Here is a 56891-nt window from a genome sequence, read left to right as displayed (position 1 = left end):
CTGCCCAACAAGTAATCGACCATGATTGCGCCGGATTGGTTGCCGGTGAGCACGAAATATTCGCCGCTCGTATCCTTGACGACCGCCCCCATGCGGTCGCAGTCCGGATCGGTGCCGATGATGATATCGGCATTCACCTGCTTCGCCACCTCGATCGCCAGCTTAAAAGCATCGCGCTCCTCCGGATTCGGCGATTTGACGGTGGAGAAATTCGCATCCGGCTGCTCCTGCTCCGAAACGATGTGCACCTGCTCGAAGCCGATCGCTTTCAGCGCCGCACGCACCGACAGGTTGCCGGCTCCGTGCAGTGGAGTGTACACGATGCGGAAATCCGGGCTCATCCGCTTCACCAAATCCCGGTTCCGGCTTACAGCTGTAACCGCATCGATAAACCGCTCGTCGACTTCCCGGCCGATCCAGACCAGCAGTCCTTTCGTTTCCGCCTCGCTGCGCGACAGCTTTTTGACCTGAGCAAACGATTGCACTTGTCCGATCTCCGCGATGACCTGCTCCGCCTGATCCGGTACAAGTTGTCCGCCGTCGGAGCCATACACTTTATACCCGTTGTACTCGGGTGGGTTATGACTCGCGGTGATGACGATGCCGGCGGACGCCTTCAAGTATCGTACGGCGAAGCTCAGCTCCGGTGTCGGTCGAAGCGATTCGAACACGTACGCTTTGATGCCGTTGCCCGCCAAGACGAGCGCCGTTTCCAAAGCGAACTCCGGAGATTGATGCCTGGAGTCATATGCGATGGCTGCGGACGATCCGCCCGTTTTCAGTAAAAATTGAGCCAGCCCTTGGGTCGCCCGCCCTACCGTGTAAATGTTCATGCGGTTCGTCCCCGCTCCGATAACGCCCCTGAGTCCGCCGGTACCAAACTCCAGGTCGCGGTAAAAACGGTCTTCGATCTCTTTCGGCTGATCCTGAATGGCGCGAAGCTCCGCTTTGGCCGATTCGTCGATGGCCGCATCGTTCAGCCACAGTTCATATTGCTCCTGCACACGGGTAGACGTATTCATGACCCCCACTCCTTTTACGAAAAATGATTGCTTGTCAGGTCCGATCGGACAATGCGAACATCAATTCGCCTTCCGCTACCAAACGGTCGCCAACCTTGGCTTTAGCCTGACCTTTGCCGATGGAACCCTTCAGTCGGGTGATTTCCACCTCTAGCGTTAACGTATCGCCAGGAACAACTTGTCCGCGAAACCGGAAGCCGTCAATGCCGGCAAAAAAACCGAGTTTGCCCCGGTTCGCTTCGACCATCAGCATGGCGACGCTCCCGACCTGGGCGAGCGCTTCTACAATAAGCACGCCGGGCATCACCGGATAACCGGGAAAATGGCCGGGAAAAAAAGGTTCGTTCATCGTCACGTTTTTGATGCCGACGGCCCGTACTCCAGGCTCTACTTCCAAAATACGGTCGACCAGCAAAAAAGGATACCGGTGTGGAATAATTTCTTGAATTTGGGTGGCATCTAACAAGGGTGCCGCTCCTTCCGCTTCTAAAGTATAAAAACTACGGGCTTAACTTACACTAACGGTGTCCCCTTCATAATCTGCAGGTTGTGAAGGTTGATATAAAAGGAGCGTATGTAGGGGCCCCGAGGAAACCGACGACAGGGCCGTACATATGCTCTTTTTCCCGTTCCTGTGCCCATTCATTGGCTCGATCGCATATCCTCTTTGTTAAGGGAACGAAACTGCAAAATATAAATGACGGACGTCACAAAGGAAACTCCGATCACAAACCATAAATACGTTTGGGCGAACGGAAACTGAAAAACGATAAATAAAATCGCTATGTAATAAAGCACCGTCGTCAATTTGCCCATCGCATTGGCCGGAACCGTCTTCTTGCCCCGAAAATGGAAAAACGCCGAACCTGCGATCATCCCGGCATCCCGGACAAACATCGCCATAGCCGCTTCCCACGGAATCATTCCCGAAAAAACGAGCGACAAGATGACTGTGATCATCATCGATTTATCGGCAAGCGGATCGAGCATGCTTCCCAATTGGGTGACCAGCTTCCGTGTGCGTGCAATATAACCGTCCAATACATCGGTCAATCCGGCGATCAAAAGCACGAGAAATGCCGTTTTGATATGTCCTGACGAAAAGACCAGGAGATAGACCGGAATCAGAATAAACCGACATATCGTCAGCAAATTAGGCACGTTCATCCTTCGTCGCTCCCCCGGGATAGCTTTAGCAGTACCTTTTTCCAGTAACCGCCTATCATCCATACATTATACCGTTCTTAAACCAAAAATAAAACTCCCTCCCGGGAGCTTTACGAAGCGGCGAAAACCAAATCGACCATGTGCTTCCATGTTTCCATTTGAAACACTTCAGGCACCGGCTGCCCGCCAATATATACATATCCGATCATAAGCCCGCCGATCAATCCGGCAACGCAAAGGACAGGCACAAGCAGCACCTTTCCAACCGTCCAGAGAATCACTTTCCACCTGGGCCGCAGCTTTTTCGGTTTCGCTTGATCTTGTTTCCGTTCCTTGGGTTGTTCCGCCTTCAATATCGTTAAAACCTCATTTCATGCCGCTTATCCGCGCAGATTGTTCGCCAAGTTCATCATCGTATCGGAAGAGGTGATCGCCCGCGAATTAAGCTGAAACGCGCGCTGAACGATCGTCAGCTCGGACATCTCATCGGCCAAATTCACATTGGATTGCTCCAAAAAACCTTGGCGCACGGTGATCGGGTCGGCTTCATTCGGTACGGCAGGATCCACGGTTTGCAGGATCTCTTCCCTATTCGTCGCATTTTGCGGCAGCCCGTACAGGTTGTCGCCCATTTGCTCCAGGAGCTGCGGGCGAATGACCCGCACCATCTTGATTTGCCCTGCCGGCACCGGCGCCGCCGACTTATCGGTTTCGCTGTAAGCCATCACCGAACCGCCGGCGTCGATTCTAACCTGATGATTGGCCGGTACGGAAATCGGATTATCATCGGCTCCCATCACAAAGTGCCCGTCTTTGGTCGTCAAATAAAACGTATCCGAACCCGCGGGTCCCGGGGACAACTGGAAAGCGCCGTTGCGTGTCCATGCCGTCTGCTGCACAGGCTGACCGTTAGCATCGAGAGTATTGACAGTTAACTCAAACATTCCGTCCCCTTCGATCGCCACATCAAGCGGATTTTCGGAAGCGACCAGCGAACCTTGGGCCATATTCACTTCCGCGTGGACAAGCTTGGCACCCCAGCCTTGATTGTAACCGAGCGGGGACAAGCGGCCTTCTTTCTGGAAGCCGCGAGGCTGCTGTTTGACGCTGGTGAGCACATCCTGAAAGGACGCCTCTTTCCGCTTGTAGCCTGTCGTATTGACATTGGCGATATTGTTCGCGGTCAGATCGAGCTTTTGCTGCAGCGCACGCATCGATACCGATGAATTAATCATGGAATTGTTCATAGTTTTCGCTTCGCTCCTAGATCCGTCCGACGTCGTTTACGGCTTTTTCCATGCTTTTATCGTAAAATTGCACAACTTTCTGGTTGGCTTCGTACGCCCGAAGCGCGGACATCATGTCCACCATCGATTGCCCGGCGTCCACGTTGGAACGTTCTATGTACCCTTGGCGCACTTCGACTTGGTCGTTCAGACCTACCGGTTGAACCTGGGTGGCGTTATCGGCATTCAGCCGGTACAAGCCGTTCCCCTCCCGAACGAGCTGGTTCGGGTCTTCCACGCGGGAAATCAGCAAATTGAGCGGCTGGTTGTTCGCTCCCATAATAGGCTGACCGTCCCGATTGGTGAACAGTCCCGACTTGCTGATGCGGAAGTTGGTAATCGGCGCTTGCGTAGTCGGATCGATCAGCACGATTGGTTGTCCGTCGCGTCCGGCCACCCGGTTCCCTTCCGAGGTAATCAGGTTTCCGTTCACATCCACCGTAAATTTCCCGTTCAGCGAGTACCGCTGTTCCCCATTTGCATTCAAAACCGTGAAAAACGCCTGCGGTTGAATAACGCGCTGGCCGTCCGCGTCGACGTATTTGCCGGAAGCGTCGAAAGTCGCACCAGGCACCTGAATATCGGAAATGAGCGCAAAATCATAAGGGTTCTGCGTCTCCTGTATGTCGCCTTGCGCATGAACGGATACGTTCTCCTCGGCCATTACGCCGGTCGTTAGCCTTCCGACCCGGGCGGTAGGCGGCTCTCCGGGAGCGCCGCCGCTGCGGATCCGCTCGATCAACATCTCCGGAAACGAACGGGAGATGCCTGTCCCCTGCTTAAAACCCGGCGTGTTGATATTCGCGATGTTGTTCGTTACCGTATCGTGCTTGCGCTGCTGAGCGATCATACCTGAGGCTGCGGTGTAAAGTCCTCTTAACATTCGATTCCCTTCCTTCGAATCAGCTGTATTTCCGTTTCGATACTTTATCCAGGTTATCGAGCATGATGCCTGTCCCTTTAACGACACAGCTCATAGGGTTGTCCGCCACAAGCACGGGCACCTTCAATTCGTCGGCGAGCAGCTGGTCAATGCCGTGCAGCATCGCACCTCCGCCGGTCAAAATAACTCCGCGGTCGATAATATCGGCGGACAATTCGGGAGGAGTCCTCTCCAGCACCGTTTTGGCGGCGGTGACAATAGAAGCCACCGGCTCCCACAAAGCCTCCTGCACTTCATTCGAATGGATGGAGATCGTCAGCGGAAGCCCGCTTACCATGTCGCGTCCGCGAATGTCCATCGTTTCATTGCGTCCGTCCGGATATACCGTCCCGATTTTGATTTTGATATCTTCCGAAGTCCGTTCGCCGATAAGCAGCTTGTACTTCGTTTTAATATATTTCATGATCGCCGCGTCGAACTTGTCCCCCGCGACTTTGAGCGAAGAGGACGTCACGATGTCGCCCATCGACAATACCGCAACGTCCGTCGTGCCTCCGCCGATATCGACGACCATGTTCCCGCTCGGCTGAAAAATATCCATGCCCGCGCCGATCGCAGCCGCCTTCGGCTCCTCCTCCAGAAATACTTCCCGTGCACCGCAGCGCTCTGCAGCCTCGCGGATCGCTTTTTGTTCCACGGAAGTGATGTTGGTGGGAGCGCAGATCAGAATGCGCGGGTGGCTGTACCACCTTTTGCCGCCCACTTTGTTGATAAAATATTTAAGCATCATTTCGGTGATTTCGAAATCGGCAATCACGCCATCCTTCAGCGGTCTGATGGCGACGATGTTGCCCGGCGTCCGCCCTACCATCCGGCGGGCTTCTTCGCCAACGGCCAGTACCCGCTTCGTATCGCTCTCGATGGCGACTACCGACGGCTCATCCAAGACGACGCCTCGTCCTTTTACGTGAATCAGGACGTTCGCCGTCCCCAGATCGATGCCAATATCCTTGCTAAGCATGTGAATGTATCCTCCCTAAACCAACCGTCCGTCCAATACTGAAGCGGTACTTTCTTTCATTATAATATACATAAGGTACATTCGCTAGATAAACGAAAATTCCTTTTTCGAAATGCGGAATTTAGGGCAACTTGACTCAGGAAATAATTGGTTTGGGAGGACTCTTCAGGAAACGACGGTTACTTCACCGTTACGAGTTTATCGGAAGCTTTGGGGCTTCTGGTCTTTCGGTATTTGATCTTCGTCGCCTCGCCCCCCCGGAGATGCCGGATGGACTTGTGATATTCCAAAATATGCTTGACCTGATTGGCCAGCTCCGGATTGATTTCCGGCAGCCGCTCGGTCAAATCCTTGTGCACTGTGCTTTTGGAAACGCCGAATTCCTTCGCGATCGTGCGGACCGTATGCTTGGTTTCGACAAGGCATCGACCGATCTTGATAGTCCGCTCTTTGATGTAATCGTGCACTCCCCTCGCCTCCCTACTCATGTTAATTGGTACATTATATTGAGGGGGCAAACCATATATTCTACGTAGCCAAGCCTGACAAGCCGATTTGCGAATAATTATTTTCATTTTCGGGGGCAAAACCCGCAGAAAAACAAAAAAGCAGCAAGGAAATCCCTGCTGCTGAAGCATGTTAAGCTAACGCGTTAATCTTATTGCTCCGGGAAAAACTGCTCCGGATTAAGGGCCGGACCGCCTTGGCCTTGACGCACTTCGAAATGAAGATGAACGCCTTCGTCTTTCTCCATTTCGCTGCGGCCGGCTTGGGCGATGACTTCGCCTTTTTTCACCTGCTGGTCTTTGACGACCTTGACGTCCGCGAGGCTTTGGTACACGGTTACGAGCCCGTTCGAATGGGTAATTTCCACGAGGTTGCCGACGACCGGATTTTTCTCCACGGCCGTTACTTTGCCGCTCATCGCCGCCAAAACGTCAAACGGCTGCTTGTCGTTTCTTGCGTAGTCGATGCCTACATGCGGAGTAAACGTATCCCCGTATTCGACCATAGCCGCTTGTCTAACCTCGTTGGATGCTTTGCTGTCAAAGTAATGCATGACCACTTCCAGTTCGTTTCGGTCCTTGAAAGGCCAGGACATCGTTTCGGCCGGAGAATTGACGGCAACGGCATCGGGCCCCGATACGTTGTCGGTGACCGTTTGTTTCGACGAATCCAAGCCGACTTGCGTATTATCGGCGATTTTGGACTTGCCGGAATCCTGGTACACCCACATTAACGTTAAGATGATTGCCGCTGCTGCCATGTAGGTTGCCGGGAATACCCATTTCTTAGCGAGCAGTCTCTTCCACGCGTTAGTTTGCGCCCCTTGGGTAGTATTAGGAGCTTCTTCTTTGGTCTTCAAATCTTGTTTTTGATCATTCATTCTATCATCACCTCATTAAGCCATTGTTGCCGGATTATGGGCTTTTATACGTGAGGTGACGCTAGTTTTTGCAAAAAAATTGATAGCATTGATAAAATATGTCGCCTATGGGGAATACCGGCCGAAGCCTATTATTTCTTGGGAAATAGTACGGAACTGTGAGAGAGTTCAATTCCGGTATAGTAATGTTTGACGATATCCTCCGCTTTGCTGCCCTCCTTCGCCATTCCGTTCGCCCCCCACTGGCTCATCCCGACCCCGTGCCCGTAACCGTATGTCGTAAATACGAGATCGCTGCCTTTTACGGTCCATTCGAACCCGGAGGAGTTTAGTCCGAGTTTTTCCCGCACTTCGCGGCCGGAAAAAACTTTGCCGCCGATCGACAGAGTCTTGATCCGCTGACCCTTCGTTTTTTCCAGCACGCGAATGCCGGCCGATTTCGTGCTGACCGGAACAATCGAGCCAAGTCCGAGTTTGCGCTGCACATCCTTGATCGGGATCGACACCGTTTCTTTAAAACGCGGCGACAGCTTCCGGTCCCACGGGCTCTCCACGCTCCGCAAATATGGAATATATTGCCCCCAATAATCCTCGGCATTTTCCGTATATCCGTTGCTGGTGGAAAAAAACGTCGCATTGATCGGCTGGCCCTGATACGTCAATATGATGTCCTCCGTTTCCCGAACGGCCCTGACCAGTTTGTCCATATTCACCTCATACTGCGGGCCCCACCGCTCCTTCAGCTCCTCATCGGTCACATATGCCTGATGGGCGATCGTATCGGTCACAAGCGCATCTTTGACCGGGACGTTGCTCGCATCCTGCTCGCTCATCCGCCGGATAATGTAAGTGCGGGCCGCCATCGCCTGAGCTTTCAACGCTTCGGGTTCGAATTCGATCGGCATCTCTGCGGCCAGTACGCCCTTCACATACTGCTCCAGACCGATCTGCTCCGTTCTTTGCTGTTTCGTCATGTAGACCGGAACCATCACTTGCTTGTCCGCTTGTTTATCGCCGCCTTGGGACAACCCGGCGGATTCGGCCCCCGCTTGATTCGGCAAGCCGCGTTTTACTAGAATCGCCGGCACCAGCATGATGGTGACAAGCAGACTGGCGAGACAGATGCCCACCCAGATTGCAATACTTCGCTTACGTTGTTTCATGCCGGCTCCTCCGTCTTTCATGGCTGGGATACCTCCATCTTATGAACGGAAAAGATAGAATAGAACAAAGAAAGAGACGGCCCCTTTCTTTGGTAAAAGAAGGTTCCGTCTCTATGACTCATAACCTGGTATTGCCGGTTTATGCCCATGTAGGCTGTACGGCGAACAGTCCGACTTCGGGCTGCTCCTGCCGGACTTCCAGCGGGAGCCGCTCAATATCGGCGCCGACGAGCCGCAGCTTCTGGGCGATATCGACGTACCCGCGGTCAATGTGGTGAACGCCGGTAATTTCGGTTTCCCCTTCGGCGGCAAGCGCCGCCAAAATGAGCGCCGCTCCCGCCCTCAGGTCGGTCGCGCAAACTTTGGCGCCCCGCAGCTTAGCCCCGCCGCTGACGACGGCGGTGCGCCCATCCACTTTGATCTGCGCGCTCATATTAACAAATTCTTCGACGTGCATGAAACGGTTTTCGAATACCGTTTCGGTAACCAGACTCGTGCCGTCGGCTACCAGCAGCAGCGCCATCATCTGCGACTGCATGTCGGTCGGGAAACCGGGGTACGGCAGCGTCTTTACATCGACCGCTTTCAGCGGCCGGTCGGTATAAACCCGAAGCCCGTTCTCGTCTTCGTCGATCTGCACGCCCATCTCCTGCATTTTCGAGATAACCGGCCGCAAATGGTCGGCAATCGCGCCTTCAATGAATAAATCGCTGCCGGTAATGGCGGCGGCAATCATATATGTACCCGCTTCAATGCGGTCCGGAATGACGGTATGTACAGCGCCCGTAAGCTTGTCTACGCCATCGATGCGGATGATGCCGGTGCCGGCTCCGCGGATTTTGGCCCCCATCGCGTTCAAATAATTCGCAAGGTCGACGATTTCCGGCTCGCGCGCCGCGTTCTCAATGATCGTCGTGCCTTCCGCCAGGGTGGCGGCCATCATAATATTTTCGGTCGCGCCGACACTTGCCACATCCAAATACACTTTGGCCCCTTTCAGCCGTCCGTGAACACGGGCTTCGATGAAGCCTTGCCCGAGCTCAATCTCGGCTCCCATCGCTTCAAAGCCCTTTAAATGCTGGTCGATAGGCCTGGTGCCGATTGCACAGCCGCCGGGAAGCGAGATGCGGGCTTGACCCATGCGGGCGAGAAGCGGCCCCATGACGAGAAAGGAAGCCCGCATTTTGCGCACCAGCTCGTAGGATGCTTCGCAAGTTGCGATGCGCTCCGCGCCGATGCGCACCGTTTCGTTTGTATATTCGACATCGATGCCGAGACTTTCCAACACTTTGTTAATGACAATCACATCGTCTAGGGGAGGCGCATCGTGAATGACACTGATGCCTTCGGACCCCAGGATAGAGGCTGCGATAATCGGCAGAACGGCGTTTTTGGCGCCGTGAATCTTGACCTTGCCGGATAATCTTTTGCCGCCGCGGACGATAATTTTGCTCATCTTGGTCCCTCCGCGTTCTTCGTATAGAAGCTGATTGCTCTCGCTTTTATGGTTCGAGGCCACATCATAGTGTAGCATCGAAGCGCCTTTCGCACAATGCCCTTTTTGAGAGCTACGATACTGTTCGTAAGGCCGCTTCGGTTTCACACGGTTGTACTATCCATTGTTGACAAAATGCGCTAATGTTATTCGAAGGAAAACGTTAGAACATCTCGTGAAGCCAGGTGGACCAGTGAAAATATTCGATGATAAATCGGGCCACCAGCGAACCGAGAGCGACCGAGAGAAAGATTTGGAGCAGCTTCGCGGCGGCGCTTTTCGGACGGCGCAGCAGCATATCGAAGCGAAACTCCTGCAGCCCCCACCACGACAAGCCGATGCATACGATCACGACAAAAATATTGATCAGCCCGCTGAGCCCCAGCGACGCGTTATACGGATCCGTCTCCATCTCCGTGCCCCCTCCTCATTAGCAAACCCAACTTAGTTTAGCACGCTTTCCAGCATCGTGACAAACTGCGCCCGGGTAGCCGGTTGCTCCGGCCTGAAGGTGCCGTCCGGAAAACCGGATATCCAGCCTTCGGCCTTCATTTGCTTCAGCAAACCGATTCCCCAATACTCATCGTCAACATCGGAAAAAGGCGATACTCCCCGCTGTTTGCCGGTAATCTTCATTGCTCTGGCCACCATCGCCGTCATCTCCATCCGGGTTACCGGTTGATCCGGAGCAAACGAACCGTCCGGGTAACCGTCGACGATTCCTGCCTGCGCAGCTTTCGCAACAAAGGAATAAGCCCAGTGGCTAAACTTCAGATCGGTATAGCGGACAGCACGCTCCTTGGCCAGCTTAAACGCGCGCACAATGATCGCAGCGGCCTCTGCGCGCGTGATCGTTTTGTCCGGCAGGAATAGATATCCCCCGTACCCGTCGATGATCCCGCGCTGAGCTGCCTGTACGATATCGTTTGCCGCCCAATGGCCGTAAATATCGGTAAACCCGCCGACGAGCGGCTTTACCTTCGCCTCAAATCCGTACATCGAAGTATCGAACGGCTCGCTGGACGTCAATTTAACGTAGTAGGTGCCCGGCGGCAATCGCCGCTGCAACACGACTTCCCTTTGAGAGTACCCGCTCTCGGTTGACCGCAGCTGCTTAAGGCCGGAATCATACTCGGCCATCGTCATGCTCACACCTTCCGGGATACCGGTAAGCCGCAGCTCTGCGATGCTTTCGGCATCCACTTTCAGCAGGAACCAGTCCGCATCCCCTTCTCTGCCGATAACGCCTTCGTATAGGCTGTCCGAACGAATCGCCGTTGCCTGATAAGGCTTGTCGTTCGGCTCATTCGGATCGATCATCTTCGCTTCATATTCGAACCCTAGCGTATATTCGCCAACCACCGGATACGAATAATCCTTTATATTGTTTACCCGTATATAATAATCGCCGGGAAACACAGAAATCGCGGTTGTGCTTTCGCCGGCTCCGTCGCCGCCCTGGTCGATCGTCGTTCCTTTTTCGCCGGTTTTTTGGATAAACAGCACAGGGTCCATTCTCGCCGTATCTACGGACAATTTGACACGCAGCGTGCCCGACTGCCGGACAGGAAGCATATACCAATCCTGGTCGTTTTGTTGATGGAACGTCCCCGTTATGGTCTGACTCCGCACGGGAAGCACAAACGCTTTATATTGACGGTCGTTATCTTCAAACTCATCTCTGTAGATTTGAAAAGAAGTCGTCAGCCGGTAAGGGGTCTTGACCTTGGCCGATCTGTCCTTGAGCTGAAGCTGGATGTAGTTCGTTCCCTTCAGTACGGGTACGGTTAGCGTATTCCCCGCACCCAGCGTATAGCTTTGAAACGTGCCGTCGGCATTAAAATGATTTACCGTCACGGGGAAACCCGGGCCCATTTGCAGCGACAGCTGCATGCTGCCGTTATATGGGGCGTTCAGAGCGTACCAGTCTGCATCGTCTCCCCCTGTAAACACGGCGCTGACCATCTTGCTTATCGAGATCGCCTTCGCCTGATCTTTCCGGTTGTTCGGCTCGTACATATCCTCAAGATACGGTTCGTTCATCACCCGGTCGGCTCTCAGCAGACCGTATCCGACCGACTCGCTCCAGCCTTTGCCGCTTAAATCCTCGGCCGTTTGCCGGATCAAGCTGCGAATTTCGTACGGTTTCATCCAGGGATATTTCGCCCATGCAAGCGCTGCGACAGCAGCCACTTGAGGCGCGGCCATCGACGTCCCCTCCTGGTAGCCGTAGTCCCCGCCGATCGCCGTTGTAAATACATCCCACGGAGCGACCACATCGATTTCCGGGCCCGTATTCGAACGCTCGGCCGCTTGTTTATCGGCGCTCATGCCGCCTACGGCAAGGACGGTCGGGTAAGCAGCCGGATATTTGACCCGGTTGCCTTCGTTTCCTGTGGCTGCGACGAGCAGCACGTCGTGATCTTCCGCATACTGCACGATTTCGCTCATATAGCTGGAATATTTATTTAAACCAAGCGATAGTACCACGATTTTCGCTCCGTGATCCACCGCATATTTGATGCCCTCGCCGAGCTTCGCCTCCCCGCCGGTGCCGTCTCCTTCGAGCGCTTTGATCGGCATCAGCTTCGCCTTCCACAGTATGCCCGCGACCCCGCGATCATTGTTGGCTACTGCGGCGATGACGCCGGCCACGTTGGTGCCATGCCCGTTGTCGTCCTGGGGCGGCAATTCCGGGTTAATCAGATTGACCCCATCGACCAAATTCGGAATGAGATCTTTATGGGAAAGATCGACACCGGTATCGACCATCGCTATGACCATCGCGTTGTTGCCGGTCGCCTGGTTCCATGCTTCCTCGATATGAATCGATTGCAAATACGTTTGCTTCTCGATCAAAGGGTCCGTCGCCGCCGCGGCGATGCGCACCGGCTGCGGTCCTTCCGCATTTGCCGCCGGCGGATTCGCCGCGAGAGCGCTTATTCCTATAAGGCTGGCTGCCGTTATATAAATCGTCGTTTGTTTTAGCATAGGATGAGTTCCTTTTTTCCGTCTTATGCAATCTTTACATAATTCGATAAAGGGCTCTTGTATCCCTGCTTGTTTTTTGAAAAAATGGTTGCCTAAATATGGGACACCCTTGTTCCCTAAATAGGGACGCCCCCACAAAACCAGGGCCACCCCCTAAATAATCGATCACCCCCTAATTCCCCCTAAAGGGGGACCCCAGGCGCTCGGGCGCCCTGGACCCGCCTGGTTTGAGGGAGTGCTCGCTTCTAGTTCGCGTCTGTCAGGCATGGATTTTTTACCTTTGGGTAAAAAATCCTATGCCTGACACGCTACACTTTGGGAGCAAAGACGCCGGGAGAGGCTACGTGCCCCGGGTTCGCGTTTGTCCCGCCATGGTTTTGCTGGCACAAAACCTATGGCGGACACGCTCTACCTTTAGCTGCAGGGAGCCACTTTTTAGATACTTCTACAAACTAAAAAAAACCTCATCTTTCAAGGAAATCCCCCGAGAGATGAGGTTCGTCTTAAACAGCCAACCTAAACCACTTCATTGACCTGCAATGACTACTTCAGCATAAACAAATCTTGCTGCAGCGTAAACACCTTTTCGATGCCGGCGAGCACCCCTTGCGGGTAAAAGCCCATCACAAGCGTGGCTGCTACGCAGATCCATAAGGTGATGGAAAGCGGCATGCTGGTTCGCACTTCCCGGGCTTCGTAATCGCTGCGCATGAACATTTGCCGGATGAAGCCGAAGTAATAGTAGAACGAAACGACGCTGGTTCCAATCATGACGGCCGAAAGCCAGTAATGATGCGTCTGCATTGAACCGAGCATGATGTACAGCTTGCCGAAAAAGCCGCCCGTCATCGGCAATCCTGCCAGAGACAAGATGATGACCACGGTCGCGATCGCTGTGCCCGGGGCGCGGAAGTACAGCCCCGCAAGTCCGCTCAGCTCTTCTTCGCCCGTTGAGCGCTCGAGAATCATCAGCACCGCAAAGGCGCCGATATTCATAAACAGATACGCCAGCAGGTAAAAGATCAGCTCATCGAAGTTCGTATAATGCGTCAGCGAGAATTGCACTGCAATCGGCACGAGCAAATATCCGGTATTGGCGACGCCGGAATAGGCGAGCAGCCGCTTGAGCTGCTTCTGGCGCAGCGCGATGAAATTCCCTAAGATCATCGCGATCGCAGCGAGCGTCATCAGCGCCGTCAACACGTCCTGATGGAACGGAGTATCCATCACCGGGCCGATCGCGAATACGCCGTACATGATGCGGAACACAATCGCAAAGCTCGCCGCCTTCGAGACGACCGCGAGGAATGCAGTGATCGGCGTCGACGCTCCTTGGTACACGTCAGGGGCCCACGTATGAAACGGCGCCGCTGCAATTTTGAAGCCAAACCCGGCCAGCAGCAGGAAAAACGCCAAGTACACGATCGCGCCCATGGAAGTCAGCGCCTCACCCAAAGCCGAGTTGATCTCCGAAATCGCCGTCGATCCCGACAATCCGTACAAAAACGACATGCCGTATAAAATGATGGCTGACGAAATTCCGCCGAGCACAATATATTTGAACGCACCTTCGTTCGAGAGCGTGTTCTTTTTTCTCATCGCTACCAAAATGTACGAGGTGATGCTGAGCAGCTCGAGGCCTACGTACAGCGTAATCAAATCGCCCGAAGAGGCCATGATCATGCCGCCGAGCGTCGCCGGAAGGAGCAGGTAATAAAACTCGCCAACGTGTACGCGAGGGATGTCCTCTTCCTTCATCGATCCGATGCTCATAAATGTAATCAAAGCCGCCCCTGTCAGCAGCACAAGTTTAAAAATATTCGCGAAGTCGTCGATCCGGTAGCTTAAGCCGAGCAGCTGCTTGGGTTCCGACGGTCCAAGCCCCGCAACGACAAAGGCGGCCGAGACGATCAATGAGATAAGCGAGAACCAGCCGAAAACCGTGCGGTTTTTCGACTCAGGCAGCATCAGATCGAGGAGAGCCATGACAACGGCCGCTATGACCAGTGTAAGCTCGGGCCCGAGAAAGGCCAGATCCGTAACCTGCAGTCGTAGTTGTTCCATCGTCTAACCCCCCATCTTCGTCGTGATGCTTTGCAAAAATTGATCCATTCCGGATACCGTCGGGTGCAGCGGATTGCTGAGTACGTACGGGTAGATCCCGAGGACGACGATAAACGCCACCAGGGCGATCATCGGTACCGCTTCAATCAGCCGGGCATCGCGAATGCCGCTGTACTTCTCTTTGGCCGGACCGTAAGATATGCCGAGCACCCCGCGCAGCACGTAAACGGCGGTGAAAATAATGCCGAGCGCACCGACGACCGTAATGATTTTGGCTGTTTTGAACAATCCGAGAAAGGCCAGAAATTCGCTGATGAAGCCGGACAATCCCGGAAGTCCTAGAGAAGCCATACCCGCCGTAAGCAGGATGCCGCTGATGAACGGAATCGACGATGCAAGGCCTCCCAGCTCATCCAGCATCGTTGTCTGCGTCCGTTCATAGATACTGCCGACGAGCAGAAACATCAGCGCCGAGATCAAACCGTGCGAGACCAGCTGGAAAATCGCTCCCTCAATGCCGATGGCGTTAAACGCAGCCAAACCGAGAAGCACGATGCCCATATGGCTGATACTCGAGTAAGCCAACACGAGTTTGAAGTCCTTTTGCACAAAAGCGAGAATGGCACCGTACAAAATGTTGATCACTCCCAGCACGGCGAGCACGGTCGCCCACTGGGCCGCCTGCTGCGGAAACAGCATGACGCCGAAGCGGATCAGGCCGTAAGCGCCCATTTTAAGCAAAATGCCGGAGTGAATCATGACAATCGAAGGAGGCGCTTCCGTATGCACCTTGAGCATCCACGTATGGAACGGGAAGATCGGCAGCTTGATGCCGAAAGCGACCAGAAGCATAATGAACAGCGTCCATTTCATCGCCGAGTCCAGAAGGAACGGATTGTTCGGTATGTCGCTCTGGTTGACGTAGGCGTTCGCATTTTGGAACAGATTATGTACGATCGTTTCCACATCACCGGAAAAATAAATCGAAACGTTATTTCCGTTCACGACCTGGTTAAATCCAGCCGTACTGATCAAGATCAGAAACGCGATCAGCATGATCGCCGAGCCGAGGCCGTTGTAAACCAGGAACGTGTTGGCCGCCTTCTCCCGGTTCATGTACCCCCATATGCCGACGAGGAAGAACATCGGAATGAGCGTTACCTCAAAGAAAATGAAGAACAGCAGCAAATCCTGGGCCATAAAGACCCCGAACATTCCCAGCTCCAGCAGCAAAAACAGGATGTAGTACGTTTTCCACCGTTTTTTGATATAAACCGAAGCCAGCGCCGCCATCGACGAGACAAACGCGGTCAGAAATACAAGCGGAAGCGATACGCCGTCGATGCCCATATTGTATCTGACCTCGAAATAAAAGGAAGAAAGTTGGTTCGATCCGTCCGGGTTTTGGAACGTTTCCCGGTTCAGCGGAATTTGCAGCCAATTCACCGTCTCCTTGTACTGAGTGCCCTCGTATTGACGGTTAAAGTCGGCATACAGCCAGCCGGAGAGCAGCAGCGGGATCAACGTCGCAATAATCGCAACCGTTTTGATCCAGCGGCCCTGGTCCTTCGGAATGAAGGCGAGCACGATAATTCCGAGCAGCGGTGAAAAGGCGATCAGCGAAAGTATGGGAAAACTATCCGGCATTGATGAACCTCCTTCCCGCCAAAGCCAGGATCAGGATAACAAATCCGAGCAGCGTCGCAAGACCGTACGTCTGCACTTGCCCGTTTTGCAGCCTCGTCCCGAGCCGCCCGATACCGACGACGCAATAGGAGGACAACCTGACGAGCCCATCCACGACGTACCGGTCGAACAGCTCCAGCAAGATGCCGATTCCTTTCAATCCCTGCACAAATATGCCGTTATAAATTTCATCGATGTAATATTTGCGGTTCAGCAGCTTATAGAGCCAAGGCGCTTTCGCTGATACCGCATCCCTCGGAATCGACTGTTTCACATAGATGAGATAGCCGAGTCCGATGCCGAGGAGTCCGACCACATTGGACAAAATAACGACGATCCAATTCGTTTCTTCGTGCGCCGCGCTCCCGGTCAGCCATTCGCCGAGCCAAGGATTAAACGGCGTGAAGACGAAGCCGGCGACCACCGCAAGAACGGCAAGCACAACGAGCGGGAACGTCATCGACGCCGGCGATTCGTGGGCGTGCGCATCCCCGCGCGGCTTGCCGGCAAACACCAGGAAAAACAGTCTGGACATGTAAAATGCCGTGAAAAACGCCGCGATCAAGCCGACCCAGAAAAGCGCGGCATTATGATCGTAAGCTTCAGCCAAAATCGCATCCTTCGACCAAAAGCCCGAAAGCGGGAAAATCCCAGACAATGCCAATGTGCCGATGGCAAACGTCCACGTTGTGATTTTCATCTTTTTGCCGAGGCCGCCCATTTCGTTGATGTCCTGCGTATGTACGGCGTGAATGACGCTGCCCGCCCCAAGGAACAGCAGCGCTTTGAAAAATGCGTGGGTAAACAGATGGAAGATGCCTGCCGTGTAGGCGATCGTCGTTCCGATCCCGAGCGCCATCATCATATAGCCGAGCTGGCTGACGGTTGAATACGCGAGAATGCGCTTGATGTCGTTTTGCGCGATGCCGATCGTTGCCGCAAAAATCGCGGTGAACGCACCGATCGCCGCTACAACGCCCAGAGCAACCGGCGATGCCTGAAAAATATCGAAAGTGCGAGCGACCAGATAGACGCCGGCGGCAACCATCGTCGCCGCGTGGATAAGCGCACTGATCGGCGTCGGGCCTTCCATCGCGTCCGGAAGCCAGGTATGCAGCGGGAACTGGCCGGACTTGCCGACTGCTCCGACGAAGATAAGAATCGCGATCCAGGTTGCGACATCCCCCTCGATTTTGCCGCCGCTGAAGGCGTTATGGATCGAACTGAAATCAAGTGCATGGTTCGGCATCGCCCAATAGAGCAGCAAAATCGCGATAAACAAACCGACATCGCCGATCCGCGTGACGATAAAGGCCTTTTTCGCAGCGGCTCTCGCCTCCGGCTTGAAATACCAGAATCCGACGAGCAGGAACGAACAAACGCCTACCAGCTCCCAGAAAATATACGTTTCCACGAGATTTTCCGAAAGGACCAGACCGAGCATCGAGAACGTAAACAGCGCGATATATGCGAAAAACACGTTAATCCGTTCGTCCCCGTGCATGTAGCCTTTCGAGTAGACGTTCACCAGAAAGCTCACCAGCGTCACAATGACAAGCATGAGCGCGTTCAGGTTCGTCACTTCGAAGCCCATATTCAGCGAAAAATCGCCGATTTTGATCCACGTCAGCTTGTTCCAGGTGTAATCCTCCACCGATCCGCCGATCCGCTCGATAAAAATGAGCAGCGAAAGGACGAATGAGGCGAATACGGCAACGATGCTGATGTAGGCTCCCGCATCCTTCAGCTGCCGCCCGACGGCGGTCAAAATCAGAAACGACAGCAGCGGAAACAGCGGGATAAGCCATGCGTACTGTGAGTATGCCGAGATCATGTTTTCCCTCCTAAAAGTTTTCCGTAGGAAAACTTGCTTCGAAAGCATCCTTAGTGCTTCATCTGATCCATTTCGTTCACATCGGTGGTGCCTTTGTTCCGGTACCAAGCGATCAAAATCGCAATGCCGACAGCCGCTTCCGCCGCCGCCACGGTAATGTTAAACAGCGAAAATATTTGTCCGGTGAGCGACGGATGCGCGCCCAATTTGGAAAAAGCGACGAGATTCAGGTTGACCGCATTCAGCATAAGCTCGATGGACAGCAGCACGATGACGGCATTTTTTTTCGATAACGCCCCGTACAAGCCGATGCAAAACAAAATCGCGGCAAGCGTCAAATACGGTGTAACGAGTCCAGCCATCGTCAATCCTCCTCCCGCTTCGCCACGATGATGGCTCCGATAAATGCGACCGTCAGAAGCACGGACATGATTTCGAACGGAATGGCGTACTGATTCATCAGCAGCTTGCCGATCTCGAGCGTGTTATCGCTGCCCGCCTGGAATTGCCCCGGCATGAACTCCGCTTTCTGAATCGCGTAAAAAATGATGCCGAACAGCGCCAACACGCCGATTCCAAGCAGTGCGTTATGAGTCGGACGCTTCGGTTCGGTCTCTTCCTCCTGATGTTTGGTCATCATGATTCCGAAAATCATCAGAATGGAAATCGCTCCGGCATAAATGAGCACCTGCACGAAAGCGACGAACTCCGCGTCGAGTAATACGTAAAGCCCGGCCAAGCTGATGAACGTCAAGGCCAGCGCAAGCACCATATGTACGACGCGGGGCAAGCTGATCATAAAGATCGCTCCCCCGATGGCCAGCAGCGCACAGATGAAAAATACGATGCTTTCGCCGCTGCTGAAAAAGCTGACGATATTGCCCAGGAAATTAGGCATCTTTTTTGGCCCCTCCTTTTGGAAGCGCCGAGTTGTTTTCCTGACGAATGTTTTTGTTGTTCTCGTTCAGCCACTCGAGATTTTTGAACAAATCGTCGCGGCTGTAAGTGCTGAGCTCAAAATTATTCGTCATGACAATCGCTTCGGTCGGACAAACTTCCGTGCATAAATCGCACAAAATGCAAATTTCGAAGTTGATATCGTACGTGTCGATGACCTTGCCCTTTTTCTCCGGGTCCGGATTCGGTTTACCGGTGAGCGTAATGCATTCGGTCGGGCAAATACGGGCGCACTGGTTGCAGACGATGCATTTTTCCGGGTCGAAATGCTGAATGCCGCGAAAGCGGTCCGGCATCTCCAGCGGCACATCCGGATACGCGTATGTGACTTTTTTCTCGGTCATGGCCTTCAAGGTAACGCCCAAGCCTTTGACTATGCCCTTCATCGTTGCTTCACCCTTTCCGGCGTCATTTCATGAAAATGGTTGTATATATCGACGTGATCACCACATTGACCAGAGCCAACGGAAGCAGCACTCTCCAGCCGAGGCCCATCAGCTGATCGACCCTTACCCGCGGCAATGTGGCGCGAATCCAAAACAAGCAGAAGACGATAAAGCAAAACTTGATCAGGAACCAGATGATTCCCGGGATAAACTCGAGGAACGTAAACGGCGCATGCCATCCGCCCAGGAACAACACCGTCGTCAGCGAAGCAATAGCGAACACATAGACGTATTCCGCCAGCATGAAAAAGGCGAAGCGAAATCCGCTGTACTCGACGTGATAACCGGCAACAAGCTCCGATTCCGCTTCGGGCAGGTCAAAGGGCGTCCGATTCAGCTCGGAAATCGCGGCGACAACGAATACGACAAAACCGATGATTTGCGGCAGAAAGTTCCAATGCCAGAATCCGCCCTGCTGGCTCTCCACAATAATGCGTAGATTCATGCTGCCGGCCGTCATAATGACGCCGACCACCGAGATGACAAGCGGAATTTCGTAACTGATCATCTGAGCCGCAGACCGCATGCCGCCGAGCAGAGCGTATTTGTTGTTCGAAGCCCAGCCCCCGAGCACGATGCCGATCGTCGAAATACCGGACAGCGCCACATAATACAGAATACCGACATTCAAATCCGCGGCCATGATCGTCTTCGTAAACGGAATGGCGGCGATGACGGCGAACGACGGGATAAACGTAATGACCGGAGCCAGGATGAACAGCTCGCGGTCCGCCTTTTTCGGAATCGTATCTTCCTTAATAAGCAGCTTCAGCACGTCGGCTACGGATTGCAGCAATCCGAGAGGGCCAACGCGGTTCGGTCCGATCCGCAGCTGCATCCAGCCGATGACTTTGCGCTCGAAATAGATCGCGTATGTCACGAAGCCGAGCACGATGAGCAGCATCAGCACTCCCCAGGCGAAAAAGATCGCAAAGTTCGCAAACGTCAATTGCTGCTGCAGTATATCCAGCATCAGGCGTCGACCTCCCCTACCACGATATCGATACCGCCCAAAATGGTAATCAAATTCGTCATCGTCTCGCCGACGAGCAGCTTGGGCAATATTTGCAGGTTCACAAACGAAGGACGGCGGAATTTCAGGCGGTACGGCTTATCTTTGCCTTTGGACACGATGTAGCAGCCGATTTCCCCGCGCGGCGACTCGATCCCTGCGTACACCTCGCCTTCCGGCACACGCAGCACCCGCGGCACCTTGCCCATAATTTCGCCTTCGGCCGGGAACTGCTCTACCGCTTGTTCGAGAATGCGCAGCGATTGGCGGATCTCCTCAAGCCGAATCAGGTAACGGTCGTGACAATCGCCGTTGTGCGTTACCGGCACGTCAAACTCGAATCGATTATACAAGCTGTACGGCTGGTCTTTGCGCAAATCCCACTTCACCCCGGTGCAGCGCAGGTTAGCGCCGCTGAGGCCGTAATTGATCGCCGTTTCCGCATCGTATTTCCCGATGCCTTTGATCCGCGCCAAAAAGATTTCGTTGCCGCTGACCAGCTCATGATATTGCTCCAGCTTTCCTTTCATATACGGAACAAACTTGCGCACCTTGTCGATCCAGCCTTCCGGCGCATCCCACTTGACGCCGCCGACCCTCATGTAGTTGTACGTCAACCGCGCTCCGCACAATTCGTTAAACAGGTTGATGATGATTTCCCTGTCGCGGAATGCAAACAAAAACGGGCTCATCGCCCCGATATCCAGCAAATACGTGCCCCACCATACCATATGGCTCGCAATGCGCTGAAGTTCCATCACGATCAGCCGCAAAAAATCGGCTCTTTCCGGAATTTCGATCTGCATCAGCTTTTCCACGGCGTGGCAAAGGACATAGTTGTTCGTCATCGCCGATACATAGTCCATCCGGTCGGTGTAGGGAATAATTTGCGTATAAGTCAGGTTTTCCGCCAGCTTCTCGGTTCCCCGGTGCAGATAACCCATCACGGGAATCGCTTCGGTAATCGTTTCCCCGTCCAATTTCACGATAATGCGAAATACGCCGTGGGTACTCGGGTGCTGCGGGCCTACATTCAGCAGCAGTTCTTCGGTTCTGATCGCAGACATGCGTTACACCTCCGGGTCAATCGCTTCATAATCTTTGCGCAGCGGATGGCCGACCCAATCGTCCGGCATCATGATCCGCCTTAAATCCGGATGACCCGGGAAGTCAATGCCGAGCAAGTCGTAAATTTCGCGCTCGTTCCAATTCGCCGTCGCCCAAATCGGCGTTACCGACGGAATCGAAGGCGTTTCGCGGTTTGTTTTTACTTTAACGCAAAATTCGTTGTTCGTTTTCAGCGACAGCAGGTGATAGACCGCTTCCAAATGCGTTTCCATATCGGAACCCGCTACATTGCGCAAATAATCGAGCTGGAATTCTTCGTGATTTTTGAGCACCTTCGCGCATGCGGTCCAACGATCTGCATGGATAATGAGATAAGGCCTGTGGCCGTCTTTCTCGTTTATAAAAGCTTCCGTCACCGCGTCTTCGCCCACTTGCTCCTTCAAAATTTGCACCGCGCGGTCAAGCAGCGGCTGCTTCGGCGAAGGCTCCTTCGGCGCCGCATCCTCGGCGGCATCCGTCTTCTGCGCGCGCGCGCTGGCTCGAGCGGCTCTCGCTTCCGCGGCAGCCTTGGCTTTCGCTTCCTTCTCCGCATCGCTCGACCCTTCCGGCTCCGCCGCAGGCGCGCCTTCAGCAGCTTCCGTCTTCTGCGCGCGCGCGTTGGCTCGAGCGGCTCTCGCTTCCGCAGCGGCCTTGGCCTTCGCTTCCTTCTCCGCATCGCTCGGCCCTTTCAGCTCCGCCGCGGGAGCGTCCGACGGCTCGGCCGTTGTCTGCTTGGCGGTATCCGCCGCTTGCTTTGCAGCCGCTTCCGCCTGCTGCTCCGGCGTCGCCGCGCCGATCTTGTCCGGCAGGTCCGCCGCATTGCCAACCTGCTTCGCCGCGTCGGCGAGCGTCTCGGCGGAGCCGGGCCCCTCCGGCTTCCCCTGCGGGCCTTCCGGCGTAACCGGCCGCTGCGTCTGCTCCACTACTTGCGTTTCTGCGGTTTGCTCCGCTTTCACCGCCTGCTCTTGAGCAGCCTCGGGCTGCTTCTCCGGAGTCGCTTCGGAGTTGCTTGCAAGTGTCCCCTGCTCTTCGCTTAGCTTTTTATCTTCTTTCGGTTGATCGCTCATCGATTGGTCACCCGCTTACCGGTTTTCGCTTCGTAACGAATTTTTTCCTGCAGCTTGTTGATTCCGTAAATGAGCGCCGCCGGATTCGGCGGGCAGCCCGGAATATAAACGTCGACCGGTACGATCTGATCGACTCCTTTTACAACCGCATAAGACTTGACGTATGGCCCTCCCGCCGTTGCGCAGGAGCCCATCGCGATAACCCACTTCGGCTCCGGCATTTGATCGTACAGGCGGCGCAGCAGCGGAGCCATCTTTTTCGTAACGGTCCCCGCCACAATCATGACGTCGGACTGGCGCGGAGACGTGCGGAAAATAACGCCAAAGCGGTCCAAATCATAATGCGATGCGCCTGTTCCCATCATTTCAATCGCGCAGCAGGCGAGTCCGAATGTAAGCGGCCACAATGAATTGCTTCGCGCCCAAGCCTTCAGCTGCTCCAGGGTGGTCATGAACACGTTGCGGTCCAGCTCTTGTTTTTCCTCGGGGGAGATCGACTCTAGATTGAAGTCCATTGCAGCACCTTCTTTTTCCAGGCGTAAATTAATCCGACGGCCAGCAGGCCGACAAAAATGAACATCTCCACAAGCGCAAACAAGCCTAATTGCTTATAAGCAACGGCCCACGGATACAGAAAAACAGTCTCGACGTCAAAAATAACGAACATCAGGGCAAACAGATAATAACGGACGTTAAACCGCACCTGCCCCGTACCGACCGGTTCGTTCCCGCTCTCGTAGGTCGTGTATTTGGCATCCAAAGGCTTATTCGGACGCAAAAACCTTCCGATTGTAAGCGCTGCAATTGGAAGCAACACGCCAAGGGCAAGAAAGATCGCGACAACCACATAGTTGTTCATGTACATTGTGAACGAACCGCCTCCTGCTTATATGGTTTTGTAGATGTAGCTAACGTTGATCAGACAAGCTTGATAAAAAAAGCGATCTTACCAGATGGATAAGATTGGCTGTAAGGCACCTAGACAATTATATCAAAAGGGCTCAGGGGTGTCTAATGAAACATTCTTTCAATGTAAGGGGTTACTTAATCATTTTTTTCTAAAAAGGGTTTGTTCATACATTGGTGGCCCCCCTAAATCGCAGGAGCCCCCCCTAAACAAGATGACCGAGCGTCACAATGGGGAATGAAAATGGGCGCCATCGTCTATTTTCCCATCAAATCCCCCCACCGGGGGGACCCCAGGCGCTCAGGCGCCCTGGACCCGCCCGCCGGGAGTTACTGCTCGCTGCTGGTTCGCGTCTGTCCGGCATGGATTTTTTACCTTCGGATAAAAATCCTATGCCGGACACGCTTAACTTTTGGAGCGCTGATGCGGGAGTTGATGCGTGCCTCGGGCTCGCGTTTGTCTGTCCATGGTTTTGCTCACGCAAAACCTATGGCCAGACCCGCTTAACTTCGTTGTACGATGCTATAGGAGACACCCCAAAAATACAAAAAAACGGAGAACCTCACGGTCTCCGTTTTTTTATTATTTATTTCCACGCTCGTATACATCAATCCGGTTCATCGCTCTTTGGAGCGCCAGCTCGGCGCGGCGGAAATCGATCTCGTCGCGTTTGGCGGCAAGACGCTGTTCCGCGCGTTCCTTGGCGGATCTGGCCCGGTCTACGTCGATTTGCTCAGGCAATTCGGCACTCTCGGCCAAAATCACAACTTTGTCCTTGCGCACTTCCATAAATCCGCCGTGAACGGCGATGTAGGCGTCCGGGCTTCCGCTTTTTTTCACGGTCAACGGAGCTACTTTCAAAGGAGTGACAAGAGGAATATGATTCGGCAAGATACCAAGCTCGCCTTCCGCACCCTTTACGATGATCATGTTCGCGTCTTCCGCGTACACTTTACGCTCGGGGGTTACTATTTCAAGCAGGAAAGTACTCACTTGGATTCCTCCTAAGAACTTTTCCGGAGGAAAAGTTCACATCGTAAGCATAAGCTGAGTTTGCGTTAGCAAACTCACTTCGTAAGGATAGGCTGAACATTCGTCGGAATGTTCACTTCGTAAGCAAATTACAGCGTCTTCGCTTTGGCGATCGCGTCTTCAATCGTGCCGACGTTATGGAACGCCGGTTCCGGAAGATCGTCGTGTTTGCCTTCAAGGATTTCCTTGAAGCTGCGCACGGTTTCTTTAACCGGTACGTAGATGCCCGGGATGCCGTTGAACGCTTCGGCCACGTGAAGCGGCTGCGAAAGGAACAGCTGGATGCGGCGGGCGCGGCGAACGACCAATTTGTCTTCGTCGGACAACTCGTCCATACCCAGGATCGCGATGATATCGAGAAGCTCTTTATAGCGCTGCAAAATTCTCTTCACGCCTTGAGCGACTTGGTAATGTTCTTCGCCGAGAATTTCCGGAGTCAAAATCCGGGAAGACGAAGCGAGCGGGTCAACGGCCGGGAAAATACCCATTGCCGCGATGTTACGCTCCAGGTTCGTCGTTGCGTCCAAGTGGGCGAATGCCGTTGCCGGAGCCGGGTCGGTATAGTCGTCCGCCGGAACGTAGATCGCCTGGATCGACGTAACGGAACCTTTTTTCGTGGAGGTGATCCGCTCTTGCAATTGGCCCATCTCGGTGGCCAGCGTCGGCTGGTAACCAACCGCGGAAGGCATACGGCCGAGAAGAGCGGACACTTCGGAACCCGCTTGGGTAAAGCGGAAGATGTTGTCGATAAACAGAAGCACGTCGCGGCCTTCCTGGTCACGGAAGTATTCCGCCATGGTCAAACCGGTCAAAGCTACGCGAAGACGCGCGCCTGGCGGCTCGTTCATCTGGCCGAACACCATCGCCGTTTTAGCGATAACGCCGGAGTCTTTCATTTCATGGTACAAGTCGTTACCTTCACGAGTTCTTTCACCTACGCCTGCGAATACGGAAATACCGCCGTGTTCTTGAGCGATGTTGTGAATGAGCTCCTGCATCGTAACGGTTTTACCTACGCCCGCACCGCCGAACAGACCGATTTTACCACCCTTGGCATACGGAGCGATCAGGTCGATAACTTTAATACCCGTTTCAAGAATTTCCGCTTGTGTCGACAAGTTCTCGAACGACGGAGCCGGCTTATGAATCGGGCTCGTCATCGAACGGTCTACGTTCATGTCGCCGTCAATCGGATCACCAAGTACGTTAAATACGCGGCCGAGCGTGGCCGGACCTACCGGTACGCTGATCGGCACGCCCAAGTCAACAGCTTCCGCACCGCGGATCAAACCGTCCGTGGAAGACATCGCCACGCAGCGAACCATGTTGTCGCCGAGGTGAACCGCTGTTTCAACGGTCAGGTTGATATCGCGCTCTTTGTCGTTTTGGGCTTTTCTTTCGATCTTGATCGCATTTAAAATTTCGGGGAGATGTCCACGTTCGAACTCGATGTCGACAACCGGCCCCGTTACATTCACAACGCGCCCTTTGCTCATGTTTTACCTCCTAAAAGTTTTGCTCTGGCAAAACTTACTTCGTAAGGATATGCTTTAGAAGCTCAAAATCCATTCATCCGAACTACGCCTGCGCGTTAGCTCCCGCAATGATCTCCATAATTTCCTGAGTGATGGAAGCCTGACGGGCACGGTTATAGGACAGCGTCAGCGTAGTGATCATTTTCTTCGCGTTCTTCGTAGCGTTGTTCATCGCCGTCATCCTTGCGCCGTGTTCGCTCGCTTTCGAATCGAGCAGCGCGCTGTAGATGAGCGTTTCCGCATATTTCGGCAGCAGCACCTCAAGTACGCCTTCCGCGGACGGCTCGTATTCGTAATTCGTTACGGGAGCGCCGCTTTTGACTTCTTCGAGCGGAAGCAGCCGTTTTACCCGAGGAATTTGCGTTGCTGCGTTTTTGAACTCGTTGTACACCAGGTAAAGCTCGTCGTAGCTGCCGTTTTCGAAGTTGCCTACCGCCGCCGAAGTAATCGTTTTGATGTCCGCGAACGTCGGTGAATCCGATAAACCGGTCACCTCATCCACGATGGTGATGTTTCGTTTGCGGAAGAAGTCTCTTCCTTTGCGTCCGATCACAAAAACGACATAGTCATTCGGAGAGCTGTGTCTCTCCTGAATTTCCGTCATCAATTTACGAAGCAAATTTCCGTTAAAACCGCCGGCCAAACCGCGGTCCGAGGTGATGACCAGATAACCGGTTTTCTTGATCTCGCGACTTTGCAGCATCGGGTGTTTCACACCCTTCGTCCCTGCTGCGATGCTCGCGATAACTTCCTTCATCTTGTCGGAGTACGGGCGCGCCGCTTCTGCCGCTTGCTGGGCTCTTCTCAGCTTCGCCGCCGATACCATCTCCATGGCCCGCGTAATTTGCATCGTATTTTTCTTGGAATTGATTTGGCGCTTTATTTCGCGCATACCTTTTGCCATGCCTGCTCACCTGCCTCTCGAAGCTTTTCTCCAAGGGAGAAGCCGTTCTCTATGCATAGGCTGTTCGCCCATAAACGAAAGCACCGAGCTTCCCGCACGAGAAGCTCCGGTGATTCACTTTATTTATGCCGAAGGAGCAAATCCTTTTTTGAACTGCGCAATCGCATCTTTCAGAGCATTTTCGTTATCCGCGGTCAAATCGTTCGTATCGCGGATACTTGCGAAAATTTCCGGACGGTTCGAGTCCACATAAGCGAGGAACTCGGCTTCAAAACGGCGTACGTCTTGAACCGGCAACTCGTCCAGGTGACCTCTGGTTACGACATAAATCGCCACAACCTGCTTCTCAACCGGCATAGGCTGGGCTACGCCCTGCTTCAGCAGCTCGAGGGTACGCAGACCGCGGTTCAAGCGGTTTTGCGTCGCTTTATCCAAATCGGAGCCGAACGCGGCAAACGCTGCGAGCTCGCGGTATTGCGCAAGGTCGGTTTTGAGCGTACCGGCAACCTTTTTCATCGCTTTGATTTGTGCAGAGCTACCTACGCGGGATACGGAGATACCGACGTTAACCGCCGGACGTTGACCCGAATAGAACAGATCCGCTTCAAGGAAAATCTGACCGTCCGTAATCGAGATGACGTTCGTAGGAATGTATGCGGACACGTCGCCTGCTTGCGTCTCGATGAACGGCAGTGCCGTCAAGGAACCTGCGCCAAGCTCGTCGCTCAGCTTCGCAGCGCGCTCCAGCAAACGGGAGTGCAGATAGAATACGTCACCCGGATAAGCTTCCCGGCCCGGAGGACGGCGGAGCAGCAGGGACAACTCGCGGTATGCAGCCGCTTGCTTGGTCAAGTCGTCGTAGATGATCAGAACGTGCTCGCCTTTGTACATGAAGTACTCGCCCATTGCGCAGCCTGCATACGGAGCCAGCCACAGCATCGGGGACGGCTCGGATGCACTCGCCGTTACAACGATCGTATAGTCGAGTGCGCCGGCTTTACGCAGCGTTTCGACAACGCCGACGACGGTGGATTGCTTTTGGCCGATCGCGACGTAAATACATTTTACGCCGTTGCCTTTTTGGTTGATGATCGTGTCGAGCGCGATCTGGGTTTTACCGGTTTGACGGTCGCCGATGATCAGCTCGCGCTGACCGCGGCCGATCGGGATCATCGCGTCGATCGCTTTGATACCGGTTTGCATCGGTTCGTGAACCGATTTACGGGCCATAACGCCCGGTGCTGGAGATTCGACCGGACGGAAATGCGTCGTTTCGATCGGGCCTCTGCCGTCGACCGGCTGTCCGAGCGCGTTGACAACGCGGCCCAGCATAGCTTCGCCTACCGGAACTTCCATGATGCGGCCCGTGCGGCGAACCTGATCGCCTTCGCGGATATCCGTGAAAGGTCCCAAGATAACGATACCGACGTTGCTTTCTTCCAGGTTGAACGCGTAACCGAGTACGCCGTTGGAGAACTCAAGCAGCTCGCCGGCCATGACGTTTTCCAAACCGTGCGCGCGCGCAATACCGTCACCGACTTGAATGACCGTACCGACTTCAACGACTTCCAATTCGGATTTATAGTTTTCAATCTGCTGTTTAATCAGCGTGCTGATTTCATCAGGTCTGATACTCAACGAACCTCACCCCTATTCTCACAGTGCTTGAGATTGATTCAAAACTTTTTGTATACGTTGTAATTTGCCGGACAAGCTTCCGTCGTACAGACGGTCACCGATGCGCACCTGAATGCCGCCCAGCAAGCTCTTGTCGATCACGGAATCCACGCGAATCGTTTTGCCCGTGATTTTACCGAACTGGTCCTTTATTTGCGACAGCTCGGTTTCCGAAAGCTCAAACGGCGTATAGACGGTGGCATTCGCTTGCCCCAGCGCCTCATTGGCAATATCGGTAAAATACAATTTGAGCGCACCCAGAATGTCTTCGCGCCCGCGGTCGACGAGCAGCTGCAGCGTATTGTACACCATGTCGGAGACATTGTTTTCAAACAGCTGCTTCAACAGGCCTTTTTTCACATCCACGTCGATGCCGGGATGCTGGACCAGCTTCTGCAGATCGCGATTGCTGTCGAATGCCGCAGAAACGGCGCGAAGCTCTTCTTCCACCTGAGATACGGCGTTACGTTCCTTCGCCACTTCGAAAAGCGCTCTGGCGTAACGCTTCGCTACGTTCAAGTCCCGGCTCATAGATTGCCCCCTACCTCTTTCAGGTAATGGTCAACCAACTGCTCCTGTGACTTTTCATCGATTTGCTTTTCGATAATTTTCGAAGCGATCAATACGGACATGGCGCTTACTTGAGCGCGCAGCGATGCGACCGCTTTGTTCTTCTCGTTCTCGATATCGCGAAGCGCTTCATCCTTCAAGCGGGACGCTTCCGCTTTCGCTTGCTGAATGATCTCATCCGCTTGCTTGGAGCTGGTAGCTCGAGCCTGATCCAAAATTTCTTTAGCTTCGTTTCGAGCTTGCTGAATGGCTTCTTTTTGCTCGGCGAGCAGTTGCTCAGCCGCTTTGCGGTTTTGCTCCGCCTGCTGGATTTGTTCGGTAATGTGCGTTCTGCGCTGCTCCATAATGCCAAATAGAGGCCCGAAAGCATACTTCTTGAGCAGAAGATACAAAATCCCGAAGGAAATTATCGCAATAAAAAACGTTGACGGAATAAAATTCATCCAAGGTCACTCCCTTCTGAGAGGTTTACATTCTGAGTCGATCACTTCGCATGAAAAGCCCTAGGCAAAACGAAGGCGAGAGCGTAAGGCCCCGCCACCTGAAACTTATCTCAAAACGAAAGTGAACAGCAAGGCGAATACGAGGGAGATAACCGGCAATGCTTCGACAAGACCTACACCGATAAACATCGTCGTTTGCAAAGTACCGCGAAGCTCCGGCTGACGGGAAATACCTTCGATTGCGCGACCTACGATCAAACCGTTACCGATACCTGCGCCAAGCGCACCCAAACCGATAGCAACTGCTGCAGCAAGAAATTCCATGGATAAAATCCTCCTCAAATGTCATTAGATTTTTATTTTTTGATCTCATCGGATCCGTAGATCCGCTAGATTAATGCTCGTCCCCATGCTCTGTCGCCTGGGAGATATAAACCATAGTCAAAATCGTAAACACGAACGCCTGGATTGCGCCTACGAAAACCGAGAAGCCTTGCCATACGATAAGCGGGATGATGCCCACCCAACCGGCCATCAAGATGACGGAAATCAGCACCTCGCCGGCGTAAATGTTACCGAATAGACGAAGACCGAGTGTCAAAAGCTTGGACACCTCTTTGATCACGTTCAGCGGGAACATCGCCCAATGCGGTTCCACATAGTGCTTCAAGTAGTGATGCGTGTTTCTCGTAAGCCCCAGGAAGTGTACCATCACGATTATCATGGCAGCGAGGCCCATCGTCACAGCAACGTCGGCCGTAGGCGATTTCCAGAAGGAAAGCGCGATATGCTTGCCGGTTTCGTGAGCATGATGCAGTTCTTCCGCCGTAATGCCGAAGATCGGCATCGGCTCTGTCACCTCGAATGCGATACCGAACGGTAAGCCCAACATGTTTCCTACGAAAATAAACATAATCAGCGTAATGCCCAGCATCAAAAACGACTTGCCCTTTTTCATATCCATCGTGCTGGCGATTAGACCGGAGACAAAATCAACCACCCATTCGAGAAAGTTTTGCATTTTGCCCGGATTGTTCACAGACAGCCGGCTTGTGCCGAGGCGCGCCAAAATCAAGACGATTATGCTGGTGACCACAATCATGATGATGCTGGATAAATCAAAGCGGATCCCGCCAAGTGTAATTATCGGCAGTTCATGCATGCAGTATTTCACCCCTTTCCGCAGAATAATGTGAACCTACTTACGTTGCTTAAAATTTGAAATAATGCCCAGTAGGAGTGTTGCCAACTGTGCGAAAAATAATCCTGCCAGCGTGGTAGAAAATGCAAACTGCTGCTGGAATCTATAGCAAACCAGGATGGCTAGCAGCGAAGTTGAGGCGCGAGTGATAAAGCCCATGTTGATCTTGCGGTTCGACTTCTCCATGACCGCTTTCGTGAGCTGCTCGATCTTCCACGCCAAGTAGCGGGCGTTGATCATGCTGACGCAGGTACCCAAAATCAGACCGGCCATGTAAGGGCGGTGCTGCGGCACTAACGCCCAACCCATGAAGCAGAAGGACAAAAAAAAGAACGCCATGCGTTGAACCGTTTTCAGATGGGCGGAGAAATCATCCATTAGAGCCCCCTGTATACTTGCGAAGAATGAGGATGACGCTGAACACGCCGACAAGGAAGCCGAGCATAATCCCGCCTACGATCAGAATCGGTTTGCCGCCTGCCCATTCACTCGCAAGCTGCCCTAACCAATACCCGGCGAGCATGCAGACGACCAGATCCGCCCCGATGGCGCTGACAAGCGCAACCGCTCGCCAAGGATTATCCTGAGAAGGTGGTTTTTGCATACGGAACCCTTCCCTTCCTTAAATCCTAGTTTATTTTATCGAAGTAAAGTTCCTTTTGTCAATGATGGACTGATCTTCCAGCGCCATGACAAAAATCACAAAAACATTGATGGATCAAGGTTTTTGTGATTTTTAAACCAGACAGTACAACTGTATGCTGTAATGTTTGTCATGATATTGTCACGGTTGGAACGGAAGAGGGCGCTTTTCAAGCTTGCCGAAATGGTACAAAATGGCTTCTACAATGCGCTCGGACGCTTTTCCGTCTCCATAAGGGTTGGCAGCCTTGCTCATTTTGTCGTACAGCGTTTTGTCGGTCAGCAGTGCGCGAGCCCGGTCGAAAACCTTGTCTTCATCGGTGCCCACAAGCTCCAGCGTGCCGGCCTTGATTCCCTCGGGACGTTCCGTCGTTTCACGCAGCACCAGCACCGGTACGCCGAACGAAGGCGCCTCCTCCTGCAGTCCCCCGGAATCGGTCAAAATCATGTACGTATGAGGATACAGGTTATGCACCTCGACAACGTCCAGCGGTTCGGTCAGCATGATGCGCGGATGACCGCCCAGAAGTTCATGCGCCGGTCCTTTTACCGCAGGACTTAAATGCACCGGGTACACGATCGCGATATCTTCGAATTCATCGGCCAATCTCCGTACGGCACGAAAAATTTGACGGTGCGGTTCGCCCTGCGATTCCCTGCGGTGTGCGGTCATAAACACCAGCCGCTTTCCTTTGGCCCAGTCGAGAATCGGGTGCCGGAAATCTTTTTTCACCGTGTACCGGAAAATGTCCGTCGCCGTATTGCCGGTGATGTAAATATGCTGCTCCGGTTTGTTCTCACTGCGAAGATTGCCTGCCGACCAGTCCGTCGGCGCAAAATGCAGGTCGCAGAGCACGCCGGTCAGCTGGCGATTCATTTCCTCCGGATACGGCGAAAGCTTGTTCCAGGTGCGCAGCCCCGCTTCAACGTGACCGATCGGAATTTGCTGCAGAAATGCGGCATAGCTGGCCAGGAACGTGGTGCTTGTATCGCCGTGCACGAGAATCAGGTCGGGTTTTTCTTCGCGGAAAACCGGCTCCAGCCCTTGCAGCACGCGGATCGCCACCTCGTTCAGCGACTGGCCCGGCTTCATGACGTTCAAATCGTAATCCGGCTTGATCTCGAACAATTCGAGCACGCGGTCCAGCATCTCCCGGTGCTGGGCGGTGACGCAGACGAGCGACTCGATATGCTCCGGATGTCTTTGCAGCTCCAGAACAAGCGGGGCCATCTTGGTCGCTTCCGGTCTCGTGCCGAAAATCGTCATCACTTTGATTTTGCTCATGCGCTCTATCCCCTTAGCTTATATTGGTTCGCTTATTATTTCGTTCCGAACAGACGGTCTCCCGCGTCCCCTAAGCCTGGGACGATATAACCGTGATCGTTCAAATAATCGTCGATGGCAGCTACGTAAATATCGACGTCCGGATGAGCTTTCTGCACCGCTTTGACACCTTCGGGCGCAGCGATCAGGCACATCAGCTTAATCTGCGTGCAGCCGCGTTTTTTCAGCGCCTCGATGGCCGCATTCGCCGATCCCCCGGTCGCCAGCATCGGATCGATGACGATGAGCAGACGCTCCTGCACGTCGGTCGGCAGCTTCAGGTAATATTCCACCGGCTGCAGCGTATCCGGGTCGCGGTACAAACCGACATGTCCTACCTTGGCTGCGGGCAGCAGCTTCAAGATCCCGTCCACCATGCCGAGCCCGGCCCGCAATATCGGTATCAGCCCGAGCATTCTTCCGGAAATGACGCGGCATTCGGCCATCGCTACGGGGGTTTTGACCTGCACCTTTTCAAGCGGGATGTCCCTTGTTATTTCGTACGCCATCAGCGTCGCCACTTCGTCGACCAGCTCGCGGAAATCCTTCGTTGTAGTGTTCTCCTCGCGTATGTACGTCAGCTTGTGCTGGATAAGCGGATGGTCGCAAACGAATACTTTTCCCATGCTTTGTTTCCCCCTGAAAAATAGGACGGTTTGTCCAAAATCTCGTTTATTATATCATAAGCTGCGGGAAATATCCTACTGCCGTAAGCAGTCCCCTAGCACCACCCCCTAAATCCCCCTTAAAGGGGGACCCCAGGCGCCCCAAGCGCCCTGGACCCGCCCGCCGGGAGCAGCTGCATGCTTCTAATTCGCGTTTGTCCGGCATGGATTTTATCGCCTTCGGTCGAAAAATCCTATGCCGGACACGCTTTACTTTTGGCGCGATACGGTGGGAGTTTCAGAGTGCCACGGGCTCGCGTATGACGGGATGGATTTCGCTGACGCGAAATCCTATGCCGCCACGCTCCACTTTTCTGCTAAGCCTAACCCTAACCTTCAACACATTACATCCGCATACACTTACACTCAAAACTCATCGTAATCTTCTAAGCTTCAAAACATGTACAAACAAAATTTCAGCAAAAAAAACAGTTATGCACACGTGGATACCTTTTGTTTCTAATTATCCACAATTTATCCCCAGATTGCACAATGTTTATCCACATGGTTGGCAAAATAAAAAGCCGGCGTTTCTGTGGAAGAAACGCCGGCTGTGAAAGCTGATTAATAGGCCAGACCCGGATAGAGAGGGAACTGGGAAGTCAGATCTTTGACCATGCCGCGCACTTTGTCGTGTACGGAGGAGTCGGTCGGGTTTTTCAAAGTCAAAGAAATGATTCGAGCGATCGTTTTCATCGCGTTTTCGTCCATGCCGCGGGAAGTCGCTGCTGGTGTGCCGACGCGAATGCCGCTTGTGACAAACGGGCTGGTCGGGTCGAACGGAATCGCGTTTTTATTGACGGTCACGCCGACTTCGTCCAGCAGGTGCTCGGCATCTTTACCGCTGATGTTCAGGTTGCGCAGATCGATCAGCATCAGGTGGTTGTCCGTGCCGCCGGAAACGAGGTTGATGCCTTCGGCCATCAGCGCTTCGGACAATGCCTTCGCGTTGTTCACGACTTGCTGTGCGTACGTTTTGAACTCCGGCTGCAGCGCTTCGCCGAAGGAAACGGCTTTCGCGGCGATGATGTGCATCAGCGGGCCGCCTTGGCTGCCCGGGAACACCGCTTTATCGATTGCTTGCGCCCACGGCTTGCGGCACAGGATCATGCCGCCGCGCGGACCGCGCAGCGTTTTGTGCGTGGTCGTCGTCACGAAGTGGGAGTGCGGCACCGGGTTCGGGTGCAGCCCGGCTGCAACGAGACCGGCGATATGCGCCATGTCGACCATGAGCAGCGCGCCCACGTCATTTGCGATTTGGCCGAGCGCTTCGAAATCGATGATGCGCGGATAAGCGCTCGCACCGGCTACGATCATGCGGGGCTTGTGCTTGAAAGCCGCTTTGCGGACTTCGTCGTAATCGATGCGGGCGTCTTTTTCGCTGACGCCGTAGGCGACGAAGTTGTACAAAATGCCGGATGCGTTCACCGGGCTGCCGTGCGTCAAGTGGCCGCCATGCGCCAAGTTCATGCCGAGAACGGTATCGCCGGAGTTCAGCGCAGCCAGATAAACAGCCATGTTCGCCTGCGCGCCGGAGTGAGGCTGCACGTTCGCGTGATCGGCGCCGAACAGTTCTTTCGCGCGATCGCGTGCGATGCTTTCCACGATGTCGACGTATTCGCAGCCGCCATAGTAACGGCGATTCGGGTAACCTTCGGCGTACTTGTTCGTCAGCACGGTGCCCATCGCTTCCAAAACAGCTTGGCTAACGAAGTTTTCGGAGGCGATCAGCTCGATTTTATCGCGCTGGCGGCCGAGCTCCAGATTCATGGCTTCTACGATTTTCGGATCGGTTTTACGCAAATGTTCCACAGGGTTTCCTCCTCAAAATAGATAAATGCTCGTATCAAGTAACGATTAATCGCAAGTAACGTCCTGCTTGGCGGATTCCAGTTCATACACCGCCCGCGCTCCGCCGATCAGCTTCGGCCTTGTAAAAGCCGCCGTGACCCGCGCCTGCCCGACGAAGCGGATCGAGGGGCGAAACGGCACCGCGACCCGGCGCAAATGCATGCCGATCAGCGTCTCGCCGATATCGATTCCGGCGTGCGCCTGAATCGTCTCGACCACGCGGGCATCGGCCCACTGCCGGAACGCGTATGAAGCCATCGAACCTCCGGCCTTCGGCACGGGGACGACGGATACGGGCTCGAGCTGCGGGTACCGTTCCAGCAAAGCGGATTCGACCACGAGCGCGCGGTTCAAATGCTCGCAGCATTGATATGCCGGGTAGAAACCGGCGTCCTGCCGAACCTTTTCCACCGCAGCGAAAATATGCCTGGCCACATCCACCGTACCGGATGTGCCGATACGCTGGCCGAGCACCTCGCTGGTGCTTGTCCCGATAACGACGATGTGCCCGTTCCGAATCCCGCCCGCCTGCACGAGCTCTCGCAAAATTTGCTCGACGTGCAGCGCAATGTCGGCGGCATGGCCCGCAAAATCGGCGAACTGCTCCGTGGACGGGGCCGGTACGCCAGCGGCATCATTTATAGGATTGCTGTTCAATTAAGCCCGCCTCCTTTCCGCACAAAGCGATTAAGGATGAAGCGTATGTTTTTCTTCCAGCTGCTTCACTTTATTGACGCGGTTTTTATGGCGTTCTCCCTGGGAAAACTCCGTCTCGAGCCAAATCTTGACGATTTCCTGGGCCACGCCGGGTCCGATCACACGCTCGCCTAACGAAAGCACGTTGGAATCGTTGTGTTCGCGCGTCGCCTTCGCGGAAAACAAATCGTGCACAAGCGCGCAGCGGATACCGGGAATTTTGTTGGCGGCAATCGTCATGCCGATGCCCGTTCCGCAAATCAGAATACCTTTGTCCGCCTCGCCGGAAACAACTTGACCGCATACCTCAGATGCGTAGTCGGGGTAATCGACCGATTCAGGCCCGAAAGCGCCGAAATCTTTTACCTCGTGTCCGAGCGATTGGATAAAACCGACCAGTTCGTCCTTCAGCCGGTAACCGGCATGATCCGCACCAATGGCAATTTTCATAAATGTCGCCCTCCTGAATATACATGGGATACGGCTAGTATAACCTAAACATGCCTCTACAGACGAAAAAAAGAGCATCACGCCCGTTCTGCAAGAACGATAAGCGCAAGCTCTTTTGCCCAGGCGACCGGCCGTATGTCCCGATGCTCCACTGTGGTTCATTCCACGCGTCGCCAGTTACACCGGGTCCCTTGATTGCTTATTTTCATCATAGCTCAATCGGAAGCATGTGTAAAGATGCAATCGGGAAAGCTTTCGTCTATTTTTCATGAAAAAGATTCCAACTTGCGGATCAGCTTGTGCAGGCTCCGCTCGATTTCTTCGGCGCTTTTGCGGTACGTCGTCAGCGAACCTCCGAAGGGATCGGCGATATCGTAGCTCGGCAGCTTCCGCTGCAGCTCCGTCATCCGGGAACGCTCGTCATCGGTGATCGGCTGGGCGAGCGCCTGCTTCATCTGCGCGTCGGCATAAAGCCGCTCTATTTCGGCAACAGCCTCCAGCTCGGCGGGATCGTCCAGCGTATACTCTTTGAGTGTAAATATTTTATCCACCGCTTCGGGAAAAAGCTGAATCGCATGCCGCTTGTGGCTTTGGGTCATCGTCAGCACCAGATCGGCCCAGTCAAGCAAATCTCCGGTTAGCGGCGACGCCTTGTGCGGCTCCTTGATCCCTTTTTCCCGCAAAATCGTCGCCGTATGGTCGGAGGCCGGCGCACCTTCATAAGCGGCGACTCCCGCCGATCTCACTTCGATAGCCAGACCCCGTTCGCGGGCAAGCTGGCGAAGCATCCCTTCGGCAAGCGGACTGCGGCAAGTGTTGCCGGTACAGATGAACAAAATATGCTTCATGGCGATGATCCCCCCTTTTGCAGCGAAAGTCTCGCCTTATTCACTCCAACATCTATTTTACCCTAATTGACGGCAATTATGGAACCCGGCTCAGCGGGCCCGGGATCGTTTACAACAAAAATTTGATTCCGAACGCTAGCAGGATGACTCCGCCGAACGCTTCGCCATACTCGCCGATCCAATGGCCGACTCGGCGGCCGAGCAAAAGTCCGATGATCGACATCGCTCCGCCGAACGAACCGAACATCAGTACGGTCAGCAGCAGATCCGTGGAAAACATGCCGAGCGAAACGCCGACGGAAAACGAATCGATGCTGACGCTGAGGCTGAATACGATGATTCCCCAAAAGGTGCGGTGATCGAACGATCGAACCTCGTCGCCTTTGACGGAGCTGTATACCATATGCGCGCCGAGCAGCAGCAGCAGCACGCCGCCGATCATCGTCGCCACATCGCCGAGCAGCGTGCTGACGTATTGCCCGGTGAACATTCCCATCAGCGGCATGATCATATGAAATAACGCGATGACCACGCTGATTTTCAGGATATCCCACAGGCGAATCCCCCTCATGCCGATACCCAGCCCCAGCGAAAGCGCGTCCAGTCCCAGGGCGATGGCCATGACAAGGATCGTAATGAGCTGGCCCCATTGATAGGGCGTCATGATTTCCAAGGTTCAACTCCCCCTGTCCACTGTTCCTAACCAGAATATGCGGACAAGGGGACAAACATGCCTTAAGTTTGGACGACCCGGCCGCCGGCCGCTTTCCGCAGCCGGTTCATGATCGCGGCGCCTAGCCCCTCCTCCGGGCAGCCCTGCGCAACGATGAAGGTGACGCCTTCTTCGTCAAAACGCCTCAGCGCATCGTACAGGCGATGCGCGAGCTGCTCGAGGCCGCGGCCGCTCTCCAGCACGCAGTCGGCGTCAAGCTGCGCCGCCGCGCCGGTGAACGCGAGCGCGCCGGTTGTCTCGCCCGCGGCTTTGGCCTGGGCGAGCTCCTGGCGCATGCGGGCGACGACGGCCGCCTCGCTTGCGCCCTGCACGACCACCATGCGGCCCTGCGGCGCGTAGTGGGTGTACTTCATCCCCGGCGAGCGCGGCGCTTCGCCGGGCTGCACCTCGCGGGCGCTGTCTTCGACATGCGCGCCCGGCAGAGCTGCGCGCAGCGCGGCGGCCGTCACGCCGCCCGGGCGCAGGATATGCACGCCGCCGCCGGAGACGGCGACGACCGTGGACTCGAGCCCGACGCCGGTCGGGCCGCTGTCCACGATGCCGCCGATGCGACCGCCGAGATCCTCGCGCACGTGCTCCGCGCGCGTCGGGCTCGGACGCCCCGAGCGGTTGGCGCTGGGCGCGGCGACCGGGCAGCCGGCCGCATCGATCAGCGCGAGCGCGACCGGGTGCGCCGGCATGCGCACGCCGACCGTGTCCAGCCCCGCGGTCACAAGCGGCGACAGCACGCCGGGCCGGGCGGGCAGCACGATCGTCAGCGGGCCGGGCCAGAAGGCGTCGATCAAACGGCAAACGGTCTCATCGTACGGGAGGACAAGCCCGTCCAATTGAGACCGGTGAGCGATATGTACGATGAGAGGGTTGTCCGACGGACGGCCCTTGGCGGTGAAAATCGCCTGAACCGCTTCGGTGTTCGTCGCGTCGGCTCCGAGGCCGTACACCGTTTCCGTCGGAAACGCGACGGTCTGCCCTTCGCGGAGCAGGCCGGCCGCTTCGCGGATGGCCTGCCCGTCGGGTTTTTCGGGGTCGACCTGCCAATAGTTCGTCATGAGGAGGTATCTCCTTTGTTTACGTATAGGATTATCGGTATCAAGCAAACAGCTTTTTCAGCATGTCCCACACGAAGAAATGGATTTCCGGCTGCGGCTGCGACGCTTTAACGGTTTGTGACGTGTCGGAGGCAGTTTTGCCTTTAGCGCCGCTCTCTTTCGCGGAAGCGGCTATGTTTTCGCCGGAACCGACTTTACCGCCGCCGGAGGCTTTTTCCGTAGCGTTCTTGCCGGAAGCGGCTTTCCCGGGTGCCTTTCCCGAATCCGCCCCTTGCCCTTGATTGCCCGCTGCGCTTGCCGTACCACGGGCATTCTGCCCCGCCTGTCCGGCCGCCGGCTCTTCCCGCTCCGCAGCCTGCTTCGCTTCCACATCTTTTTTCGCTACGATCTGTCCGCCCATGAAGCACAGCGGCGGGAACAACACGCACCACCAGTTTTGGCCTTCGCCTTTGCCGAGCGTCACACGCAGCGCTTCATATTGTCCGGCCGGATAAACCTTCGTTCCGACGGTTTTCGCCGGGAACGGAACCGTATCCAGCTCGACTTTCGCATCGTATCCGAATCCGCGGTCATGCAGAGTGTCGTTGCTCAGCTGCTCCAGCTCGCCCAACCGAGCGCGAATCATCTCGCGCGCCTGTTCGATCGTTTGCGGACCTTCCGCCCATGTGCGGATCTCTGCAAAAATCGCGTCACGCACTTCGCGTTTCACCCATTGATCGGCCACCGAATCCGAATTCGCCAAGATGCGAATGCGGATCGAGTCCTTCGGAATGTCCTGCTGAATGAGGGCGGAAGCTTGCATTTTCGTCGATTCCCAGCTCATCATCATCACGATAAGTGCAAAAGCGATATAAGCGAGACGTCTGACCGACATCGAATAAGCTTGCTTGACCATAGCGGCTAACCCCTTCCGAAACTGTCATTCTTGCCTCATAGCATCAGTATGGGCAGAACCGGAAAGGGTTAAACCTATGAATCTATCATTTTTTTCGGATTGCTAGAATGTGCCGGTCGATGCCCGCCAGATCCGGGATGATCCGCAGCTCATCCCAATCCGCGGCCTTGCCGAGCATGTCGGCGATTGCGGGCGCCTGACCTTGGCCGTACTCGAACGCGACAAGCCGCGGCATACGCGGAAGCTGGGGCAGCTGCTCCGTCAGCCGGCGGTACGGGTCCAGCCCGTCGACACCGCCGACGAGCGCGGTCACGGGCTCGTGCAGCCGTACCTCCGGCTGCAGCCCGGGCAGCTCATCCGCCGCAATATACGGCGGATTCGAAACGACTGCGTCCAAGGCGACCCGTCGTTCGATGAACGGCATGAGCAGGTCTCCTTGGACGAAGTTGATGCGCGCCGTCACGCCGTGGCGCGCCGCATTGCGCCGCGCGACCTCGAGCGCGGCGGCGGAGATGTCCGAGCCGGCGAAGCTCCAGCTCGGGCACTGCACCGCGGCGGTGACGGCGATCGCGCCGCTGCCGGTGCCGATGTCGGCGACGAGCGGCGCGCCGTCCGGCCACAACCCGCGTCCGGCGCGGACGACCGCCTCGACGAGCAGCTCCGTCTCGGGGCGCGGGATGAGCACCGCCGGCGTGACCTCGAAGGGGAGCCCGTAAAACTCCTGCTCCCCTATAATATACTGCACCGGCTCACCTGCCGCCTTGCGCCGGAGCATTTCCCGCCATGCTGCCTCCCGCTCCGGCCCCGGTGCGAGAGGCTCGCTCCAGCGGAGCAGCAGCGCGGTCTTGTCCAGCCCGAGCAGGTGCATCAGCAAGAGCTCGGCACAGCCGGCGGCGTCCTGCACCCCCGCCGCCCGTAAAAAAGAAGAAGCCTCTGCGAAGGCTTCCCGAATGGTCACTGTCTGTCCGTTTTCCCGTACTGTACGCCGATCGCTCATCGCGGCATCGCCTCGGTCCCGGCCGTCTGTCATACGGCCTCTCCTCTTTCATCCAGACCTTCGGTTTGCGCCGCTATCGTGAGCGCTCCGATGATTTCTTCCATATCGCCGTTCAGCACCGCATCCAGCTTATGCAGCGTCAGGCCGATCCGGTGATCGGTCACCCGGCTTTGCGGGAAGTTGTACGTGCGGATCCGTTCGCTGCGGTCGCCGGTGCCGACCTTGCTTTTCCGCTCGCCGGCGTATTTCTCCTGCTCTTCCTGCAGCTGCTTCTCGTAAATCCGCGCGCGCAGAACCTGCAGCGCCTTTTCCTTGTTCGAGTTTTGCGATTTGCCGTCCTGGCACGTCGCCACGATCCCCGTCGGAATATGCGTCACGCGCACGGCCGACTTCGTCGTGTTGACGGACTGACCGCCCGCACCGCTGGAACAAAACGTATCGACGCGAATGTCGTTTTCGTTGATTTCGATTTCGACTTCCTCCGCCTCCGGCATGACCACGACGGTCGAAGTTGAGGTGTGGATACGCCCTCCGGATTCGGTCACCGGAATCCGCTGCACGCGGTGAGCGCCGCTCTCGTATTTGAGCTTGCTGTAGGCGCCTTTGCCGGTGATCATAAACACGATTTCCTTGAATCCGCCCAAATCGCTCGCATTCATGTCCAGCACTTCGGTTTTCCAGCCTTGGGAATCGGCATATTTCGTATACATGCGGTACAGATCGGCCGCGAACAGCGCCGCCTCGTCTCCGCCCGCCGCGCCGCGGATCTCCACAATGACGTTTTTGTCGTCGTTCGGGTCTTTCGGCAGCATCAGAATGTGAAGCCGGTCCTCCAGCTGCTGCTTGCGTTCGGACAACTCGTCAAGCTCCATCTTCACCATCTCGCGCATCTCGTCGTCGAGCTTCTCGCCTAGCATCTCTTTCGCCGCATCCAGCTGCTGCACGACGCTTTTATATTCGGTATAAGCTTCGTATGCTTCCTGCATATCCGACTGCTCCTTCGAATACTCGCGCAGCCGCTTCGGATCGCTCGCTACATCCGGATCGCACAGAAGTTCGCTCAGCTTTTCATATCGGTCGGCCAATGCCTGCAATTTATCCAACATGTGGATTCACCTCCTGTTGCTCATTCTATATATATTATACATGATCCGTTAAACGTTAAAACGGAAGTGCATGACATCTCCGTCCTGCACGACGTATTCCTTGCCTTCCAGACGGAGCAAACCTTTTTCTTTGGCCGCGTTCATCGAACCGCTTCCGACCAGATCCTCGTAGCCGACCACTTCCGCACGGATAAAGCCGCGTTCGAAATCGGTATGGATGACGCCTGCCGCCTGAGGAGCTTTCATGCCTTTGCGGATCGTCCAAGCGCGCACTTCCTGTACTCCGGCCGTAAAATACGTGTACAATCCGAGCAGCTTGTATGCCGCGCGGATGAGCCGGTTGAGGCCGGATTCCTGAATGCCGAGCTCCTCCAGGAACATCTCCTTGTCTTCGCCTTCCAGCTCGGCGATTTCCGCCTCCACCTTGGCGCTGATCGGAACGACCTCGGCGCCTTCCTGCGCCGCGTATTCGCGCACCTTCTGCACATACGGATTACCGTCCGCATTCGCCACTTCCGCTTCGCTGACGTTCGCCGCATACAGCACCGGCTTCATCGTGATCAGATGCAGATCGCGGAGGAGCAGCTTCTCTTCGTCGTCCAACTCGACGCTGCGCGCCGGCTTGTCGTTATAGAGCGCCTCTTTGATACGGTCCAGACATTCCACTTCCTGAGCGTATTTTTTGTCGCCGCCCTTCATATTTTTCCGCGAACGCTCAATACGCTTTTCAACGGATTCGATATCCGCCAAAATCAGCTCCAGATTGATCGTCTCGATATCGCTGATCGGATCGACCTTGCCGGAGACGTGCGTGATATTCTCATCCTGGAAGCACCGCACCACATGCACGATGGCGTCCACCTCGCGGATGTGCGCGAGAAATTTGTTGCCAAGCCCCTCGCCCTTGCTTGCGCCCTTCACGAGCCCGGCAATATCTACAAACTCGAACGCCGTCGGCACGATGCGGTTCGGCGTGACGATGTCGGCCAGCTTTTGCAGCCGCTCGTCCGGCACCTCAACGACGCCTACGTTCGGATCTATCGTACAGAAAGGATAGTTGGCCGACTCCGCCCCCGCCTGCGTAATCGCATTAAACAACGTCGATTTGCCCACGTTGGGAAGTCCGACAATACCACATGAAAGCCCCATATATTTAACAACTCCTCAAGTTTCAATAACGTCAAACACAACTATTATACATTTGCTCTTCTCTTTTCACAATAAATCTATCCATTTCCTTTCCAGGTGCGTTAAAAAAGCCCCGCCACCCGAATCAACGGTATGCGGAGCTTGCAAATAAGTTACTTGAACATACGTTTGGCCTGAGCTTCCTTTTTCTTGCTGAAATGCGTCTCCACCTGCTTTTTCAGCACAAATGCCCTGAGCGAATTCGCTTTGTCCCCGCTTAATTCGACGTATTTGGCGCCATAATAAACACCGCCCTGAGACGGTTCCTTGCGGATAATTTCGGCAATGCACGGAATCGGCATTCCGAGGTCCATCTCGATTTCAATTCGCATCTGCGGGTCCAATTGCACCTCGTGCCCCACCGTAAATCCAAGACCGCTTACACTGATATTCTCAATATTCAGCATAATGTCTTCATGTAGACCGCCAGCGGACGGCTCGGGAGAAATCAGCGAGCGGATGCGGCCTTCCTGCGATACCGGAACGCGGGGATGGTCCCTTTTTTCGGCAAAACGTTTCTGATTGCTCGGCGGATTGATGAACATTAAGGCTCCATGGTCTTTGGCAACGACGGTCGAACCGAACATGTAAATTCCGCCCGGCGAATAAACGGTTAATTTGACGCTGTCCCCAAGCTCGAATACGTTATAGTTGTTCAGTTCAACTTCAAGAATATCGCCTTCGGCGTACGACAATACTCCTGTGGACACATAATCGTTTTTCTCTACCACCGTTCGGCTGTTCAGCAAAATTCCAGCCGGACTTTGATATTTTTCCGGGGCAAACTCAAATTGGGCTTTTTTTCTGAACGCAGGCATCGACCTCATTACCAAAACCACCCTTCCTTATCGATATAGGAAAAAAGCCGCCTCCGGAATCGCCGAAGACAGCTTTGCACCGCCTCATGTACAGTACGAGCATACAGCACACGTTAACCCGGCAGCCAGGCTGTCATCGCTCCTCAATTGGAACCTTAGACCCTTTGACTTTGCGTCCTTGCCTTTCGGCAAGTTTGCTATTATCGGTATCTATATAGGTAATTGTTCCTATGAATATAGACTCAGTATATCGAGAAAAAAATCCGTTTTCAATAGGTTTTCAAACAATTTACATTGTTTTCATAATGACCGGATACAGTTTCGTTGCTTGAGATTCTACCCACAATCCCCTACAATAAAATGTGAATAATCCGCCGTTTATCCACAGGGTTATCCACAACATGTTAACAACGAATGCATGTTCGTTTCGTATCCACTATGCGTCCAGAGGTGCCGTTTTGCAGATACATACACATGAAATGTACATGAGGGAAGCTATAAAGGAAGCTCGTTTGGCGGAAGAAAAACAAGAGGTGCCCATAGGCGCGGTTATCGTTTGGAACGATCAAATCATCGGGCGCGGCCATAATTTGCGGGAAACCGCCGCGGACCCACTTGCCCATGCAGAGCTGCTGGCGATTCGCGAAGCCAGCGAATACCTTAAGGCCTGGCGGCTGACGGATTGCAGGCTGTACGTTACGCTTGAGCCTTGCCCGATGTGTGCCGGCGCGATCGTGCAATCCCGAATCAGTCAAGTGATTTACGGAACTCCGGACCCGAAGGCCGGCTGCGCAGGAACGCTTATGAATTTGCTGCAGGAGGAAAGGTTCAACCATCGTACGGAAGTCATAAGCGGGATTTTGCAGGAAGAATGCAGCTCCATGCTGACGCAATTTTTTCGCCGGCTTCGCGGGAAGAACATCCCGTGATTCCGCAGACGGCATGTAAATGGTGCCAACGCCCATAAAAGATCTTTACAATCTCTTTATGATGTGATATTATTAATTTCGCTGCGCGCCCGTAGCTCAGCAGGATAGAGCGACAGTTTCCTAAACTGCAGGTCGTACGTTCGAATCGTATCGGGCGCGCCATGCAGCTCGCTATATGCTTTTCAAATCTTCGAGACGTGGCTCAGCTTGGTAGAGCGCTTGGTTCGGGACCAAGAGGTCGCAGGTTCAAATCCTGTCGTCTCGATACTTTTCAAGACAAGCAATCGCGGTCATATGACCGCGATTTTTTTATTTTAATAAAATTTGTATTTTTTATTTTGCTTTACATCTGTATGGATACATTCAGCCTCTACGACTGCGCTTTAGCGGTCCGGTATTCCTGAGGGGTAAGCCCAAAATGCTTTTTAAACACTTTGTTGAAATAATTCGGGTTTTGGTATCCGACCTCTATGGAAATCTCATATATTTTCATCGTGCTCAGCGTCAGCAGCTGTGCGGATTTTTCCAATTTGAGCCTGGTTATATATTCGCTTATGTTTTCTCCGGTTTCGAGCTTATAAACCCGGGACAGGTATGCAGGGTGCAGCCTCAATTGGTCGGAAATTTCCTGCAAGGAAATATTTTGCGACAAATGAGCCAATATATATTTTTGCGCTTCCTTCACAATGTTCGTTCTGGCCGTCCTTGACTCCTGCAAGGCGCTGGCATGAAACTTGCCGTACACACTGCGAACCCATTCCCGCAAATGCTTGACGGTCGTCGACGGGGTTAAACCCTTCCCTTTCACGTATTCATCGTCGATGATATCCGCAAGTTTCTTCCCGTTTTTATGAGCGATGAAGGAAAACGAAGAGAATATAAAGAAGAACGCTTCCGTAATATGCTCGGATGATTCGGCCCATTGCTGCTCCAATTCATCCAGGGCAGCTTCCAGCTTATTCTCGACAGCTTCCCAATGCCCCGCTTCGAGTAGATGCATCAGAGTAGGAGGCTCGTAAAGCCTGCTCAGCATCTGGATCTCGACGGTATCGGAGCTGCTCATCATATACAGAGGAAGGCTTTGCTCCGACCCGAATCGGGTTCGGAACACGAGAAGCAGGTTATTGTACAAATTCGTCAGCGATCCCGGAAACGTTCCCCACTGCCCGACAAGTACGGAGATTCGTTTTTTCAAATATTGCTGCACATTCGCTTGAAATTGGTTCGCGGTTTGTTCCACAAGTGCGTTGTCACCATTATGCATACTGCCATCCTTGGGAATAAGAACAAGAACCAAATATTCGTGAACGTCCTTACACTGCCAAACCTCGAAATGCTCCCCGAATGTTTCCTCCGCCATATTTCCGACGGCAAATTCCATCAGCGACATTTCAAAAGGATTGTAATCGTTGAAATCTTCCTTAAAGCGTACAAGCGCCATCAATATATCGCTCCCGGCGGATAGCGGCAATTCAAGCAGCTTGAGCTTCTCTTGCAGCGCTTCCTCCGGCAATCTTTTCCCCTGCAGCAAATCGTGCAGAAACTCGCCCTTCAGCCGGGGGAGGTGATCCCTAAGCACCTTCATCGCCCGTTCATAGGCATCGTTCTGCGAGGTTTCCCGTTCGATTTCGGCGGTGACCTTGCTCACGCAAGCCATCAGTTCCTCGTCGCTGACCGGCTTCAGCAAATACCCGCTGATTTGATTTTGAATGCCGATCTGCGCATATTCGAATTCCGCGTGACCGGACAGCAATATGCACCTGGTCCGCTTCCATCTGGCTTGAATGGTACCGACCAAATCGAGGCCTGACGTCACCGGCATATTGATATCGGTTATGACGATATTGACCGGGTTCGTGCTGAGAATATCTATCGCTTCCTTCGCGGAGAACGCTTTGTATACCGCTTCGATGCCCATTTGTGCCCACGGAATCGCAACGGCCAATGTCTCTACCACGCTGCTCTCATCGTCTACGATTAATAACGTGAGCATCGTTACTCCCTCCGATCGCTGTCAGACGCAATTGTTTTTCCCCATGAAACGATGACGCGCAGTCCTCCTAGCGGCGAGGCCGCGAATTGAAGCCCTTCCTGCTTGTTAAACTGAAGCTGCAGCCGTTGATGCACGTTCCAAAGTCCACAGCCGGATTCGCCGTCGAGCGGCCGGGATATCCGATCGAGCAGCTCCGCCGCCTTTTCTTCGGACAATCCGTTGCCGTTATCATCGATCATGATTTTGTAATCGCTGTCGGTTTCCTTGCCTTCGATGGAAATAATTCCGTATCCCTCGATGTTGCCTATGCCGTGAATAATCGCGTTTTCGACGATCGGCTGTATGAGCAGACGGGGAATTGGGGTTTCCAGCATCGAGTCCGGGATATCGATTTCGTAATGGAACCGTTCCATCCGCAAATTCTGAATATCCAAATAGCTCCGCACCAGCTTCATCTCATCCCCAAGCGACGTCATCGTGCTTTCCAGCTTCGTAATGAAACGGTAATATTGCGCCAAATTGAGCACCATCGCGGTAGCCGACGATTTATCGTCGATGGCGATCATGTTTTTTACGAAAAACAAACAGTTGTATAAAAAATGCGGGTTAATCTGCGATTGCAGCTGCTTCAGCTTCGCCTCGCGAAAACGTATGTTTTCCTTATACACCGTTTCGATCAAACGCTGAATTTCCGCTGCCATCTCGTTGAAGCGATAAAATAAAAATTCGAATTCGTTTTTCGGATGATATTGAAGCCTGTATGAATATGTTCCCCGCTGGATGCCTTGAACGCCGTGCATCAGCATCCGGATAGGAACCTGCACCTGCTTGTACAGGAAAAAGGCAACGACGGCGCTGAGACCGAGCATAAAACACATGGCGAAATAAAACATATTTCTGGTGTGGAAAATCGGCTTCAGCGTCTGCTCCAGCGGCATATAATCGACCAAATACCACTGCAGGCTTTTATTTTTCAAATAATTGACGATAAATTGCTCGCCGTCCAGTGTCAGCATCAGGTGGCCGCTGTTATCCGGCTGTTTCCCGTCCAGATAAGAGGTAATTTGCCGGATTCGTTCCATATCGGCTTCGCCGCTGGCAATCGGTTCCGAACCGGCTTTGTAAAGAAACGGTTCACCCTTGTTCTCGCTTTTGAACTCGGAGAGCATATTCACGATATTTTGCTTGGAGAAACGAACTTCAATGAGCGATTCGGCTTCAAGCGGGTTTTTGTAGGACGTCAGCGGGCTCGGCACAAATTTGCTGAAATACGAATCGCCTTGTTCCATCCGGTTATACCGCCAATCGGTCGTCACGTTACGCTGCAAGTATTCCGGATTATACACGCCGGAGTAGTCATTGGAGTAAGCCTGTTTCAAACCGGGCAAATATATCGTGATGCCGTTGATCCAGCGGCTCGTGGCGCTCAGCAAATCCAAGCTTCGGACAAGCGATTCCTGCAGTTCCAACTGCTTGAGAGGGTCGGTTTTCTCTCTTCCCGATTTGTTGAGCTGTTTGATCGCCGGATCTTTGCTGACGACAATCGATAAAATGGAAAGCTGCTCCACAATGTTGTCCATTTGCGAAGATAAGGTGAAAATGCGGTTCAAGCTTGCTTCCTGAATTTCGTTCTCGATCACGTTAACGGAGGTTACATGCGAATAACTGTACAAAATGACCGTCGGTACAAGCAGCAGCAGCACAAGCAGTATAATTTTTTTGTATGTCGTCCAGCGATAATGCATGATGTCCACTCCCCGCAACCCTCGTATCTACTCACCTACTTTAAATGAAGCGGCGGGGAAATGCACCAACGAATTTCCTTTCTTGTCTAACCTTTAACCGCACCTGCCGACAAGCCGCTGACAATATATTTTTGCATGACGAGCGATAGGAGAAGTACCGGTAGCGTAATAATGCAAGCGGCAGCCATCAAGGCGCCCCATTCGATCGAGGTGCCCGAGATGAAGTTGTACACCGCAAGCGGCAGCGGTTTTGTCTTCTCTCCGGATAAAATCAGCGAAAACATAAAATTGTTCCAGGAGAAAATAAAAGACAGCAGCGAAGAGGTAACGATGCCGGGAACCGACACCGGGAGCACGATCATAGCGAATGTTCGCATTTTGGAGCATCCGTCCATCCAGGCCGACTCCTCCACCTCGGCGGGAAACGACTCGAAGAAAGGAATCATCACCCACATGATAAAAGGGAGTCCGATGACAATATGGCTTAATATTAGGGCTGCGAACGTATCGATCAGGTGAAGCTCGTTAAACAAAATATACCAGGGGACCAAATAAGTAATGCCCGGCAAAATTTTCGCCACGAGCACCGTAAGGGAAAACAAACCCATGCGGTATTTGGCGACGGCATAAGCGGCAGGCAGCCCCAAGGCGAGCGAAGCGAGCGTCGATGCGGTACCGACGACGAAGCTGTTGCGAATAAACGTAATGAAATCGTATTCCTTAAACACCATCAAATAGTTTTTAAATTCGGCGCCGAAGGCAAGCCATTTGTCGGACGAAAGAATTTCCACCTGCGTTTTGAAGGAAGCGGAGATCATCCATAGGAACGGTATGGAAAACAGGATAACCAGTACAATCGTCACAGCGGCATAATACATTCGCAGGCCAATCCCGATTCTCATCGTATTCAATGCAACCCACCCAACCTTTTCTTAAGCGCGATCAAAGCGATAATGACGACCATAATTAGCAGGAAGAACAGCATCATTAAGGCGGAGGCCGAGCCGAATTTAAAATACGTAAACGCTTCGTTGAATACCATGATGTTTAACGTTTCCGAAGCATAATTCGGTCCCCCTTGCGTCGTGGCGTAGATCGTGTCGAACGTTTTGAGCAAATCGATCAGCCTTAAAATCACTGCGGTCAAAATCGTCGGCATCAGCAGCGGAAGCGTGATGTGGAAAAATTTTTGCGCGGCGGTTGCACCGTCCACACTGGCCGACTCATACGGATCGGTCGGCAAGGTCGTGAGGCCCGCGACCACAATCAGCACGATCATCGGCGTCCACTGCCACACATCGACTAAAATGAGCGACGGCAGCACCAGATCGACGGATCCAAGCCAGGGAAGCGGCTTCAGGCTCAGTGCTTTTAAAATTTGGTTGGCTAATCCGATGGACGGTTCATAAATTAACAGCCAAACCAGCGAAATCGAAACCGGAGTCGCTACCATCGGCAGCATCAACAGTGTTTTCGTCGTTTTCTGGCCTTTAAATTTACGGGAGACCAGCACCGCGATCAAAATTCCGAGTATGGTCTCGATGACGATACTAACCCCGGTATGGAAAAAAGTGCGCCCTACCGATGCCCAGAACCGGTCTCCGGTCAAAAGGCCCGCATAATTCCCGAGTCCCACCCATTTAGGCGGCGTACTCGCGGACATGCTCCACTCGTACAAGCTGATGCGAACCGTGTAAGCGATTGGGAATGCCACCATCACCAGGATAAAAATGACGGCCGGCAAGCTGAAAATCCACTTTATATTGCGGTCAATCCATGTGGAACTCATGAAGTCACTCCTTTTGAAGCAGCGGGCCCAGCTAGGGCCCGAATCTGCCGCTTCTTTTTCTAACCACTGCTTACTTTGCTTTATCCTTGTCGATGATGGCCTGTAATTCGGCATTCGCTTTGTCGGCCGCTGCTTTAATATCTTCGCCAAGCACCGCTTTCACCACGATCGTACCGACCGCATCCCGGGCTTCGCCGACGCTGATCACCTGCGGAACGTTATGTCCGATGCCGACCTTCATCGTTTCTTTAATCGCCGCCGCCAAATCCTGCGGGTATGTTTCCGTCCCTTCTTTTTTGTCCCAAACCGAATTTCTTAGCCCGGGAACGCCGTTTCTTTGGATTTTCAGCACATTTTCCTTATTTGTCGCCCACTCTATGAACGCCCATGACGCGTCTTTATTTTTCGTATTGGCGTTGATGCCGAGCGACCAGGCCGCCACGTTAAACGGCTTGACCCCGTTTGAACCTGCCGGGAACATCGCAAAACCGACCTTGTCGCTGACCAGCGACTTCTTCGGGTCCGTTACGTTCTGGTACACGGAGCCGGTCTCCGTAAAGAAAGCCGCTTTCCCTTGCGCGAAAATCCCCGCCGCTTGCGGCCATGCCATATTCAAAACGCCCTGAGGCGCATAATTTCTCAGAAGATCGGCATAAATCTGAAAGCCGCTGATCGCCTCCGGCGTATTGACCGTAGCGGTAGCGCCCGAAGATAAGTCGCCCTTTAAGAAATCGCCGCCCTGAGCAAACAGATAGGAAGATACGCCGACAACGAGCGAGTTACGTTCGCCCCTTGCGACGAAGCCGTACATCTCGTTTGCGGGATCGTGCAGTTTCTTTGCCGCTTCCTTAAGCTCGTCCAACGTTTTGGGCACGGCCATACCGTGCTTTTCCAATAAATCTTTGCGGTAATACAGAACGAATTGATCCGCAAAAATAGGAATGCCGAGCAGTTTACCGTCAGCCGTATTCTCGTCCACCGCAGATTTAAGGAAGTCGCCGAATTCATAATTCGGATTCTTTTTCACATTGTCGTCCAACGGAGACAGCCAGCCGTTCTTGGCGTATTGGATTCTATCCATGTATGGCCTGAACATGAACACATCCGGAGACTCCGAGCGCGAAGTGAGCTGTACGGCAAGCTTCTGCTGCAGCTGGGTGTCGGAAAAGCCCTGAATATCGACCTTCATCCCGGTCGCCGCTTCAAACTCGGGGAGCGCCGCCTTAATCGTATCCGTCCAGGGATGGTTTTGCACGAATACGGTAATTTTCTTTCCTTCAAAAGGTTTGGCTTTGGCCGGCTCCGCTCCGCCTTTATTTTCCGCCTGCCCCGAGCCGCCGCCGCCGCACGCCGAAGTGAGCAACAGGGCTGCAGCCGCGCAAGCGATCAAGCTTTTCTTTGCCAATTTCATATGTTGTAACCCCTCTCATTTTTGTATGTATGGTATCTCTTTGCTCCATAACTTCATGATAGTGTGCGGTATCCGAAGATGATATAGAAAAGATTTTAGAAATGCCTACCCTTTTTTTACTCGCTGTTCTTTTTTGAGCTCATAGAAGATGCAGTTGCGGCTCTCCTTGACTAAAAACAAGCTCCTTCGGCTCCGAGACGAGGCTGATTTGCGGGTGTGACTCGGCCTCGCTTAACAAAGGCTCGCTGATTACGATGCGTCTCAGCTCCAGCGTGTTTTGGATCCACACGATTTTGTGCCCGAACGGCCTGACACCGTTGCACATTTTAACCGCCATCCGCAGGGCATCTTCGGGTGTCGAGGCGACCATCGGCACTTTGACCGCCTGCACTTCGGTGCTGGTAAAGGCATTGGTATACATGCTGATAAAATCGATTTTGTCGAAAAGCTTGCGAGTGGTTACGTCCGCCATCCCGACGCCGTTGGCATTGCCGTGCGATTGCTCCGTTACATCCAGGATGGCACATTTTTTAAAGGTCGGGCCCCCGCTCGCATAAGGAGTGAAAAACAGACCGGTGACATTCGGATCTTGTCCGTCGCCGCTAATGTTTTTTCCGATCTCCCCGATCACGAGAACGTCAAAGGAGGGAAGCAGGATGCGGCCCATTCGGGCTTTTGCCAGCTCCAGCAGCTGCTTCTCCCGCTCCAGCCCCATAATGTCCTCCTTCGGAACGACCTCGACCACCGATGTTTCCTCGTAGGCGTTCTCAATCAGGGCAACGCCGAATAACACGTTGGTTTTGGCCAATATCATCTGTGCCGCTTTGGGAATGAGCTCGGCAAAACGCCCGAATCCGCGATTGTGCAGGGAAGCGGCGCCGACCTGCTTGCCGAATCCGATCGCCAGCATTTTGCAAAGACCGCTTTCTATCGGCCCGCGAAAACAGGTATGCGGCTTCACCCTGGCAATGAACGTTATGCCGTCCGCCTGCAGGGCGCTTTTAGCGACATATACGGGCAGCCCCTCCTCCAGCACTCCGATGGATTCCACTTCCATGGAGGCGTCGATCGGGCAGCCCATTGCCGCCTCCGTGACCCCGAAGGCGGCCAGTAATTCGGCTTGTCCGTCCGCCGTAGCTCCGCCATGGCTTCCCATCGCAGGTATAATGAACGGCTCCGCCCCCGCGGCTTTCAAATTGTCGACGACCGACTTTGTAATTTGCGCCAAATTGGCGATTCCTCTGCTGCCTACACCCACGGCGATCCGTTTTCCGGTCAAATCGGTCGAGTGCGGTTCCATTTTCGCTCGAATCTCTTTCGGTAAATCCTCCACTTTATCTCCTTGAAAATACTGCTCTACCTTCAAGAACTTAGGCAGCGGGATTTCCGGGAATTTCTTCAAGTCCAGCGATTGCATCGTCATTCAGCTCCTCAAAGATGCGCCCACGAGCGGGCTACTATTTTTGAGACCAATGATACAAGGCAATCCGGCCGAATCATATAGAAATGATTTGACATGGTCCTATCTTTTTTTAACATTTGGCGTCCGTCCGTGGAAAAAACAAAGCCGCTCGCTTGTCATCTGACATGCTAGCGGCTTTTTGCATTTTTTATCGGCGTCAAGGATTGTAAATCGACCCTGTGAAAAGCCAGGCGCCTGTTTGCCTGTCTTCGATGGCTATAAAGAAAGGACGGTCCACGTTCATGGTAAACCGCTCTTTGGGCGGTTCGGCGGATGTCGCCTTCACAGATACCGAAGTGGCTGCAGCGGCCTCTGTGCCCTGCTCGTTGACCTCAAGGAATGTTTTATGCATCACTTCGCCAATGAATAAACGGGGAGGTACAGGGGCCATCGCGGAAAAATCGGCTTTCGTACTGTCGTAGGCAATCTGCATCCCGAGAGACTGCAGCGCCTCGTCCAACGTTTTCCCGTATTCCAGCTTAAACTTCGGCAGGCGGATTTCCCCCATACTTGGCTTGAACGGCTGCTGCCAGCGCGAAGCGTCGGACCATAATTGCTCATGCAGCGAAGCCAGAGATGAGCTTTCGTCCGGAAGGATGACCAGCATATCCATTTGCCCTTCCCCGTAGGGCAGGCGGATCGCCTGGAACCCTTTTTCCTGCAAATACTCGTAAGTTCCCGTACGGGTCATCATTTGCACCTTTTTGACGGATCCTTGATTCAGCTTGAAATCTGCCTCTTTTGTCAATGAGGGGGAAAATTCATCTTTCCAGTTGCCTTTGAAATAAATCGCATTGACCAGCACCAGGTAATCATCCGGACTTAGCGGCTTGCTCAAGATCGAAGGGATCTTATCTTTCGTTTTCTTCTTGACCCAATTATTGATCGTTTCATGCGCCTTGCTATTGTTAAAATCCAGCTCCGTCACCTCGGCGCCGTAATAGGTGCGATTGGTTTCCTGGAACTGCTTATGAAGTGGCTTTCCCTTTCTGAGCCAGAGGGAGTTCGCAATATCCAGCTGAATCCCCCGGCCGGACTGTTCAAGCAGCGATTTTAACGTCTTATAGCCGCTGTTGATCTCCTCGCTCTGCAATCCTTCCCAGCCCAGCGTCTTAGCCATCGCCTGCTTCGTCTCTCCGGCGCTGCCGTTGAAGGTCATAGCCAAAGCCATGGATACGCTTGCCGGCGAGATAAAGACATTTTTGTCCGTCTCCTCCTGCATCAGCTGCCTGTGAAGATGAAGGCCGAAATCGTTTTGGGCTTTGACGATTTTCGGGTCCATCGAAGCCGCGGCTTCGGCCCGCTTCTCGAAACTGATACTAGCCTCCTTGCTGCAGGACGTTAATAACGCCGCAATGACCAAACCTGCAAGTGCCCGTTTTGCCGACATTTTGATCCCCCGTCTCCAATCGGTTTCAATACATCTTAATGACGGGAAATAAATGGTCAATGTTGCGAATCAAACTTCCGTTAAAATGACAGGACCCTCTTTCGTTATGGCGATCGTATGCTCATATTGGGCCGACAACCGACCGTCCAGCGTGCGGACCGTCCAGCCGTCCATCTCGAGAAAAAGCTCATGGGAGCCCACATTGATCATCGGTTCGATCGTGATGACCATCCCTTCTTTCAGCGTAAAGCCGCGCCCGGGCTTGCCGACATGCGGAAATTTGGGATCTTCGTGCAAAGATCTGCCGATCCCATGGCCGACCAAATCGCGGACGACGGAATATCCGTTCCGCTCCGCATGAGACTGTACCTCATGCATCGCATCTCCGATTCGTTTTCCGGCCTGTGCATGCCGTATCCCCAAGTATAAGCATTCCTTGGTCACTTTTATCAATCGTTCGGCTTCTTCGGAAACGCTGCCTACGGCATACGTCCATGCGGAATCGGCCATCCAGCCGTCATACTTGGCAACGATATCGATCGTGACGATATCCCCCTCCCGCAGCGGCTCGTCACTTGGAAAGCCGTGAGCGACCACATCGTTGACCGAGGCGCAGGTGGCATAAGGAAACCCCTTGTATCCTTTAATGACCTGGGAAGCTCCACGCTCTTCCAGGTACCGCTCGACAAACTCGTCGATCGCCAGCGTGCTGATCCCGGGTTTGATGCGCCGGGAAAGTTCTTGGTGGCATTCCGCCACAATACGTCCTGTCTTTCTTATGCGGTTGATATCGTCCGCCGTTTTCAGCTTTACCATCGCAATATCTTCCTTTTTTGTATGATTGCATTGTGCGCTTCCAACACATATTACTATCATACGTCCGAACCTGAAAAAAGGAGAAAACTCATTCCCGAAAAAGCAGGTGATCTTTTTCAGTCTAAGCCCCAGGAATGCTTTACTACCGGGCCAACAAAAAAACGGACCCGGAGGTCCGTCTTGTTCTTGAAATGGCTGGAAGCTATATGCTACAATGATTTTGATTTTCTTTCGCGGGATCATAGATACCGATCAGTATTATCCAAAGTAATTATACAACTATGGAACCCTGCTGTCAATCTCTTTTTTACAAAAAGGAGGCTTACCATGACTATTCCCGAACAGGACCGGGTCGACGAAACGAATCGGTTGCAATCCGTCATCGCCCAAATCGGCGAACGCATCGCTCATGTCGAGAAAATCTCCGAAGACCGCAAGTCCGCGGTAACCGATATCCGGAAAAATTTCTGGAACGACATCACCGTCAATGTCGAAGAAACCGACGATATCATGGAGACGATTTCGGCCGTCAAGCAGCAATCGTTTGTGCTCAAGCTTGAAGAGCGAGGCCTCCGGCATGCCGAAGATACGCTTGACCGGCTCATGAGACTGAAGCAATCGCCTTATTTCGCCCGCATCGATTTCCATGAGGAGGATCTTCCGGATACGGAGAAAATCTATATCGGCATCGCCTCCTTTATGAACGAGGAGACGCAAGAGTATTTAATTTACGACTGGCGCGCGCCCATCTCCAATTTGTTTTACGATTACCCGCCGGGCCCGGCCGAATATGAAACGCCTATCGGCACCATCCGCGGAGAAATCAAGCTGAAACGGCAGTTCATCATCCGCCGCGGCGAACTGAAATATATGTTCGATACCGGCGTAACGATCGGCGACGAGGTGCTCCAGCAAATTCTCGGCAAAAGCGCCGATGAGCATATGAAAAGCATCGTAGCAACGATCCAGAAGGAGCAAAACCGGATCATCCGCGACGACAAGCATCGCCTGCTGATCGTTCAAGGCTCCGCCGGCAGCGGCAAGACGTCCGTCGCGCTGCAGCGCGTCGCCTATTTGCTCTACAAGCACCGCCAATCGTTAAACGCCGATAATATGGTGTTATTTTCGCCCAACGCCATGTTCAACAGTTACGTCTCGACCGTGCTGCCGGAGCTTGGAGAAGCAAATATGCAGCAGACCACCTATCAGGAATATTTGAACCTGCGGCTCGGTTCGC

The 56891-nt window shown here is 53.8% G+C and carries 57 protein-coding genes, 2 tRNA genes and 2 riboswitches (2 of these 61 running past the window's edge); of the genes, 4 read left to right on the top strand and 55 right to left on the bottom strand.

The window, feature by feature from the left end; translation table 11 throughout:
• From MYS68_RS30460 to MYS68_RS30230, 47 genes are all read right to left on the bottom strand, one after another.
• Positions 1-1022, bottom strand: the 5' portion of a protein-coding gene (locus tag MYS68_RS30460) for a phospho-sugar mutase (protein WP_248929398.1). 685 nt of this gene lie to the left of the window's left edge; 1022 of the gene's 1707 nt are visible here — the first part of the coding sequence; the start codon lies at positions 1020-1022; the stop codon falls past the left edge of the window.
• 34 nt (positions 1023-1056) lie between these two features.
• On the bottom strand, positions 1057-1488 hold the full coding sequence (gene fabZ / locus MYS68_RS30455) for a 3-hydroxyacyl-ACP dehydratase FabZ (protein WP_248929397.1): 432 nt from the start codon (positions 1486-1488) through the stop codon (positions 1057-1059).
• 176 nt (positions 1489-1664) lie between these two features.
• Positions 1665-2189: a CDP-alcohol phosphatidyltransferase family protein gene (locus MYS68_RS30450; protein WP_248929396.1), complete on the bottom strand. Its 525-nt coding sequence runs from the start codon at positions 2187-2189 to the stop codon at positions 1665-1667.
• Between the two features lie 110 nt (positions 2190-2299).
• Positions 2300-2542: a DNA-directed RNA polymerase subunit beta gene (locus tag MYS68_RS30445; protein ID WP_248929395.1), complete on the bottom strand. Its 243-nt coding sequence runs from the start codon at positions 2540-2542 to the stop codon at positions 2300-2302.
• Positions 2543-2569: 27 nt separating this feature from the next.
• Positions 2570-3436, bottom strand: coding sequence for a flagellar hook-basal body protein (locus MYS68_RS30440; protein WP_248929394.1), 867 nt, complete (start codon positions 3434-3436; stop codon positions 2570-2572).
• Positions 3437-3452: 16 nt separating this feature from the next.
• Positions 3453-4358: a flagellar hook-basal body protein gene (locus MYS68_RS30435; protein ID WP_248929393.1), complete on the bottom strand. Its 906-nt coding sequence runs from the start codon at positions 4356-4358 to the stop codon at positions 3453-3455.
• Between the two features lie 19 nt (positions 4359-4377).
• Entirely contained in the window at positions 4378-5379 is a 1002-nt protein-coding gene (gene mreB / locus MYS68_RS30430; protein ID WP_248929392.1) for a rod shape-determining protein, read from the bottom strand.
• 179 nt (positions 5380-5558) lie between these two features.
• A complete protein-coding gene (gene spoIIID, locus MYS68_RS30425) occupies positions 5559-5846 on the bottom strand; it encodes a sporulation transcriptional regulator SpoIIID (protein WP_248929391.1) in 288 nt (95 codons plus the stop codon).
• 191 nt (positions 5847-6037) lie between these two features.
• A complete protein-coding gene (locus MYS68_RS30420; RefSeq protein ID WP_248929390.1) occupies positions 6038-6766 on the bottom strand; it encodes a M23 family metallopeptidase in 729 nt (242 codons plus the stop codon).
• A gap of 131 nt (positions 6767-6897) precedes the next feature.
• Positions 6898-7929: a stage II sporulation protein D gene (gene spoIID / locus MYS68_RS30415; protein WP_248929389.1), complete on the bottom strand. Its 1032-nt coding sequence runs from the start codon at positions 7927-7929 to the stop codon at positions 6898-6900.
• Between the two features lie 139 nt (positions 7930-8068).
• The gene (murA, locus tag MYS68_RS30410) at positions 8069-9385 is read right to left on the bottom strand and encodes a UDP-N-acetylglucosamine 1-carboxyvinyltransferase (protein ID WP_248929388.1); all 1317 of its coding nucleotides are present in this window, start codon (positions 9383-9385) and stop codon (positions 8069-8071) included.
• A gap of 202 nt (positions 9386-9587) precedes the next feature.
• Positions 9588-9836 (bottom strand): DUF1146 domain-containing protein, encoded by a 249-nt coding sequence (locus tag MYS68_RS30405; RefSeq protein WP_248929387.1) that lies wholly within the window; start codon positions 9834-9836, stop codon positions 9588-9590.
• Between the two features lie 32 nt (positions 9837-9868).
• On the bottom strand, positions 9869-12415 hold the full coding sequence (locus MYS68_RS30400) for a S8 family serine peptidase (protein ID WP_248929386.1): 2547 nt from the start codon (positions 12413-12415) through the stop codon (positions 9869-9871).
• 543 nt (positions 12416-12958) lie between these two features.
• Entirely contained in the window at positions 12959-14479 is a 1521-nt protein-coding gene (locus tag MYS68_RS30395; RefSeq protein ID WP_248929385.1) for an NADH-quinone oxidoreductase subunit N, read from the bottom strand.
• A gap of 3 nt (positions 14480-14482) precedes the next feature.
• Positions 14483-16126 carry a complex I subunit 4 family protein gene (locus MYS68_RS30390; RefSeq protein ID WP_248929384.1) on the bottom strand — a complete coding sequence of 548 codons (1644 nt, stop codon included), beginning with the start codon at positions 16124-16126 and terminating at the stop codon, positions 14483-14485.
• Positions 16116-17999 carry an NADH-quinone oxidoreductase subunit L gene (gene nuoL / locus MYS68_RS30385; RefSeq protein ID WP_248929383.1) on the bottom strand — a complete coding sequence of 628 codons (1884 nt, stop codon included), beginning with the start codon at positions 17997-17999 and terminating at the stop codon, positions 16116-16118. The genes MYS68_RS30390 and nuoL overlap by 11 nt, the downstream gene beginning before the upstream one ends.
• 50 nt (positions 18000-18049) lie before the next feature.
• On the bottom strand, positions 18050-18361 hold the full coding sequence (gene nuoK / locus MYS68_RS30380; RefSeq protein WP_248929382.1) for an NADH-quinone oxidoreductase subunit NuoK: 312 nt from the start codon (positions 18359-18361) through the stop codon (positions 18050-18052).
• A 2-nt stretch (positions 18362-18363) separates the two neighbouring features.
• Positions 18364-18897 carry an NADH-quinone oxidoreductase subunit J gene (locus tag MYS68_RS30375; protein ID WP_248929381.1) on the bottom strand — a complete coding sequence of 178 codons (534 nt, stop codon included), beginning with the start codon at positions 18895-18897 and terminating at the stop codon, positions 18364-18366.
• Positions 18890-19342 carry an NADH-quinone oxidoreductase subunit NuoI gene (gene nuoI / locus MYS68_RS30370; protein WP_248929380.1) on the bottom strand — a complete coding sequence of 151 codons (453 nt, stop codon included), beginning with the start codon at positions 19340-19342 and terminating at the stop codon, positions 18890-18892. The genes MYS68_RS30375 and nuoI overlap by 8 nt, the downstream gene beginning before the upstream one ends.
• Before the next feature lie 22 nt (positions 19343-19364).
• Positions 19365-20375 carry an NADH-quinone oxidoreductase subunit NuoH gene (nuoH, locus tag MYS68_RS30365; protein ID WP_275983557.1) on the bottom strand — a complete coding sequence of 337 codons (1011 nt, stop codon included), beginning with the start codon at positions 20373-20375 and terminating at the stop codon, positions 19365-19367.
• Positions 20375-21481 (bottom strand): NADH-quinone oxidoreductase subunit D, encoded by a 1107-nt coding sequence (locus tag MYS68_RS30360; protein WP_248929379.1) that lies wholly within the window; start codon positions 21479-21481, stop codon positions 20375-20377. Before MYS68_RS30360 ends, nuoH begins: the two co-directional genes overlap by 1 nt.
• 3 nt (positions 21482-21484) lie before the next feature.
• The gene (locus MYS68_RS30355; protein WP_248929378.1) at positions 21485-22588 is read right to left on the bottom strand and encodes an NADH-quinone oxidoreductase subunit C; all 1104 of its coding nucleotides are present in this window, start codon (positions 22586-22588) and stop codon (positions 21485-21487) included.
• Complete coding sequence (locus MYS68_RS30350) at positions 22585-23103, bottom strand: NuoB/complex I 20 kDa subunit family protein (protein WP_248929377.1); 519 nt, start codon at positions 23101-23103, stop codon at positions 22585-22587. The genes MYS68_RS30355 and MYS68_RS30350 overlap by 4 nt, the downstream gene beginning before the upstream one ends.
• Positions 23088-23453 carry an NADH-quinone oxidoreductase subunit A gene (locus MYS68_RS30345; RefSeq protein ID WP_248929376.1) on the bottom strand — a complete coding sequence of 122 codons (366 nt, stop codon included), beginning with the start codon at positions 23451-23453 and terminating at the stop codon, positions 23088-23090. The genes MYS68_RS30350 and MYS68_RS30345 overlap by 16 nt, the downstream gene beginning before the upstream one ends.
• 624 nt (positions 23454-24077) lie before the next feature.
• Positions 24078-24488 (bottom strand): F0F1 ATP synthase subunit epsilon, encoded by a 411-nt coding sequence (locus MYS68_RS30340; RefSeq protein WP_248929375.1) that lies wholly within the window; start codon positions 24486-24488, stop codon positions 24078-24080.
• Positions 24489-24616: 128 nt separating this feature from the next.
• A complete protein-coding gene (atpD, locus tag MYS68_RS30335) occupies positions 24617-26023 on the bottom strand; it encodes a F0F1 ATP synthase subunit beta (protein WP_248929374.1) in 1407 nt (468 codons plus the stop codon).
• An 82-nt stretch (positions 26024-26105) separates the two neighbouring features.
• Positions 26106-26966, bottom strand: a complete 861-nt coding sequence (gene atpG / locus MYS68_RS30330) for an ATP synthase F1 subunit gamma (RefSeq protein ID WP_248929373.1) — start codon at positions 26964-26966, stop codon at positions 26106-26108.
• Positions 26967-27089: 123 nt separating this feature from the next.
• Positions 27090-28604 (bottom strand): F0F1 ATP synthase subunit alpha, encoded by a 1515-nt coding sequence (gene atpA, locus MYS68_RS30325; protein ID WP_248929372.1) that lies wholly within the window; start codon positions 28602-28604, stop codon positions 27090-27092.
• A gap of 18 nt (positions 28605-28622) precedes the next feature.
• Positions 28623-29174, bottom strand: coding sequence for a F0F1 ATP synthase subunit delta (locus MYS68_RS30320; protein WP_248929371.1), 552 nt, complete (start codon positions 29172-29174; stop codon positions 28623-28625).
• A complete protein-coding gene (gene atpF / locus MYS68_RS30315) occupies positions 29171-29656 on the bottom strand; it encodes a F0F1 ATP synthase subunit B (RefSeq protein ID WP_248929370.1) in 486 nt (161 codons plus the stop codon). Before atpF ends, MYS68_RS30320 begins: the two co-directional genes overlap by 4 nt.
• Before the next feature lie 105 nt (positions 29657-29761).
• A complete protein-coding gene (gene atpE / locus MYS68_RS30310) occupies positions 29762-29980 on the bottom strand; it encodes a F0F1 ATP synthase subunit C (RefSeq protein ID WP_248929369.1) in 219 nt (72 codons plus the stop codon).
• A 70-nt stretch (positions 29981-30050) separates the two neighbouring features.
• Positions 30051-30818: a F0F1 ATP synthase subunit A gene (gene atpB, locus MYS68_RS30305; RefSeq protein WP_248929368.1), complete on the bottom strand. Its 768-nt coding sequence runs from the start codon at positions 30816-30818 to the stop codon at positions 30051-30053.
• A gap of 36 nt (positions 30819-30854) precedes the next feature.
• Positions 30855-31235 carry an ATP synthase subunit I gene (locus MYS68_RS30300; RefSeq protein ID WP_248929367.1) on the bottom strand — a complete coding sequence of 127 codons (381 nt, stop codon included), beginning with the start codon at positions 31233-31235 and terminating at the stop codon, positions 30855-30857.
• Positions 31228-31461: an AtpZ/AtpI family protein gene (locus MYS68_RS30295; RefSeq protein ID WP_248929366.1), complete on the bottom strand. Its 234-nt coding sequence runs from the start codon at positions 31459-31461 to the stop codon at positions 31228-31230. Before MYS68_RS30295 ends, MYS68_RS30300 begins: the two co-directional genes overlap by 8 nt.
• Before the next feature lie 180 nt (positions 31462-31641).
• Positions 31642-32784: a non-hydrolyzing UDP-N-acetylglucosamine 2-epimerase gene (gene wecB, locus MYS68_RS30290; protein WP_248929365.1), complete on the bottom strand. Its 1143-nt coding sequence runs from the start codon at positions 32782-32784 to the stop codon at positions 31642-31644.
• A 35-nt stretch (positions 32785-32819) separates the two neighbouring features.
• A complete protein-coding gene (upp, locus tag MYS68_RS30285) occupies positions 32820-33449 on the bottom strand; it encodes a uracil phosphoribosyltransferase (RefSeq protein ID WP_248929364.1) in 630 nt (209 codons plus the stop codon).
• A gap of 603 nt (positions 33450-34052) precedes the next feature.
• A complete protein-coding gene (locus MYS68_RS30280; RefSeq protein ID WP_248929363.1) occupies positions 34053-35300 on the bottom strand; it encodes a serine hydroxymethyltransferase in 1248 nt (415 codons plus the stop codon).
• A gap of 45 nt (positions 35301-35345) precedes the next feature.
• Positions 35346-35909: a TIGR01440 family protein gene (locus MYS68_RS30275; RefSeq protein WP_248931059.1), complete on the bottom strand. Its 564-nt coding sequence runs from the start codon at positions 35907-35909 to the stop codon at positions 35346-35348.
• Positions 35910-36026: 117 nt separating this feature from the next.
• Positions 36027-36485, bottom strand: coding sequence for a ribose 5-phosphate isomerase B (gene rpiB, locus MYS68_RS30270; RefSeq protein ID WP_248929362.1), 459 nt, complete (start codon positions 36483-36485; stop codon positions 36027-36029).
• Between the two features lie 110 nt (positions 36486-36595).
• A riboswitch (ZMP/ZTP riboswitch) is annotated at positions 36596-36676 on the bottom strand.
• 75 nt (positions 36677-36751) lie between these two features.
• Positions 36752-37333, bottom strand: coding sequence for a low molecular weight protein arginine phosphatase (locus MYS68_RS30265; protein WP_248929361.1), 582 nt, complete (start codon positions 37331-37333; stop codon positions 36752-36754).
• 109 nt (positions 37334-37442) lie between these two features.
• On the bottom strand, positions 37443-37997 hold the full coding sequence (locus tag MYS68_RS30260; RefSeq protein ID WP_248931058.1) for a manganese efflux pump MntP: 555 nt from the start codon (positions 37995-37997) through the stop codon (positions 37443-37445).
• Between the two features lie 71 nt (positions 37998-38068).
• Positions 38069-39115: an L-threonylcarbamoyladenylate synthase gene (locus tag MYS68_RS30255; protein ID WP_248929360.1), complete on the bottom strand. Its 1047-nt coding sequence runs from the start codon at positions 39113-39115 to the stop codon at positions 38069-38071.
• A gap of 40 nt (positions 39116-39155) precedes the next feature.
• Positions 39156-40010, bottom strand: coding sequence for a stage II sporulation protein R (spoIIR, locus tag MYS68_RS30250; protein ID WP_248929359.1), 855 nt, complete (start codon positions 40008-40010; stop codon positions 39156-39158).
• 85 nt (positions 40011-40095) lie between these two features.
• Positions 40096-41007, bottom strand: coding sequence for a peptide chain release factor N(5)-glutamine methyltransferase (gene prmC / locus MYS68_RS30245; protein ID WP_248931057.1), 912 nt, complete (start codon positions 41005-41007; stop codon positions 40096-40098).
• Positions 41008-41036: 29 nt separating this feature from the next.
• Complete coding sequence (gene prfA / locus MYS68_RS30240; protein WP_248929358.1) at positions 41037-42113, bottom strand: peptide chain release factor 1; 1077 nt, start codon at positions 42111-42113, stop codon at positions 41037-41039.
• A gap of 48 nt (positions 42114-42161) precedes the next feature.
• The gene (ychF, locus tag MYS68_RS30235) at positions 42162-43262 is read right to left on the bottom strand and encodes a redox-regulated ATPase YchF (protein WP_248929357.1); all 1101 of its coding nucleotides are present in this window, start codon (positions 43260-43262) and stop codon (positions 42162-42164) included.
• Between the two features lie 152 nt (positions 43263-43414).
• Entirely contained in the window at positions 43415-44128 is a 714-nt protein-coding gene (locus MYS68_RS30230) for a PilZ domain-containing protein (protein WP_248929356.1), read from the bottom strand.
• Between the two features lie 108 nt (positions 44129-44236).
• Positions 44237-44328: riboswitch (cyclic di-GMP riboswitch) on the bottom strand.
• A gap of 192 nt (positions 44329-44520) precedes the next feature.
• Here MYS68_RS30230 and tadA point away from each other — a divergent pair.
• The 3 genes from tadA (at position 44521) to MYS68_RS30215 (ending at position 45313) form a co-directional block, all read left to right on the top strand.
• A complete protein-coding gene (gene tadA, locus MYS68_RS30225; RefSeq protein ID WP_275983554.1) occupies positions 44521-45048 on the top strand; it encodes a tRNA adenosine(34) deaminase TadA in 528 nt (175 codons plus the stop codon).
• An 85-nt stretch (positions 45049-45133) separates the two neighbouring features.
• Positions 45134-45210: transfer RNA gene (locus MYS68_RS30220), tRNA-Arg, on the top strand.
• 29 nt (positions 45211-45239) lie between these two features.
• A tRNA-Pro gene (locus tag MYS68_RS30215) sits at positions 45240-45313 on the top strand.
• Positions 45314-45418: 105 nt separating this feature from the next.
• Here the strand turns inward: MYS68_RS30215 and MYS68_RS30210 are convergent.
• From MYS68_RS30210 to map, 8 genes are all read right to left on the bottom strand, one after another.
• The gene (locus tag MYS68_RS30210) at positions 45419-47041 is read right to left on the bottom strand and encodes a response regulator transcription factor (RefSeq protein WP_248929355.1); all 1623 of its coding nucleotides are present in this window, start codon (positions 47039-47041) and stop codon (positions 45419-45421) included.
• Between the two features lie 2 nt (positions 47042-47043).
• Positions 47044-48786 (bottom strand): sensor histidine kinase, encoded by a 1743-nt coding sequence (locus MYS68_RS30205; protein ID WP_248929354.1) that lies wholly within the window; start codon positions 48784-48786, stop codon positions 47044-47046.
• An 86-nt stretch (positions 48787-48872) separates the two neighbouring features.
• A complete protein-coding gene (locus MYS68_RS30200) occupies positions 48873-49688 on the bottom strand; it encodes a carbohydrate ABC transporter permease (RefSeq protein WP_248931055.1) in 816 nt (271 codons plus the stop codon).
• A gap of 5 nt (positions 49689-49693) precedes the next feature.
• Positions 49694-50575: a carbohydrate ABC transporter permease gene (locus MYS68_RS30195; protein WP_248929353.1), complete on the bottom strand. Its 882-nt coding sequence runs from the start codon at positions 50573-50575 to the stop codon at positions 49694-49696.
• A 70-nt stretch (positions 50576-50645) separates the two neighbouring features.
• The gene (locus MYS68_RS30190) at positions 50646-51986 is read right to left on the bottom strand and encodes an ABC transporter substrate-binding protein (RefSeq protein ID WP_248929352.1); all 1341 of its coding nucleotides are present in this window, start codon (positions 51984-51986) and stop codon (positions 50646-50648) included.
• A gap of 139 nt (positions 51987-52125) precedes the next feature.
• Positions 52126-53403, bottom strand: coding sequence for a nickel pincer cofactor-dependent isomerase, group 22 (locus MYS68_RS30185; RefSeq protein ID WP_248929351.1), 1278 nt, complete (start codon positions 53401-53403; stop codon positions 52126-52128).
• A gap of 202 nt (positions 53404-53605) precedes the next feature.
• Positions 53606-54838: a serpin family protein gene (locus MYS68_RS30180; protein ID WP_248929350.1), complete on the bottom strand. Its 1233-nt coding sequence runs from the start codon at positions 54836-54838 to the stop codon at positions 53606-53608.
• Between the two features lie 69 nt (positions 54839-54907).
• On the bottom strand, positions 54908-55654 hold the full coding sequence (gene map, locus MYS68_RS30175; RefSeq protein WP_248929349.1) for a type I methionyl aminopeptidase: 747 nt from the start codon (positions 55652-55654) through the stop codon (positions 54908-54910).
• 327 nt (positions 55655-55981) lie between these two features.
• Between map and helD the strand changes: the two genes are divergently transcribed.
• Positions 55982-56891: the beginning of an RNA polymerase recycling motor HelD gene (helD, locus tag MYS68_RS30170; RefSeq protein ID WP_248929348.1), read on the top strand. Its footprint extends 1439 nt past the window's final position; 910 of the gene's 2349 nt are visible here — the first part of the coding sequence; its start codon is at positions 55982-55984; its stop codon lies off the right edge, out of view.

The sequence above is a fragment of the Paenibacillus hamazuiensis genome (assembly GCF_023276405.1).
Lineage (GTDB): Bacteria > Bacillota > Bacilli > Paenibacillales > NBRC-103111 > Paenibacillus_AF > Paenibacillus_AF hamazuiensis.
The sequence above is the reverse complement of the archived record's forward strand: the minus strand, read 5'-3'. Positions and strand labels throughout refer to the sequence as shown.

Excerpts from the sequence above, each read along its gene's own strand:
- prfA (WP_248929358.1), bottom strand. The coding sequence starts at position 42,113 with ATGTTGGATAAATTGCAGGCATTGGCCGACCGATATGAAAAGCTGAGC.
- MYS68_RS30300 (WP_248929367.1), bottom strand. The coding sequence starts at position 31,235 with ATGGATGATTTCTCCGCCCATCTGAAAACGGTTCAACGCATGGCGTTC.
- nuoH (WP_275983557.1), bottom strand. The coding sequence starts at position 20,375 with ATGCTGGATATACTGCAGCAGCAATTGACGTTTGCGAACTTTGCGATC.
- MYS68_RS30320 (WP_248929371.1), bottom strand. The coding sequence starts at position 29,174 with ATGAGCCGGGACTTGAACGTAGCGAAGCGTTACGCCAGAGCGCTTTTC.
- MYS68_RS30190 (WP_248929352.1), bottom strand. The coding sequence starts at position 51,986 with ATGAAATTGGCAAAGAAAAGCTTGATCGCTTGCGCGGCTGCAGCCCTG.
- MYS68_RS30395 (WP_248929385.1), bottom strand. The coding sequence starts at position 14,479 with ATGGAACAACTACGACTGCAGGTTACGGATCTGGCCTTTCTCGGGCCC.
- nuoI (WP_248929380.1), bottom strand. The coding sequence starts at position 19,342 with ATGAAGGGCATAGTCAAAGGCTTGGGCGTTACCTTGAAGGCCATGACC.
- MYS68_RS30355 (WP_248929378.1), bottom strand. The coding sequence starts at position 22,588 with ATGAGCGATCAACCGAAAGAAGATAAAAAGCTAAGCGAAGAGCAGGGG.
- MYS68_RS30350 (WP_248929377.1), bottom strand. The coding sequence starts at position 23,103 with ATGGACTTCAATCTAGAGTCGATCTCCCCCGAGGAAAAACAAGAGCTG.
- spoIIR (WP_248929359.1), bottom strand. The coding sequence starts at position 40,010 with ATGGTCAAGCAAGCTTATTCGATGTCGGTCAGACGTCTCGCTTATATC.
- MYS68_RS30405 (WP_248929387.1), bottom strand. The coding sequence starts at position 9,836 with ATGGAGACGGATCCGTATAACGCGTCGCTGGGGCTCAGCGGGCTGATC.
- MYS68_RS30345 (WP_248929376.1), bottom strand. The coding sequence starts at position 23,453 with ATGTACATGAACAACTATGTGGTTGTCGCGATCTTTCTTGCCCTTGGC.
- atpF (WP_248929370.1), bottom strand. The coding sequence starts at position 29,656 with ATGAATTTTATTCCGTCAACGTTTTTTATTGCGATAATTTCCTTCGGG.
- MYS68_RS30440 (WP_248929394.1), bottom strand. The coding sequence starts at position 3,436 with ATGAACAATTCCATGATTAATTCATCGGTATCGATGCGTGCGCTGCAG.
- MYS68_RS30265 (WP_248929361.1), bottom strand. The coding sequence starts at position 37,333 with ATGAAGCATATTTTGTTCATCTGTACCGGCAACACTTGCCGCAGTCCG.
- murA (WP_248929388.1), bottom strand. The coding sequence starts at position 9,385 with ATGAGCAAAATTATCGTCCGCGGCGGCAAAAGATTATCCGGCAAGGTC.
- atpB (WP_248929368.1), bottom strand. The coding sequence starts at position 30,818 with ATGCATGAACTGCCGATAATTACACTTGGCGGGATCCGCTTTGATTTA.
- MYS68_RS30210 (WP_248929355.1), bottom strand. The coding sequence starts at position 47,041 with ATGCTCACGTTATTAATCGTAGACGATGAGAGCAGCGTGGTAGAGACA.
- MYS68_RS30195 (WP_248929353.1), bottom strand. The coding sequence starts at position 50,575 with ATGAGTTCCACATGGATTGACCGCAATATAAAGTGGATTTTCAGCTTG.
- MYS68_RS30390 (WP_248929384.1), bottom strand. The coding sequence starts at position 16,126 with ATGCCGGATAGTTTTCCCATACTTTCGCTGATCGCCTTTTCACCGCTG.
- MYS68_RS30185 (WP_248929351.1), bottom strand. The coding sequence starts at position 53,403 with ATGCAATCGCTGGACTTGAAGAAATTCCCGGAAATCCCGCTGCCTAAG.
- map (WP_248929349.1), bottom strand. The coding sequence starts at position 55,654 with ATGGTAAAGCTGAAAACGGCGGACGATATCAACCGCATAAGAAAGACA.
- prmC (WP_248931057.1), bottom strand. The coding sequence starts at position 41,007 with ATGAGCGATCGGCGTACAGTACGGGAAAACGGACAGACAGTGACCATT.
- MYS68_RS30180 (WP_248929350.1), bottom strand. The coding sequence starts at position 54,838 with ATGTCGGCAAAACGGGCACTTGCAGGTTTGGTCATTGCGGCGTTATTA.
- MYS68_RS30200 (WP_248931055.1), bottom strand. The coding sequence starts at position 49,688 with ATGAGAATCGGGATTGGCCTGCGAATGTATTATGCCGCTGTGACGATT.
- MYS68_RS30400 (WP_248929386.1), bottom strand. The coding sequence starts at position 12,415 with ATGCTAAAACAAACGACGATTTATATAACGGCAGCCAGCCTTATAGGA.
- MYS68_RS30255 (WP_248929360.1), bottom strand. The coding sequence starts at position 39,115 with ATGACGAACTATTGGCAGGTCGACCCCGAAAAACCCGACGGGCAGGCC.
- rpiB (WP_248929362.1), bottom strand. The coding sequence starts at position 36,485 with ATGAAAATTGCCATTGGTGCGGATCATGCCGGTTACCGGCTGAAGGAC.
- MYS68_RS30295 (WP_248929366.1), bottom strand. The coding sequence starts at position 31,461 with ATGCAAAAACCACCTTCTCAGGATAATCCTTGGCGAGCGGTTGCGCTT.
- ychF (WP_248929357.1), bottom strand. The coding sequence starts at position 43,262 with ATGGGGCTTTCATGTGGTATTGTCGGACTTCCCAACGTGGGCAAATCG.
- atpD (WP_248929374.1), bottom strand. The coding sequence starts at position 26,023 with ATGAGCAAAGGGCGCGTTGTGAATGTAACGGGGCCGGTTGTCGACATC.
- mreB (WP_248929392.1), bottom strand. The coding sequence starts at position 5,379 with ATGCTTAGCAAGGATATTGGCATCGATCTGGGGACGGCGAACGTCCTG.
- MYS68_RS30435 (WP_248929393.1), bottom strand. The coding sequence starts at position 4,358 with ATGTTAAGAGGACTTTACACCGCAGCCTCAGGTATGATCGCTCAGCAG.
- MYS68_RS30205 (WP_248929354.1), bottom strand. The coding sequence starts at position 48,786 with ATGCATTATCGCTGGACGACATACAAAAAAATTATACTGCTTGTGCTG.
- atpG (WP_248929373.1), bottom strand. The coding sequence starts at position 26,966 with ATGGCAAAAGGTATGCGCGAAATAAAGCGCCAAATCAATTCCAAGAAA.
- spoIID (WP_248929389.1), bottom strand. The coding sequence starts at position 7,929 with ATGAAACAACGTAAGCGAAGTATTGCAATCTGGGTGGGCATCTGTCTC.
- MYS68_RS30450 (WP_248929396.1), bottom strand. The coding sequence starts at position 2,189 with ATGAACGTGCCTAATTTGCTGACGATATGTCGGTTTATTCTGATTCCG.
- wecB (WP_248929365.1), bottom strand. The coding sequence starts at position 32,784 with ATGAGCAAAATCAAAGTGATGACGATTTTCGGCACGAGACCGGAAGCG.
- tadA (WP_275983554.1), top strand. The coding sequence starts at position 44,521 with ATGTTAACAACGAATGCATGTTCGTTTCGTATCCACTATGCGTCCAGA.
- MYS68_RS30420 (WP_248929390.1), bottom strand. The coding sequence starts at position 6,766 with ATGAATGATCAAAAACAAGATTTGAAGACCAAAGAAGAAGCTCCTAAT.
- MYS68_RS30375 (WP_248929381.1), bottom strand. The coding sequence starts at position 18,897 with ATGCCTAATTTCCTGGGCAATATCGTCAGCTTTTTCAGCAGCGGCGAA.
- MYS68_RS30260 (WP_248931058.1), bottom strand. The coding sequence starts at position 37,997 with ATGACGCCCTATCAATGGGGCCAGCTCATTACGATCCTTGTCATGGCC.
- nuoK (WP_248929382.1), bottom strand. The coding sequence starts at position 18,361 with ATGGCTGGACTCGTTACACCGTATTTGACGCTTGCCGCGATTTTGTTT.
- MYS68_RS30360 (WP_248929379.1), bottom strand. The coding sequence starts at position 21,481 with ATGTCTGCGATCAGAACCGAAGAACTGCTGCTGAATGTAGGCCCGCAG.
- nuoL (WP_248929383.1), bottom strand. The coding sequence starts at position 17,999 with ATGATCTCGGCATACTCACAGTACGCATGGCTTATCCCGCTGTTTCCG.
- MYS68_RS30230 (WP_248929356.1), bottom strand. The coding sequence starts at position 44,128 with ATGAGGTCGATGCCTGCGTTCAGAAAAAAAGCCCAATTTGAGTTTGCC.
- atpE (WP_248929369.1), bottom strand. The coding sequence starts at position 29,980 with ATGGAATTTCTTGCTGCAGCAGTTGCTATCGGTTTGGGTGCGCTTGGC.
- upp (WP_248929364.1), bottom strand. The coding sequence starts at position 33,449 with ATGGGAAAAGTATTCGTTTGCGACCATCCGCTTATCCAGCACAAGCTG.